This is a genomic window from Polaromonas sp. (assembly GCF_030689685.1).
Lineage (GTDB): Bacteria > Pseudomonadota > Gammaproteobacteria > Burkholderiales > Burkholderiaceae_C > Polaromonas.
On record NZ_JAUYEY010000040.1, the window covers coordinates 1 to 57,165 of the forward strand.

The window sequence follows — 57,165 nt, forward strand, 5'->3', positions numbered from 1 at the left end:
CTCGCAATTTATGCTCCACGCTTCCTTCCCACACTCGGTCGCCCTCATGCAGTTGCGCTTCACTTCGTTCGTTGTGATCAACATACGGCGGGACTTGCACCCGCGAGAGTGCGCCCATGCTGGGCGCACATGAAAAAAGCCGCGCAGGTGTTTTGCGCGGCTTGAAGCTGAACATGGCCGGGCCGGGTGAGGCCCGGCAGGCTCATCAGTTGCGGGTCTGATCAACCAGCTTATTCTTGGCGATCCAGGGCATCATGGCGCGCAGCTTTTCGCCCACGACTTCAATCTGGTGCTCGGAATTGAGGCGGCGGCGGCTCAGCAGTGTCGGCGCACCAGCACGGTTTTCCAGCAGAAAGCTCTTGGCGTATTCGCCGGTCTGGATGTCTTTCAGGCACTTGCGCATGGCCTCTTTTGTGGCCGAGGTCACGATGTTCGGGCCGGTCACGTACTCGCCGTATTCGGCGTTATTGGAGATCGAGTAGTTCATGTTGGCGATGCCTCCTTCATAAATCAGATCAACGATCAGCTTGAGTTCGTGGAGGCATTCGAAGTAAGCCATCTCAGGCGCGTAACCGGCTTCCACCAGGGTCTCGAAACCGGCCTTGATCAGCTCGACTGTGCCGCCGCACAGAACGGCCTGTTCGCCGAACAGGTCAGTTTCGGTTTCTTCACGGAAATTCGTTTCGATGATGCCGGCCTTGCCGCCACCGTTGGCCATGGCATAGCTCAGCGCCAGGTCACGCGCCTTGCCGCTCTTGTCCTGGTGCACAGCCACCAGGTGGGGCACACCGCCGCCCTGGGTGTAGGTATTGCGCACGGTGTGGCCGGGGGCCTTGGGCGCGACCATCCAGACGTCGAGGTCGGCGCGTGGAATCACGGCGCCGTAGTGCACGTTGAAGCCGTGGGCAAACACCAGCGAGGCACCCTGCTTGATGTTCGGGGCCACATCGTTGGCATAGACCGAACCGATTTGCTCGTCAGGCAACAGGATCATCACAACGTCGGCCGACTTGACGGCGTCAGCGACTTCGGCGACCTTGAGGCCGGCTTTCTCGACCTTCGGCCACGATGCCCCGCCTTTGCGCAGGCCGACCACGACCTTGATGCCGCTGTCGTTCAGGTTTTGCGCGTGGGCATGGCCCTGGCTGCCGTAGCCGATGATGGCGACGGTTTTCCCCTTGATCAGGCTCAGGTCGCAGTCTTTGTCATAGTAAACTTTCATTTCTCTCTCCGTAGATGTCGTTGATGGTTCTGGCGAAAATGCCCTTCGACAGGCTCAGGGCGAACGGTAAACACACATCGCCACTTCTCGTCCGTTCGCGCCCCGCCTGTCGAAAACGCGCGCACGGACAGATAAAAAATCAGACCCTGAGGATCCTTTCGCCGCGGCCTATGCCACTGGAGCCGGTTCGCACGGTTTCCAGAATCGCGCTGCGGTCGATCGCCTCCAGGAAGGCGTCGTTTTTGGACTGGTCGCCGGTCAGCTCGATGGTGTAACTCTTTTCCGTCACGTCGATGATCCGGCCACGGAATATATCAGCCATGCGTTTCATCTCCTCGCGCTCCTTGCCGACAGCGCGCACCTTGACCATCATGAGCTCACGTTCGATATAGGAGCCCTCGGTCAGGTCCACCACCTTGACGACTTCGATGAGCCGGTTCAGGTGCTTGGTGATCTGCTCGATCACGTCGTCCGAGCCGGTGGTCTGTATGGTCATGCGCGACAGGCTGGCGTCTTCAGTCGGCGCCACGGTCAGGCTTTCGATGTTATAGCCACGCGCAGAGAACAGGCCCACCACGCGGGAAAGGGCGCCCGGCTCGTTTTCGAGCAGAACAGCAATGATGTGTTTCATGTGAAGATTCCTCTTTTCGCTGCCCTCCCCCACGCACGGTAATGCGCGGGCTCGGCAGGCAATAGATTCGTCAGGTGACGGTTGAAAAAATGATGTGTAGCGCTTACAGGTCCTCGGACCCGAGCAGCATTTCGGTGATGCCCTTGCCGGCCTTGACCATCGGAAACACGTTCTCGGTGGGGTCGGTGCGGAAGTCCATGAACACGGTGCGGTCCTTGAGCTTGCGCGCCTCGCGCAGCGCCGGCTCGACGTCCTGCGGCTTTTCGATCAGCATGCCGACATGACCATAGGCCTCGGCAAGCTTGACGAAATTGGGCAGCGCGTCCATGTAGCTGCTGCTGTATCGGCCTTCGTAATCGATTTCCTGCCACTGGCGCACCATGCCCAAATAGCGGTTGTTCAGCGAGACGATCTTGATCGGCGTGTTGTACTGCAGGCAGGTCGACAGCTCCTGGATGCACATCTGCACCGAACCTTCGCCGGTGATGCAATACACCTCGCTGTCTGGCTTGGCCAGCTTGATGCCCATCGCGTAGGGAATGCCGACACCCATGGTGCCCAGGCCACCCGAGTTGATCCAGCGACGCGGTTCGTCAAACTTGTAATACTGCGCCGCCCACATCTGGTGCTGTCCCACATCAGACGTGATGTAGGTATCGGCGTCCTTGGTCATGTTCCAGAGCGTCTCGACCACATACTGCGGCTTGATCACATCGCCCTTGCCCAGGCTGTATTTCATGCAGTCGCGCTTGCGCCAGCCTTCAATGGTTTCCCACCAGCCGCCCAGCGCATCGCCGTCGGGCTTCAGACCAGACTCACGGATCATGGCGATCAGTTCAGTCAGCACGTCCTTGACGTCGCCGACGATGGGAATGTCGACCTTGACGCGTTTTGAAATGCTCGACGGGTCGATGTCGATGTGGATGATCTTGCGTTCGTTCTGCGCAAAGTGTTTCGGGTTGCCGATTACACGGTCGTCAAAACGTGCGCCGACGGCCAGCAGCACGTCGCAGTTCTGCATCGCGTTGTTGGCTTCCATGGTCCCGTGCATGCCCAGCATGCCAAGAAACTTTTTGTCGCTGGCCGGATAAGCGCCCAGGCCCATCAGCGTGTTGGTGCAGGGGTAGCCCAGCATGTCCACCAATGTGCGCAGCTCCTGCGAAGCATTGCTCAGCAAGACACCGCCGCCCGTGTAGATGTAAGGCCGCTTGGCCGTCATCAGCAATTGCAAGGCCTTGCGGATCTGCCCGCCATGGCCCTTGCGCACCGGGTTGTAGGAACGCATTTCAACGCTCTGCGGATACCCGGCATACGTCGTCTTGTTGAAAGACACATCCTTGGGGATGTCCACCACCACAGGGCCGGGACGACCGCTGCGCGCAATATGGAAAGCCTTTTTCAGGGTCTCAGCCATCTGCCGCACGTCCTTGACCAGGAAGTTGTGCTTCACGATGGGGCGTGTGATGCCAACCGTGTCGCACTCCTGGAAGGCATCCAGGCCAATCGCGTGTGTGGGCACCTGGCCGGTGATGATCACCATCGGAATGCTGTCCATGTAAGCCGTGGCGATGCCGGTGACCGCATTGGTCACACCGGGGCCGGAGGTGACCAGCGCCACGCCGACCTCACCTGTAGCACGCGCATAACCGTCGGCGGCATGCACCGCCGCCTGCTCATGGCGCACCAGGACATGCTGAATCGTTTCCTGCTTGTAGAAAGCGTCGTAGATGTGCAATACAGCGCCGCCCGGATAGCCCCAGACGTGTTTGACGCCCTCGGCCTGCAGCGCCTTGATCAGGATTTCTGCGCCACGAAGCTCTTGAGAATTTGAATGGGCAGAAGCTGCCGCTGCTGCCGAAGCGAGTTCGGCTTTTGTGATTTCCATGATGAACCTTTGTGAATTTCTCTAACGAAATACCTTGGGTGCCTCTTCACTGACTCTTGTGGAGTAGCGTCGAGACTTGAGGCCAAAACCATGGGCGGAAACATAAACCGCCGGGTCATGACCCGTTTGCTGTTTGAATTGCAAGCGGAATTATAGGGTACAGGCTGGCGCGCAGTCGCTGGCAGCAATAATGTCCGGCGGAGTGGTGCTTGATGCGATAATTTTGCTGCCGGTGAGCGTCACTGGCACAAGGCCTGTCGGGCCGGCCGCACCCCAAAGCGGCCGGCAACAAGTAAAAACAAGGACAGCGCCGGGACAAACCGGAAATCAACCGTTGGCAACCGAACAAGAACTTTCCGATTTCCTGAAAAGCGTTGAAAAACGCGCTTTCAAGCGCAGCGTTTACCACGTTCGGGATGACGAGGCGGCGCTCGACATTGTTCAGGACAGCATGATGAAGCTGGCGCATCATTATGGCGACAAGCCCGCCGCCGAGCTGCCCATGCTGTTCCAGCGCATCCTGTCCAACACCACGCTGGACTGGTTCCGGCGCCGCAAAACCCGCAACGCACTTTTCTCCAACATGAGCGACTTCGAATCGGCCGGCGACGACGGAGATTTTGATTTGCTTGAAACTTTAGAGTCCTCAACCAACTCAGAGGGGACTGAGAGCGCCCAGGACGCAACGGAGCGGGCTCAAATCTTGCGAGAAATCGAGCTTGAGATCAAGGAACTGCCCGGCCGTCAACGGGAAGCCTTTCTCATGCGTTACTGGGAGGAAATGGATGTGGCTGAAACGGCTGCTGCCATGGGTTGCTCCGAAGGTAGCGTGAAAACGCATTGTTCGCGAGCCGTCCATGCACTCAGTAAAGCTTTGGCCGCCAGGGGAATCAAATTATGAACCGCTCACCGCAAAACCACATCGACATCCTGCAAGACCGCTACGGCCTGAAAACCGCCTCCTACCTGTCGGCCGGCTCTGCCGACCTGCCTTACGACATCTCTGAACGCCTGCGCGCTGCGCGCGCCCAGGCCGTGGCGGCGCGCCGGATCGCCAAAGTGCAGTCTGCGCCTGTTAACGCCAGGGCCAGCACGGGTGCCACCCTGACCTGGGGCTCGGACGAAGGTTTCAGCCTGTGGAGCCAGATTGGCTCAGTCCTGCCCCTGATTGCCCTGGTGGTGGGCCTGCTGGCTATCAGTTCGCTGCAAACCGACAAGCTGGTGCAGGAACTTGCCGAAGTGGACTCGGCCTTGCTGACCGACGAGCTGCCGCCAGATGCTTTTTCCGACCCTGGCTTTGTGCAATTTCTCAAAACAACGCTTTGAACCCGCCGGTTGCCACTGCCGAACCCGTCAACACCTGTATCCATGACTGCGCCAATCTTCCTAGCTGACAACATGTTTTGCCTGCCCGGCAAGGCGCGTGCGAGGCCGGCTGGCCGGTGGGCTCTGCTGCTTTTAGTGGCGGCCTCTGCGGTGTCTACTGCCCAGACTGTCACGCCTGCGCCAGCGGCGACACCGGCGAAAACCGTGGTCGCCCAGGCTTTTGCCGGACCCGGCTGGAACGAGCTAAGCCCGGCGCAACGCGAAGTGCTGACGCCGCTGGCATCGGCCTGGCCCTCCCTGAGCCAAAGCCACAAGCGCAAGTGGCTTGAAATGGCCCGTAGCTACCGATCGCTGCCCCCCGAAGAACAGGCCAAGATGCAGGGCCGCATGAAGGAATGGGTGGCACTCAGCCCCCAACAGCGCACCCAGGCTCGGCTAAATTTTGCAAAAACTAAAGAATTGTCCAAAGAGCTGACGGCTGAAGAGAAAAAAGCCAAATGGGAGGCGTACCAGTCGCTCAGCACCGAGGAAAAACAAAAACTAGCCGACAAAGCGCCGGCCAAGCCGGTCGGTGCAGCGCCAGCGTCCAAACCCGTCTCCCGGCAAAAACTGGCCACCATCCCTTCGGCTGCGGATCAGGCCAAAGCCAAAGCTGCGCCTAAAATTGCAGTTTCGCAGTCGATTGACTCCCCGCCCGGCCTGGCGCCCGCCGCCACGCCCGCCAGCCCCATCGGTACGCCGGTTGAGCCCCAATAGGCTTTGAACGCCCGCGTGCCGCGCGGCATGCGCGGCTTATAGGATCAATTCGTGCTGTAGCCCATGTCCGCTCTCACTTTGTTGCTACAAAATTGATAGTTAATTCTGCCCCTCAAGCTGTTACTCCGTCGCTGCGCAGGCGCATGGCCTGCTGGATGTACGAAGGCCTGCTGATGTTCGGCGTGGTCTTCATCGCCGGTTACCTGTTCGGCGCGCTGAGCCAGACGCGCAATGCGCTGGACAACCGCCATGCGCTGCAGGCCTTTTTATTCGTTATTTTCGGGATCTACTTCGTCTGGTTTTGGGCCAAAGGCCAAACCCTGGCCATGAAAACCTGGAACATCCGCGTGGTGGACAAGCAGGGGGCGCCCATCACCCAACAACACGCCTTGCTGCGTTATGTATTGAGCTGGTTGTGGTTCTTGCCGCCGCTGGCTGTCAGTTGGGCCCTGGGTCTGCCTGGCCGTGAAGCCGCCGTGCTTGCTCTGGGCTGGGTGCCGATCTGGGCGATTCTGGCGCGCTTTCATCCCGACCGGCAGTTCTGGCACGACGCCATCGCCGGTACCCGGCTGGTCACCAGTCTGCCGGCTGGCAAACCGCCCAAAGCGGCCTGAGGCGGCCCGGCATGCAGACTTCACATCAAACTGCCACACAGCCGCGCGACAATCGACCGATGCCCAACTCCGCTTCTTTCCGCGTTCCCGATGCCGCCGTTCCTCCACCGGCCTCCCCCGTCAACCCCCAGAAAGACCGCAAAGGCCTGAACCGCGTCTGGCACGCGCTCGGCTACTCAGTGGCCGGTCTGCGTGCCGGCTGGCATGAAACCGCGTTCCGCCAGGAGGCCATCGCCTCGCTGCTGCTGCTGCCGGCCGCTTTCTGGCTGGGCCGTAGCTGGGTCGAAACCGTGCTTCTGGCCGGCTCGGTCATCCTGGTGATGATCATAGAGCTGCTCAACACCGGCATCGAAACCGCCATCGACCGCATCGGCCCCGAGTGGCACGATTTGTCCAAACGCGCCAAGGACATGGGCAGCGCCGCCGTGCTGTTGAGCCTGCTGCTGTGCGCCGGCACCTGGGCGCTGGCGCTGTTCCACCGGTTTGTTGCATGACGCCGGCTTTTTCAATCTGTGTGTATTGCGGCTCGCGCCCCGGCGCAGACACGGTCTTTGCCGACACCGCGCGCGCGGTAGGCACATGGATAGGCGGCCATGACGGGCAACTGGTCTACGGCGGCGGCCGCAATGGCCTGATGGGCATCGTAGCCGACGCCACGCTGGCGGCCGGCGGACGCGTGATCGGCGTGATCCCCAAAGCGCTGGTGGAAAAGGAATGGGCGCACACCGGCTGCACCGAACTGCACATCGTCGACACCATGCATGAGCGCAAACGCATCATGGCCGAACATGCCGACGCTTTTTTGTCGCTGCCCGGCGGAATTGGCACGCTGGAAGAGTTTTTCGAGGTCTGGACCTGGCGCCAGCTCGGCTACCACGCCAAGCCGGTGGGCTTGCTCAACCTGAACGGCTACTACACCGATCTCCTGGCCTTTCTGGCCTCATCGGTCAAAAGCGGCTTCATGAGCGACTGGCAGATGGAGTTGATCCATGTCGGTGCCGAACCGCAGGCCCTGCTGGAGCAACTGGTGCAGGTCGCGGGCATGGCGCCCGAGGGTTCGAGGCTAGACCAGATTTAAGGTGCTTGCTTCCGGCCTTCGTGGGGGAGACTATCTTTTTACCAGCCGAGGCCGCGGGTCCGGCTCTGCCGACCCGCAGGCGCAGCGGCCCCCCTCGGGGGCAGCGCATTACACGAAGTGAAAAGTGTGGGGGCTTTCTAGACTGCCTAGACTGCCGCTTCGTCCTCTTCCCCGGTGCGGATGCGCACCACGCGCTCGACACTGGTGATGAATATCTTGCCATCGCCAATTTTGCCGGTGCGGGCGGCCCGCACGATGGCGTCCACGCAGCGGTCCACGTCTTCGGTTTTCACCACCACCTCCACCTTGACCTTGGGCAAAAAATCAACCACATACTCGGCACCGCGATAGAGCTCGGTATGGCCCTTCTGGCGGCCGAAACCTTTGACTTCGGTAACGGTCAGGCCGGTCACGCCGCATTCGGCCAGCGCTTCGCGGACTTCTTCGAGCTTGAAGGGTTTGAGGACGGCGGTAATTTGTTTCACTGAATGGCTCCGTTGGTTTTTGATCAGGCGCGAAATTTATTGGTGACAGGATAGCGCCAATCCTTACCGAAACTTCGGTGGCTAACCCGAATGCCGATAGGCGCCTGGCGGCGTTTGTACTCGTTGGTCTTGATCAACCGCGTCACCCGCTCAACCACTACGCGGTCAAAACCGGCGGCGAGAATGCTTTCTATACTTTCGTCGTTTTCCATGTAGCGCCGCAAAATGGCGTCCAGCACCTCGTAGGGGGGCAAGCTGTCCTGGTCAGTCTGGCCGGCACGCAACTCGGCGCTCGGCGGACGCGTGATGATTCGCTCCGGGATCGGGTTGCTGCCTGTGCCACAGGGGTCGTTCGCGTTGCGCCACTCGGCCAGGCGAAACACCGTGGTTTTCAGCAAGTCCTTGATGACCGCAAAACCACCGGCCATGTCGCCGTACAGGGTGCAGTAGCCGGTTGCCATCTCGCTCTTGTTACCGGTGGTCAGCACGATGGCGCCAAACTTGTTGGACAGCGCCATCAAAAACACGCCGCGAATTCGCGCCTGGATGTTTTCCTCGGTCGTGTCTTCGGGCAGACCTTTGAATTCACCGGCCAGCGAGGCCTTGAAGGCTTCAAACTCCGGAATGATCGAAATCTCGTCGTAGCGCACCTTCAAACGCGCGGCCATCTCACGCGCATCAATCCACGAGATATCGGCCGTGTAGGGCGACGGCATCATCACCGTACGCACCTTGTCGGCGCCCAGGGCATCAACTGCAATCGCCAGCACCAGCGCCGAGTCGATGCCGCCCGACAGGCCCAGGATGGCGCCAGGGAAGCCGTTTTTGCCCAGGTAGTCGCGCACGCCCAGCACCAGCGCGTCCCACAGGTCGGCTTCGGCGCTGCGTTCTGGGGCCATATTTGCTACCAATTTGATAGCTGTCTGCGCCCGCTGCACATGGGCCACGAACAGATTTTCTTTGAAACTTTCAGCCCGCCCAGCCAGCGCGCCGTCGGCCTGCAGGGCAAAGGACCGGCCCTCAAAGACAATCTCGTCCTGCCCGCCCACCAGGTGGGCATAAACCAAGGGCAGGCCAGTGGCCAGCACACGTTCGCGCATCATCTGCTCGCGCTCGCTGCCCTTGCCCACATGGAAAGGCGAGGCATTGATGACCGCCAGCAGCTCGGCACCAGCCTCCTTGGCCAGCCGCGCCGGCTCCTCGAACCAGGCGTCTTCACAGATCAGCAGGCCGATACGGACCGCGTCGGCGCCTTCGCCTACCTCAAACACACACACACCCTGCCCCGGCGTGAAATAACGCCGCTCGTCAAACACCTGGTAGTTGGGCAGTTCACGCTTGGCATACGTCTCGATGACGCGGCCATCGCGCAGCACCCGTGCGGCGTTGTGGCGCTGCTGCACCTCCACGCTTTTGGTGCGCAATCCCCTGCCGTTGTCGCCGTGGGTCGGCGTGCCCACCACTACCACCAGGCCTTTTAACCCGGCGAGTTCATGGGCGATGTGATTCACGGCATCATCACAGGCTGCAATAAAAGATCGGCGCAGAAACAGGTCCTCGGCGGCATAACCGCAAATCGCCATCTCGGGCGTGAGCAGTAACCTGGCCCCGTCGGCATAAGCGGTGCGGGCCGCGTCGATGATTTTTTGCGCATTGCCAAGCATGTCGCCAACGCAGTAGTTCAATTGGGCAACGCAGATCTTGAGAGTCATGGAAAAAGAAGAAAACGGTAGGTGCTGTGGCTGAAAACGATTATGTCATCCGTGTGCTGGACGCGCCGGGGCAGGTCGATGGCGCCGCCTGGAACACCCTGCTGGCATTGCAGGACCCGGACGGCGGGCTGAACCCTTTTATGCGCCACGAGTACCTGTGCGCCATGCACGACAGCGGCAGCGCCACGCCCACGACCGGGTGGACGCCTCGCTTCATCACCTTGTGGCACGGCGATGAACTGGCTGGGGCCAGCGCGCTGTACCTCAAGGACCACTCCTACGGCGAATATGTTTTCGACCATGCCTGGGCCAACGCCTACCACCAGCATGGCCTGAGTTACTACCCGAAAGCGCTCGTGGCCCCGCCCTTCACACCGGTGCCCGGCCCGCGCCTGCTGGCGCGTGACTCGGCCGCGCGCTTGTTGCTGGTGAAGGCGCTGGTGGCGTGGTGCGGTGAAGAGGGCCTGTCTTCGCTGCATTTGCTCTTCACCAGCGATGCGGATGTGGTGGCTTGCGAGGAAGCCGGACTCATGTTGAGGCACAACGTGCAATTCCACTGGACAAATATCTCCACGGAAATCCCGGTGTCGTCCGGCAACCCCCGCTCCTTTCGTGACTTCGACGACTTCCTGATGTCGCTGAGCCAGGACAAGCGAAAAAAAATCCGCCAGGAGCGGCGCAAGGTGCTGGATGCCAGCGTGCGCTTTCGCTGGTCGCTGGGCAAAAACATCACCTCCGCCGACTGGGATTTTTTCTACAGTTGTTACGAGCGCACCTACTACGAACACGGCAACGCGCCCTACCTGAGCCGCGACTTCTTCCAGCGCATGCAGGAGGACATGCCGGAGAACTGGCTGCTGTTCGTCGGCGAGCGCAACAGCATCCCGATTGCTACAAGTTTGATAGCTGTCAGCGCAAGCAGGGCCGGGGCTGCAGGCCAATTTGGCACTGAATCCGGGGCCGGAATCGCCTACGGCCGCTACTGGGGCGCGACCGAGCGGGTGGACTGCCTGCATTTCGAAGCCTGCTACTACCAGCCGCTGCAATGGTGCATCAACCACGGCTACCAGCGCTTCGAAGGCGGCGCCCAGGGCGAACACAAGATGGCGCGCGCCCTGCTGCCGGTCAAGACCACCAGCGCCCACTGGCTGGCGCACCCCGCCTTTGCCGATGCGGTTGAGCGCTTTCTGGAGCGTGAAGGCGAAGGAATTGAAGGCTACATGGAAGAGCTGGAGCGGCGCAATCCTTTCAGACAGGCCTTGAAGCCGGCCTGAGCCAGGCTTCTGTGTTGCATTACAATTGCAATGCAAAACAGGAGCTGCTCGTGAAGACCTCAACTTTTCCCGCCTTGCGCGCCAAGCCAGAACTGCGCGAAGCCGCAGAACGCGCTCTTCGCCCCAATGAAACCCTGTCCAACCTGATGGAAGCATCGCTGGAGAGCTACATCGCCCACCGCGCCGCCGAAGATGACTTTATTGCCCGTGGCTTGCGCTCGGCGCAAAAAGCCAAAGAAGCAAACCGCTACATCAGCGCAGAAGCGGTATTTGTCAAACTCGATAAAAAACTGATCGACGCAAAGCAGCCTGCGACAGCGGGCAAAACCACCAAACGCGCTGCCAGCGGCGCATGAACCGGTACCAGGTTCGGTTTACGCCGGATGCACAAGACGATTTGCTGAGGCTCTACGATTTCCTGCTGCAGTTCGACATGGAGATTGCCGAGCGTGCCCTGCTGGTCATCAAGGACGGCTTCCGTTTGCTTGAGCAATTTCCGTTTTCATGCCGGAAAGCGGCGAACGGATTACATGGGCCACGCATTCGGGAACTTGTGATCTCATTCGGTGCGTCTGGCTACGTGGCGCTGTTTGAGATAGACGATGCAAGTACCGTCACTATTCTGGCGGTGCGCCATCAACGGGAAGAAGACTACCACTGAGCATGGCAAATCAGCGATGACTGCTATCACCTTTATAGCAAACTATTCCCGTCATTAACCGGAGGGTGCGGAACGAGTTCATGCGGCACGTCCACGAAGCAGCCCGCGATGGACAAGGCCGCATGCTGCTAATCGCTCGAAGCACTGAAAGTCCGAGCGTCGTGACATGAGCAGCGCGCAACGCTGGCCCACGATCACGGCGCTTGGCACGGTGCAAACCTTGGCTTGGGCGTCGTCGTACTACCTGCCGGCGATGCTTGCAGTGCCCATGGCGCGGGATCTGGGGGGTTTCGACACCGACGATCTTCATCGCGTTCTCGCTCGCGCTCATCGTCTCGGCGTTGATGGGGCCGATCTCAGGCCGCGCTATTGACCATTGGGGCGGGCGCCCCGTACTCATGGGAACCAACCTCGTGTTTGCCGCTGGGCTGACAAGCCTGGCCGCTGTCGACCTTGATGGAAGCGCAGTCCGGATGGCGTGGCGCGTGCCTGGGTTGGGCCGCCCTTCATCTTTTCGTGGGACTTCCTCTGAACTGGTCGATTTCGAAGGTTTCCAGAGAAAGCGTGGCGATAGCGCCTGCGAATGCTGCCATCAAGGCGTCCTCGACTGTGCCTCAGCCAACCGAACGTCCACGGCTCGCAGCAGGGCTCCTGGCGTTCGTCTTCGCTGCCACCTGGTTCACCAGCACCGCGATGGCGGCGCATCTGCCGCAGTTGCTTCAGGCGAGCGGGGCCACACTCGCCGTCGCCGTCGGCATTGGTGCGTTAATAGGCCCTGCACAAGTCGCCGGGCGACTGTTGGAGTTTGGGTTCCTGCGCCGCGTACACCCGCTCTTGTCGGCGCGGCTCGCGACGATGGCGAACCCCATCGGGGCGTTATTCCCTCTTACCCTCGGTGCGCCCGTGGCTGCTCTGTTTGCAGTGTTGCACGGCGCCGGCAACGGGATTCTCACCATCGCCAAAGGCACGCTTCCGCTGGTACTGTTCGGCCCTCTGGGCTACGGTGGACGGCAAGGCATGCTGATGGTGCCGGCGCGCATTTGCCAGGCCATCGCACCGGCGCTGTTCGGGTTTTGCCTTGAGCGCTGGGGAACGGGCGCATTGTGGCTGTCTACGGCCTTGGGCTTGATGGCTTTCGGGGCACTCATGGTGATGCCGCGACAGTCTGCGGGGTAGAGACAGGACGCCAGTGACGCCTTTAGGGAAGTCTCCCTCTGTGAAACGCGCTGGTGGTCCCAAGATGGTCGCCATCAAGAACAAAGCTGAACCATCCAATGCTTCCACCCATGGCACCACCCGCACCCCGGCAGTCGACGCAAAAACAAAGTCAAAAACACGAACTGCACGAGGGACCAGCGCCTAACGTCTGGCTGTTGGCACTTGAATTTCGCGCTTTTTGGGAGTTTGGTGCGCTGCTGCCAGCCTGGCCGGTGCTGGCCCGGGCGCCCCGGGGCGACAAACACAGCGTGGTGGTGTTCCCCGGCCTGTCAGCCAGCGACGGTTCCACCATCCCGCTGCGCCGATATTTGGACTTTTTGGGCTACCAGACCAGCGGCTGGGAGCAGGGTTTCAACTTTGGCCCGCGCGCCGGTGTGCTGGAAGCCGCACGTGCGCAGGTCACCCGGGCTTTCAATCAGGGCGGGCGCAAGGTCAGCCTGATCGGCTGGAGTCTGGGCGGTGTGTACGCACGCGAGCTGGCCAAAGAGCTGCCCCACATGGTGCGCAATGTGATCACACTTGGAACGCCGTTTGGCGGTTCGCACCGCTCCACCAACGCCTGGCGTATCTACGAGCTGGCCAGTGGTCGCAAGCTGGCGCGAGAAACTGAAAATTACGACCTGCCTGCCGCGCCCCCGGTGCCGACCACCAGCATTTATTCACGCAGCGACGGCATCGTGGCCTGGCAGGGCAGTGTGCAAAAACCCGCGCCGCACAACCCGCAAACCGAAAACATCGAGGTGATTGCCAGCCACGTCGGCCTGGGCCTGAACCCCAGCGCCTGGTGGGCCGTGGCCAACCGGCTGGCGCAGGCCGACGGCAGCTGGCAGGCCTTCGAGCGCAAGGGCACGTTTTTTCATGGGCTGATTTACCCCGACCCGGCACGCGCGGGCTGAAGACGGCACCCTGAATGCAAAAGCGCCTGCAGCTCACGCGGCAGGCGCTATCTTTTTAATAGCTGCTTACGCCCTCCGAATAAGGGCTGGAGCACAAAAACACTTATAACGAACAAGGTTAGTAGTAACTCAAGCCGCTTCAGGGTGTTCTTTTTTGTAGTTGGCAATACCGTCCATGATTTCCTTGCGGGCGGCTTCCGGGCCTTCCCAGCCTTCGATCTTGACCCACTTGCCTTCTTCCAGATCTTTGTAGTGCTCAAAGAAATGCGCAATGGTTCTCAAGCGCAGCGGGTTCATGTCTTCCGGTTTTTGCCAGTGGCTGTAGAGCGAACACTTTTTGTCGATGGGCACTGCCAGCACCTTGCCGTCTTCGCCAGCCTCGTCGGTCATCTTCAAGATGCCGATCACGCGGCAAGTCACCACCACGCCGGGGATCAGCGGCACGGGCGTGATCACCAGCACATCGACCGGGTCGCCGTCGCCGCTCAGGGTCTTGGGCACATAACCGTAATTGGTCGGGTAATGCATGGACGTGCTCATGAAGCGGTCCACAAAAATTGCGCCGGACTCCTTGTCCACTTCGTATTTCACCGGGTCGGCGTTCATCGGGATTTCGATGATCACATTGAACGAGTCGGGGGCGTTTTTGCCGGGAGTAACTTTATCGAGGGACATGGTCGCTTTGCGTTGAGATAAATAAAAGGAATAAAAGAAAGAACTTGCGCGTGATCAGTATTTACCCTCATTTTACCGATTCAAGCCTGGCGCCGCGTCAAGTTGTCACGTTTTGGCGTTAAATTTCCGGGGTTGGCCAATTGTCCCGGTTTGACTGGGGATGAGGAAGCAACGCAAGGCGGTGTGCCTTCGCGGTGCACCGAAATCCTTACGTCATCAATTTAGGAGAACAACATGGTTGGCAACTCAGCGCTGATACTCGCGCTAGTTTGCGGGTTCATTGCCGTCGGATACGGTTTTTGGGCACGCAGCTGGATTCTTTCCCAGGACGCAGGCAACGCGCGCATGCAGGAGATCGCAGCCGCGATTCAAACCGGCGCCGCGGCCTACCTGGCGCGTCAATACAAAACCATTGCCGTCGTCGGCGTCGTGCTGGCCCTTCTGATTGGCATTTTTCTGGATGTGCCCAGCGCCATCGGTTTTGTCGTCGGCGCGGTGTTGTCAGGTGCTTGCGGTTTCATCGGCATGAACGTCTCGGTGCGCGCCAATGTGCGCACCGCGCAGGCAGCCACCAAAGGCATTGGCCCCGCACTGGACATCGCCTTCCGCGGCGGCGCCATCACCGGCATGCTGGTGGTGGGCCTGGGCCTGCTGGGTGTCACGGCCTTCTACTGGTTCCTGGTCGGCAATGGCAACTACACGCCCGCCTCGAACCTTGCCGCCCTGCTCAATCCGCTGATCGGTTTTGCCTTCGGTGCCTCCTTGATCTCCATCTTCGCCCGACTGGGTGGCGGTATTTTCACCAAGGGCGCCGACGTTGGCGCCGATCTGGTGGGCAAGGTTGAAGCCGGCATTCCCGAAGACGACCCGCGCAACCCGGCGGTGATTGCCGACAACGTGGGCGACAACGTCGGTGACTGCGCCGGCATGGCCGCCGATCTGTTTGAAACCTACGCCGTCACGCTGATTGCCACCATGGTGCTGGGCGCCCTGCTGGTCACCAACGCTGGCACCAGCGCGGTGATTTACCCGCTGGCACTCGGTGCGGTGTCCATCATCGCGTCCATCATCGGCTGCTTCTTCGTGAAGGCCTCGCCCGGCATGACCAACGTCATGCCTGCGCTGTACAAAGGTCTGGCAGTCGCTGGCGGCCTGTCGCTGATAGCGTTTTACTTTGTCACGGTCTGGCTGATGCCCGACAACGCGATCAAGGCCTCGGGCACGCAGATGGCCCTCTTCGGCGCTTGCGCCGTCGGCCTGGTGCTGACCGGCGCGCTGGTCTGGATCACCGAGTACTACACCGGCACGCAGTACGCCCCGGTGCGCCACATTGCGCAGGCATCCACCACCGGCCACGGCACCAACATCATTGCCGGTCTGGGTGTGTCGATGCGCTCGACCGCCTGGCCGGTTATTTTTGTGTGTATCGCGATCTGGGTGTCGTTCCAGCTGGCTGGCCTGTACGGAATTGCGATTGCGGCAACTTCGATGTTGAGCATGGCCGGCATTGTGGTCGCCCTCGACGCTTACGGCCCGATCACCGATAACGCCGGCGGCATTGCCGAAATGGCCGACATGCCGGCCAGCGTGCGCGCCATCACCGACCCGCTGGACGCGGTGGGCAACACCACCAAGGCCGTGACCAAGGGCTATGCCATCGGCTCGGCTGGTCTGGCCGCACTCGTGCTGTTTGCCGACTACACCCACAAGCTCGAAGCCTATGGCAAAGCCATCAGCTTTGATTTGAGCGACCCGATGGTCATCATCGGCCTGTTCATTGGCGGCCTGATTCCTTACCTGTTCGGCGCGATGGCCATGGAAGCCGTGGGCCGCGCTGCCGGTGCGGTGGTGGTTGAAGTACGGCGCCAGTTCCGCGACATCAAGGGCATCATGGACGGCACCGGAAAGCCGGAATACGACACTTGCGTCGACATGCTGACCAAGGCCGCGATCAAGGAAATGATGATTCCGTCGCTGTTGCCTGTGGTCGTGCCGGTTGTTGTGGGCCTGGTGCTTGGCCCGGCTGCGCTGGGCGGCCTGCTGATGGGCACCATCGTGACCGGCCTGTTCGTGGCGATCTCCATGTGTACCGGCGGCGGTGCCTGGGACAACGCCAAGAAATACATTGAGGACGGCAACCATGGCGGCAAAGGCTCAGAGACGCACAAGGCCGCCGTGACCGGCGACACCGTGGGTGACCCTTACAAAGACACGGCCGGCCCGGCCATCAACCCGCTGATCAAGATCATCAACATCGTGGCGCTGCTGATCGTGCCGCTGATGATGAAGTTCCATGGCGGCCCCGCCACTGCAGCACCAGCTACGCCGACGGCGGCACCAGCGACCATGAGCGCGCCGGCCACGACGGTCACTGCGCCCGGCGGCATGCCCGCACCGGCGCCGACCCAGGCAGCGGACGCAGCGGCCACACCAACGCCCGCGCCAGCCAAATAAAAGAAGAAAAAGCCACGCTTATCTTCAGCCCGCTTCGGCGGGCTTTTTTGTGTTTGGGAGGCTCAATCGTTCGTGGCCAGCACAGCCCGTACCAGCGCGCTACAGGGTTGGGTCAACTCGGCCAGATCGGCCGTGCGGCCCGATTCGATAGCCTGCAGCACCAGTTCGTTGATGCCGCCGACCACGGCCATCGCCATGGTGCTGTTGCGCGCCGCCTCCTGCGGCGTGTGCAGGTGGCCGGCATGCACCACCTGCACCACGAAGTCGGCCAGCTCCTGATTCATGCGGCGGCGCACCTGCAGGCCCTGGTCGCCCAGGCCAAGGATCTCGATGAACAGCGTGCGCAGCAACGCCGGGTTGCTGGCCAGGCAGGCCAGGTAGGCACCCAGGGCATGTTCGACCTGGGTTTTCCAGTCGCGGCGCGGGTCTATGGATTCCTTCAGCACCTTGAGCGCCCCGTGGCTGGCCGCCACATACAGGGCGATCAGGCAGTCGCTCTTGGTCGCAAAACACTCGTAAAAGCTGCGTTTGGACACGCCGGCTTCGCGCACGATGTCGGCCACCGTGGTGTCGGCGTAGCCCTTAGCGGCCACGCTGTGCGCCATACCTTCGATCAGTCGCGAGCGGTAAGGGTTGGCCGGAGCAGCCGGCGGGCTGGCGATATCGGTATTTGTATCGGCGGTAACAGTGTCAGGACACATGGGTGAAACCTTTTTGGTACTTGACAGTACCACAGCCGGATCTTATAGTCACTCAAATTGGTACTCATCGGTACCAGGCCATTTTTCAGGAAAACCCATGAGCGAACTTGTTGTACGCCGCCTGCTGATCGACCTCGAAACACCGTTGCCGCGCCACTGGTGTGCCGGCGACGCCTTCCGCACGGCTTTTTTCAACGCCCTGTCCATGAGTTTCCCGGTCGGCGAGCAGTTTTTCATTGACGCGGTGCGCAACGGCCTGAAAAACCTGCCGGCTGACCAGCAGGATCGCTACAAGGCAGAGGTCCAGGGTTTCATCGGCCAGGAAGCCACCCACCGCCGCATCCACAGCCTCTTCAACGACCATCTGGACAAGCAGGGCCTGGTCAACGACTGGGCGCCCCGCGCCGAACGCAACATGCAGATGCTGGCCGGCACCAACCCGCTGCATGCGCTGGCGATCACCGCCGCCAACGAACACTTCACCGCCATTTTTGCCGAATGGCTGCTGCGCAACCCGGACCTGCTGGCGCCCTGCGAGCCTCGGCTGCAGACCATGTGGTTGTGGCACAGCGCCGAAGAGTCAGAGCACAAAAACACCGCCTTCGACGTGTACGCCGCGCTGGGCGGCAACCACACCTGGCGCATCAAATGGTTTCGCCGCATCACGGTGGTCTTTTTGAGCGACACGCTGCGCCAGACCGTCAACAACCTGAGCCATGACGGCACACTGTGGAAGTGGTCCACCTGGAAAAGCGCGGCCGGCTTCCTGTTCGGCAAATGTGGGCTGGTCCGCCAGACCTTCAAGCCCTGGCGCGCCTACCTGCGTGAGGACTTTCATCCCGACCAGCAGGCCACCGAGCTGTCGGCGCGCTGGCTGGCCGACAACGCGCGGGCCTACACCATGGTGGGCGCGGTGGCTCAGGGCGCGGCCTGACACGCTATCAATTGCATAGCTGCCTGCGCTTGCCTGGCATGGGCTGAGGGCCAATTCGCCTGATTTTTTGCGGCAAGCGTGTTTTCGCCGAAAATCATATGCATGCAACTCAATTACATCGCCAACGCCTCGGTCCGCTCCGCCTCCGGCAAAACCATTCCGGTCATTGACCCGTCGGACGGCCAGCCTTTCGACGAAATTCAGCGCAGCAATGCGCAGGACATCAACCACGCGGTTCAGGCCGCCCATGACTGCCTGGACAAGGTCTGGCACAAGGTCAGCGCGGCAGAACGCGGGCGGCTGCTGATGGCGCTGTCGCGCAAGATCGCCGAGCACGCCGACGAGCTCGCGGCCATCGAGCAGCGCGACTGCGGCAAACCGACCAAGCAGGCCAAAGCCGACGCCGCTGCGCTGGTGCGCTACTTCGAGTTTTACGCCGGCGCCTGCGACAAGCTGCACGGCGAGACCCTGCCTTATCTGGACGGCTACAGCGTGATGACCTGGCGCGAGCCGCACGGCGTGACCGGCCACATCATTCCGTGGAACTACCCGATGCAGATCTTCGGCCGCAGTGTGGGCGGCGCACTCGCGGCCGGCAATGTCTGCGTGGTCAAGCCGGCCGAAGACGCCTGCCTGTCACTGATCCGCGTCGCCCAACTGGCCGCCGAGGCCGGCTTTCCAGCCGGTGCGATCAACATCGTCACCGGCTACGGCCACGAGGTGGGCGACGCCCTGGCTCGCCACCCCGGCATTCACCACATCAGTTTCACCGGCAGCCCGACCGTCGGCACCTTGATCCAGCAGGTGGCAGCCGAGCGGCATTGCCCGGTCACGCTGGAGCTGGGCGGCAAAAGCCCGCAAATCGTGTTTGCCGATGCCGACCTGGAGCAGGCGATTCCGGCGCTGGTCAACGCCATCGTGCAAAACGCCGGCCAGACCTGCTCGGCCGGTTCGCGCCTGCTGGTCGACGACACCATTTACGAGCCCCTGCTGGCGCGGCTGGGCCAGGCCTTCGAGAAGTTGCGCGTCGGTCCCGCGACGATGGACCTGGACGTCGGTCCGCTGATCCGCCAGACCCAGCAGCAGCGCGTCTGGGACTTTCTGAGCGATGCGCAGGTCGCAGGCATCCCCAGGGTGGCGCAGGGCCAGATCGTCGATAAAGCGCCCGACACCGGCTTTTACCAGGCCCCCACCTTGCTGCGCGACGTGCCGGTGATGCACCGCCTGGCGCAGGAAGAAGTCTTCGGACCGGTATTGTGCGCGATGAGCTTTCGCGATGAAGACCACGCGGTCGAACTCGCCAACGCCACCCAGTTCGGCCTGGTGGCCGGCATCTGGACGCAGGACGGCGCTCGCCAGTTCCGCATGGCCAAACGCGTTAAAAGTGGCCAGGTGTTCATCAACAACTACGGCGCCGGTGGCGGTGTGGAGCTGCCCTTTGGCGGCGTCAAGTCGTCGGGCCATGGGCGGGAGAAGGGGTTTGAGGCGCTGTATGGCTTTACCACACTCAAAACGGTGGCGGTCAAGCACGGCTAACTTGTTGCATCTTCGTACGTAATAACGTACCATTTGTTCCGTGAACATCATCACCGCCTCCGAAGCGCGCGCCAATCTGTACCGCCTGATTGACGAAAGCGCTGCCTCACACCACCCGGTCATCATCAAGGGCAAGCGCAACACCGCCGTGCTGGTGTCCGCCGAAGACTGGGCGTCGATTCAGGAAACGCTGTATCTCACCTCGATTCCGGGAATGCGTGAGTCGATTCTTGAGGCGATGAACGCCCCGCGCAGCGAGTTTGTGAAAGAGTCGGAGCTCGACTGGTGATCTGGCGGCTGAAGTTCAGCAACGCCGCAGGCAAAGACGTCAAGAAGCTCGCAGCAGCCGGCCTCAAGCCCAAGACACAAGAACTGCTGGACGTGTTGCGCCACAACCCCTGGCAAAACCCACCGCCCTATGAAAAACTCGTTGGCGAACTGGCCGGTGCGTATTCCCGCCGAATCAACCGCCAACACCGGCTGGTCTACCGGGTTCATGAAGACAGCCGGGGCATCGACGTCTTGCGGATGTGGACGCATTACGAATGAAATCAGCCTCCAGCCCTTTCACAGCGGGCGCAAGCAGCTACAAAATCAATAGCAACCAAGGAAACACCATGCGACTCAAGAACAAATCCATCATCGTCACCGGCGCCGGCGGCGGCATTGGCGAAGGCATCGCCAAACGGCTGGCCGCTGAAGGCGCCCAGGTCATCGTCAACGACATCAACAGCGCGCTGGGCGAACAAGTCGTGGCCGACATCGTTGCGGCCGGCGGCACTGCCTCGTTTTTCAAGGCAGACGTCACCAAAACCGCCGAGATGAAAGCGCTGGTGGATGCCGCTGTGCAGCGTCACGGTCAGCTTGACGTGATGGTGAACAACGCCGGCTGGACGCACCTGAACCAGCCTGCGCTGGAAACTACCGAGGAAGCGTTCGACCGCTGCTACGCGATCAACGTCAAAAGTATTTACCTCTCAACCATTCACGCGGTGCCGGTGTTCCGCGCCAATGGTGGCGGCAGCTTCATCAACATCGCGTCCACTGCCGGCGTGCGGCCACGGCCGGGGCTGAGCTGGTACAACGGCTCCAAGGGTGCAGTGATCACGACATCGAAGTCGCTGGCCGCCGAACTCGGCCCCGACAACATCCGCGTGAACTGCATCAACCCGGTGTTCAACCCCGACACCGCGCTGTCCACCCAGTTTGCCGGCGGCAGCGTCACCGGGCCAGAGGGCGAAGCGCGCCGCGCCAAATTCCTGGCCAGCATTCCGCTGGGGCGCTTCTCGACCGCCCTGGACGTGGCCAACGCCGCGCTTTACCTGGCCAGCGATGAAGCGGCTTTTATCAGCGGCGTGTGCATCGAGGTGGACGGTGCGCGTTGTGTCTGAAAGGTCCCCACGGTCGCGCACCAACGCTGGGGAATAAGACATTACTTTTTCGCTGAGCGTGCCGATGGAGTAAATTCTCTCTCTGAGCTCACTATGACAACAGCCAAAGTAATTCCCCTTGCAGACATGCGTTACGCCGCGCGCGTTCCGCATGTGCCTGCGCAATTGCAGGCGCCCACCGGCCTGCTGGCAGACACGCTGGCGCGGCCGCTGCGCGACCTGCGCATTAGCGTGACCGACCGCTGCAACTTCCGCTGCAGCTACTGCATGCCCAGCGAGGTGTTCAACAAGGACTACACGTTTTTGCCGCAAACCTCGTTGCTGAGTTTCGAAGAAATCACGCGCCTGACGAAAATTTTCGTGGCGCATGGCGTCGAGAAAATCCGGCTGACCGGTGGTGAACCGCTGCTGCGCAAGCACCTGGAAGTGCTCATAGAGATGCTGGCGAAGCTCCAGACGCCTGGCGGCCAGCCGCTGGACATCACGCTGACCACCAATGCTTCGCTGCTGGCCAAAAAAGCCCAGGCGCTGAAAGACGCCGGACTGCAGCGCGTCACAGTCAGCCTCGATGGCCTCGACGACGCCGTGTTTCGCCGCATGAATGATGTGGACTTCCCGGTCGCCGATGTGTTGCGCGGCATCGAGGTCGCGCACAAAGTCGGCCTGGCACCGATCAAGGTCAACATGGTGGTCAAGCGCGGCACCAACGACGCCGAGATCCTGCCCATGGCCAGGCACTTCCGCAACTCGGGGGTGGTGCTGCGTTTCATCGAATACATGGACGTGGGCGCGACCAACGGCTGGCGCATGGACGAGGTCCTCCCCTCGGCTGAGGTGGTTGAACGCCTGCAGTCCGAATTTCCGCTGCAAGCGATCGACGCGAACTACCTCGGCGAGACCGCAGAGCGCTGGCGTTACCTGGACGGCGCCGGTGAAGTCGGCGTGATCAGCAGCGTCACAAACGCTTTCTGCGGTGACTGCAACCGCGCCCGACTTTCGACCGAAGGCAAGCTGTTTCTTTGCCTGTTTGCCAGCCAGGGCCATGACCTGCGCGCCCTGCTGCGCAGTGGCAACTATTCCGACGAGCAGATTTCTGCCGCTGTGGCCCACATCTGGCAGCGCCGCGATGATCGTTATTCGGAGTTGCGCGCTGCGCTGCCGCCGGATACCGGCATGCCCGACAGCAACGCAAAACGCGTCGAGATGAGTTACATAGGCGGATGAATATGGCCCCCACGCTTGTCGCTTCGCGTACTGCGCTGCCCCCCGAGGGGGCGCTGCGCCTGCGGGCCGGCGGAGCCGGACCCGCGGCCCCTGCTGGTAAAGAGTGTCCTTGCCCTGCATTGGAATCGCATAAAAAATTGGAAACACATGATTGACACGATAGACGGCGCAGAAATCACCGGGGTGATCCTCGCGGGCGGGCGCGGCTCACGCATGGGCGGCGTGGACAAGGGCATGCAAAATTTCAACGGTGTGCCGCTGGCGCTGCACACCCTGCTGCGCCTGTCGCCACAGGTCGGCGAGGTCATGATCAATGCCAACCGCAACCTGGCGGCCTACGAATCGTTTGGTGTACCGGTCTGGCCCGATGCGGGCGGCATGGGCGAGTTCTCAGGGCCGCTGGCCGGTTTCATCACCGGGCTGGAGCGCTGCGAAACGCCTTACATGATGACGGTCCCCTGCGACAGCCCGCTGTTCAATGAAAACATGGTGCTGCGGCTTGCAGAGGCGCTGGCGCGCGAAAACGCCGACTTCGCTGTGGTGGCCGCGCCCGAGGAAGACGGGCAGTTGCGCGCCCAACCGGTGTTCTGCCTGATGCGCGCCGGCATGCTGGAGAGCCTGGCGGTGTTCACCGCCGGTGGCGGGCGCAAGATCGACGCCTGGACGGCGCGGCACAAGACCGTGCTGGTGCCCTTCAACCAGCCGGGCGACGACCCGCGCGCTTTTTTTAACGCGAACACGCTGGCCGAACTGCACCAGCTCGAAGCCCTGCGGCCGTGAAATCCATAGCCCAGATCGCGGCCGAGCTGCAGGGCTACGACCCGCAGGCCTTGTCCGCTACCGATGTCTCGCGCTTTCTGCAACTGCTGGTCGCGCCCGTTTCCGACCGGCAGGCGCTGCCGCTGTTCGAAGCGCTGGGCCGGGTGCTGGCGGACGATGTGGTCTCGCCTTTCGATGTGCCGCCGCACGACAACTCGGCCATGGACGGTTATGCCCTGGCTGGCGCCTCCCTGGGTTCGGGCGGTGAACTGCAACTGAAGGTGGTTGGCACGGCGCTGGCCGGCAAGGCCTGGCAAGGCAAGGTGCAGGCCGGGCAATGCGTGAAGATCATGACAGGCGCCGTCATGCCGGCCGGTCTGGACACCGTGGTGCCGCAGGAGTTTGTCAGCGTCCTGGGCGACAGCATCACCGTCCCCGCCAAGCTGCTGAAGCCTGGCGACAACCGCCGGCTGCGCGGCGAGGACCTGATGCAGGGCCGTTCGGCGCTATCAAAAGGTGAGCTATTCACGCCCGCCCGACTTGGGCTGGCGGCCTCTTTGGGCATAAAAACCATCAGCACATTGCGGCCGCTGCGGGTGGCCTACTTTTCCACTGGCGACGAAATCCTGTCGCTGGGCGAGCCGCCGCGCGAAGGTGCGGTCTACGACAGCAACCGCTACACCGTCTTCGGCATGCTCAGGCGGCTGGGCTGCGAAGTCATCGACATGGGTGTGGTGCGCGACGATCCGGCGCTGCTGGAAGCCGCTTTCACGAGCGCTGCGGCGCAGGCCGACGCCATCATCACCTCGGGTGGCGTCAGTGTCGGCGAGGCCGACTTCACCAAGGGCATGATGAAAAAGCTCGGCGACGTGGCCTTCTGGCGCGTCGCCATGCGCCCGGGGCGGCCCATGGCGGTGGGCCGGATTCTTCAAACAAAAACAGGCGCCAGCCCTTTATCCACGAGCGCAAGCAGCTCCCAAAATAATAGCAACCCGAACGGGGCCATTCTTTTTGGTTTGCCCGGCAACCCAGTCGCCGTGATGGTGACTTTTCTGGCGTTTGTGCGTCCCGCGCTGCTGCAGATGATGGGCTGCACGGCTGCGCCGCCGCCGCTGCTGCGGGCGCGCAGCCTCGAAGCGATCTGCAAAAAACCCGGCCGCACCGAATACCAGCGCGGCACGGTGAGCACGGCGGCCGACGGCTCGCTGCAGGTCAAAATCACTGGCAACCAAGGCTCGGGCGTGCTCTCATCGATGGCCGAGGCCAACGGCCTGATCGTGCTTCATCACGGTCAGGGCCATGTGGCCGCAGGTGAAGACGTCGATGTAATGATGTTCGACGGAGTGATATGACCCCACGGTCGCTCGCTGCGGCTGCGGACTGGCAAAGCCAAATCCGCAGCCCCGGCTAATTTGAAGAACCCCCGCCCACTCACTGCATCGGGCGCTGCTGGTACCTCGTGCTACTTGGCTATGTATTCCGGATCGCCGTGGGGGGCTTGCGGTTCCTCTTTGGCCTCAGTCTTGTTGGCGCCCGGAATTTTCTTGCGGGCAAACAGCGCGTACATGGTGGGCACCACAAAGATGGTCAGCAGCGTGCCCAGCGACATGCCGCCCACAATCACCCAGCCGATCTGGATGCGGCTTTCGGCACCGGCGCCGCTGGCCAGCGCCAGCGGCATGGCGCCCAGCACCATGGCGCCCGTGGTCATCAGTATCGGGCGCAGGCGCTGCGACGATGCCTTGATCAGCGCCTCCAGCATGTCCATGCCCCGCCCGCGCAACTGGTTGGTAAATTCAACAATCAAAATACCGTGTTTGGTGATCAAGCCCACCAGTGTGATCAGCCCGATCTGCGAATAGACATTGAGCGATCCCCCTGACAGCTTGAGCGCGAGCAAGGCGCCAATCATTGACAGCGGCACCGACAGCATGATGACCAGGGGATCGACAAAACTCTCGAATTGCGCTGCCAGCACCAGAAAAATAAACACCAGCGCCAACACGAACACGATGATGAGCGCGCCTTGCGAGCTTTTGAACTCGCGCGAGATGCCATTGAGGTCGGTGGTGTAGCCGGGTTTAAGCACTTTGGCCGCCGTCTGGTCCATGAAGGCCAGCGCCTGTCCCAGCGAGTAGTCCGGCGAAAGATTGGCGGTGATCGTGGCGGAGCGGCGCTGACCAAAGTGATTGAGCTCGCGCGGGGAAACGGTTTCGCGCACCGTGACCAGACTGGACAGCGGGATCATCACATCGCTGCGGCCGCGCACATAAATGCCTTCGATGTTTTCCGGTGTGCTGCGGCCGCTGGCTTGGGTCTGCACGATCACATCGTACTGCTCGGCATCGCGTTTGTAACGTGTCACGTTGCGCCCGCCCAGCATGGTTTCAATCGCCTTGGCCACCACCTCCACACTGACCCCCAGATCAGCCGCCTTCTCCCGGTTCACGTCGATGCGCAGCTCGGGCTTGTTCAGTCGCAGATCTGAAACAGGGGACTGAATGCCCGGGTTCTTGGCGATCTCGGCCAACATCTGCTCGACCACCAGGTTCAGGTTTTCGTAGCTGTCTGAAGTCTGGATCACAAAATTAAGCGGCCGCTCGCGAAAGCCCTGTCCCAAAGACGGCGGTGTGATCGGGAAGGCAGTCACACCAGGCAGGCTGGCGAACTTGGGCTGCAGTTCACGCGCCATCTCCAGCGTGCTGCGAGACCGGTCCTCCCAATCCACCGTGCGATAGATCACGCTGGCTTGCGACACAGTGGGGTTGCCTACACTGGCGAAAATCCGATCAAACTCCGGGTAGGACTGGCCCATTTTTTCAAGCGCCTGCGCATAGCGGTTGGTGTAGTCCAGCGTGGCGCCATCAGGCGCATTGACGGTCGCCAAAATCGTGCCCCGATCTTCAAGCGGAGACAGCTCCTGCTTCATGGTCGGGAAAATCAGCAAAATCGCCAATGCACTGGCCAGCATGATGCCCACCACGATCCAGCGCGCTTGTAACAGGAACGCGCCGAGACGCCCTCCACGGCCGGTACCGCTGGCGGTGCCCGCCCGGTAACGCGCCGTGAGTATCCAGCGCAGCAGGCGGCCATACCGGTCGGACACCGCATTGAGAAACCGCCCGATGCCACGGTCAAAGGCGCTTGGCTTGGGGTTGTGCTTGAGCAGCTTGGCGCACATCATGGGCGTCAGTGTCAGGGCCACGAAGCCCGACACCACCACGGCGCCCGCCAACGCCAGCGCGAATTCGACAAACAGCCGACCCGTGCGCCCCGGCGTGAAGGCCAGCGGTGCATAAACCGCGACCAAGGTGGCGGTCATGGTGACCACGGCAAAGCCTATCTCACGCGCGCCCTTGATGGCGGCCGAGAACGGGTCCAGCCCCTCCTCGATGTGGCGGAAGATGTTTTCCAGCATCACGATGGCGTCGTCCACCACCAGGCCGATGGCCAGCACCAGCGCCAGCAAGGTCAGCGTGTTGATGGTGAAGCCCGCCAGCGCCATCAGCGCAAAGGTGCCAACCAGGCTGACCGGGATGGTGACGATCGGGATGATGGAGGCGCGGAAGGTTCGCAAAAATACAAAAATCACCAGCGCCACCAGCGCCACCGCCTCGGCAATGGTGGTGTAGACGTTCTTGACGGAACGGTCGATGAAAACCGAGTTGTCGTTGGCAATGTCGACGTTGACCTCAGTCGGCAGATCGGCCTTGAGCTGGGGGATCATGTCGCGCACCCCCCTGGACAAGTCCAGGGGATTGGCCGTCGCCTGCCGGATCACGCCAGCTCCGATCGCGGAACGGCCGTTCAGACGGACGCCGCTGCGCTCGTCGGCGGCGCCTTCCTCGACACGGGCCACATCGCGCACCTTGACCGGAAAACCATTCACGCTTCTGATCACCACCTCGCCGAACTGCTCGGGACGCACCAGGCCGGTTTCCGAGGTGACGCTGAACTCGCGCTGCTGGGATTCGATGCGCCCCGCCGGCACTTCCAGGTTGCTGCGGCGGATGGCGTCTTCAACATCTTGCGTGGTCAAGCGGTAAGCCGCCATTTTTTCAGTGTCAAGCCAGACGCGCATGGCGTACTTGCGCTCGCCGAAAATGCGCACATCGGCCACCCCGGTGACAGTCTGTAAGCGTGGTTTGACGATGCGGTTGACCAGGTCGTTGATTTGCAGCCGGGTCAGGCTGTCGCTGGTAAAGGCCAGCCAGATCACGGGGAAGGCGTCGGCCTCGACCTTGGCAATCACCGGTTCTTCAATCGCCTGCGGCAGCTTGTTGCGCACGCGCGAGGTGCGGTCGCGCACCTCGGCGGCGGCCGCATCAGCATCTTTTTCGAGCCGAAAACGCACCGAGATCTGGCTCTGGTCGGCCCGGCTGATGGAGGTCAGCACATCCACCGCGTCGATACCGGCGATTGAGTCCTCCAGCGGTTTGGTGACCTGTGACTCGACCACCTCGGCCGACGCGCCGGGGTAACGCACGCTCACGGTCACCACCGGTTCGTCGATTTTTGGGTATTCGCGCACCGTCAGGCGCTGGAAACTGACCGCGCCTATCAGCACAATCAGCAGGGACAGCACGGTGGCAAATACCGGCCGGCGGATCGAGACTTCAGCCAATTGCATCAGGGTCTCTCCAATTCCAATGGGCGCGCCACATCAAACTCAGGCGGGATTGCGCGGGACCGGCCGCGTGCCGGACTCCTGCGGTCCGGGCGATGGCGGCGGTGCGGCCTTGCGTCGGCCTTGCGCAGGCGCCACGCCCATGTCGGGCATGCCCACCAGGCAGGGCTGGGTGCCACCAGCCGCCTGGGGTGCCGCAGCCTCGGCGGGTGCTGGTGATTTTGCGGATAGAGCGGCAGTTGCCGGGGCGCCGCCATCGGTCGGCCGGACGGCGGCGGGCGCGTTCAGGACCACCACACTGACCTTCATGCCATCACGCTGGACTCGCTGCTGACCCGTGGTGATCACGGTATCGCCGGCCTGCAGGCCGCCCATGATTTCAACCTTGCCCGGACGACGCATACCGACTTGCACGGGAACACGCTGCGTGGTCCAGGTTTGCGCATCCGCGCCAGGCAGCAGCTTGATGACAAATTGGCGGTCACCTTGCGGCAGCAAAGCCTCTTCTGGAATAACCGTGGCGTTGTCGCGCTGGCCAAAGACCGTATTGACGCGCGCAAACATGCCGGGACGCAGCCGCAACTGCCGGTTGTCGATACAGGCTCGCACCGCGACCGACCGCCCGTTGGCGTCAATCAAGGGATCGATGGCTTGCACCACTGCGGTGTATTTCTGACCCGGCAAGGCATCAAGGTCAACATGCGCTATCTGGCCGCGCCGCACCTTGCTCTGAAAGCGCTCAGGCAGGCGGAAATCAACAAACAGCGCGTCAATGTCTTCAATGTTGACAATGTCGGCGCCATCCTTGAGGTAGTCGCCGGGATTGACCAGACGGATGCCCGCGATGCCGTCGAAGGGCGCGACAATTTTCAGGCGCGCCGCCGTTGCTTTGGCCAGCGACAGCTTGGCCTGTGCGACCTGGAGGTTGGCGGCGCTTTCGTCGAGCGAACGCTGGCTGACAAAATTCTGCGCCACCAGTTCCTCGTTGCGTTTCTGGTTGGCCTGAGCAATCGACAATTCGGCTTGGCTTTGCTGGACCTGCGCCAGCGGAAGCTGGTCGTCAAACTGCACCAGCACCTGACCTTTGCGCACGCGTTGGCCGTCGGTGAAGTTGAGCTGGGTGATGCGTCCGCTGACCTCGGGGCGCAAGACCACGCTGCGGCGCGAGCGCAAGCTGCCAACCGCCTGCGCATCATCGACCAGGCGGACGACTTCGACTTTCGCGGCCTCTACCGTCACCGGTTTGCCGGCGCCACCGGCCGCAGCCTGCCCTGCAGCCGTCGGTGGCACATTGGCGCCGGAAGCCTTGGGCTTTTGGTACCACCAGGCGCCACCCGATGCCAGCGCGATACCAGCCACCGCAACGGCTGCGTAAATTACTTTTGATGCCATGGGAACGAAACTTGTCATTGAAAAGATACAAGTTGCCAATGTATCAGGACACCCCCCGCATTGCATCTTTACTGCCACCGGTGAAAGTGAAGCGGCTTGCGCGGCAGCTTTACAAGGCCTTTACGAAATTGAAGGTCGGCGCCCTCCGCAGATACCAAGCACGCTTACGGCGCGTCCTGACAGAGACTCCGGTGGGGCGGCCTGGCAGCCCTGTCAGCGCCTGGACAGGGCGACATCAACGCCTTGGTTGGCCAGCACATCGGCCCGCTCGTTGCCGGGGTCGCCATCGTGGCCGCGCACCCATACCCATTCAATGGTGTGACCGCTGCCGCTGACCAACGCGTCGAGCTTTTGCCAGAGGTCGACGTTTTTGACGGGCTCCTTGGCCGCCGTGCGCCAGCCGCGGGCCTTCCAGCCCTTGATCCACTCGGTCATGCCCTTGAGCACGTACTGGCTGTCCACGTAGAGCGTGACGCGGCACGGGCGCTTGAGGGCGGCCAGCGCCTCGATCACAGCCGTCATCTCCATGCGGTTGTTGGTCGTCGACAGCTCGCCACCAAACAGCTCCTTGACGCTGCCACTGGTGGTCATCAGGGCGCCCCAACCGCCGGGGCCAGGGTTGCCCTTGCAGGCGCCATCGGTATAAATCACCACATGTTGGACTGTGGTTTGCGGGGTGTCAGTCATGCATCGGGGTCCAGGGTGGTGCGTTGCTCGGGGCGAAGTAAGAATGCGCCAGGTCGCCCGACCTGGTTGGCGATGGCCACCGGTGCGCTGGCGGTCGCTTTCTGGGACTTCCAGGCCGGCTCCAACAGGCGCATACCGCGCACCCGCTTGACCGCGACCAGAAAGTACAGCGCCCCAAAGATCGGCCAGGAGCGTTCGCCAACCTTGTCCATCCAGGCAAAACGCTCCAGCGAGGCGGGGCTGCTGACAGCTGGCCGGTAGCAGCCAAACTGACCCGATTCAACCTCGAAGCTGAGCAGGCGCAGCCAGTCGCGCAGCCGCCAGTAACCAATGAACTCACCGGCTTCCGGCAAAAACAGTTCACCGTAACCCAGGCGCCGGTAAAAATGCGCGCGGCGCTGGCGCAAGCCCCACAGGCTGGCCGGGTTCAGGCCGCTGATGACCACGCGGCCTTCGGGAACCAGCACACGCTCGACCTCACGCAAGGTGGTGTGCGGGTCGCTGCTGAGCTCCAGCGTATGCGGCAGCAACACCAGGTCCAGGCTGTTTTCCGGAAACGGCAAGGCCGCCGGTTCGGTCAGCAGTGCCACGCGTGGGGAACTTGCGATGGCCGCAGCGGGGCTCTTGCCTGACGGCGGGACAGCCGCGACCGAGCCGCCATCGGCACCCTGCAGGGCCAGCCATTTGTGCGGCATGCGGTTGCTGCGCAGCGCGTCAAGTTCAGGCAGGCCGAGCTGCAGCGCATGGTAGCCAAACATGTCCGCCACTGCCTGGTCAAATCGCTCGCGCTCCCACGCCAGCAAATACTCGCCGGGCGGGGTCCTGAACCAGTCGGTGAAACCTATAATTTGTGAGCCCATCACGAACGACGCATGTACTTAATTCCCATCCCCGCATTTAACGATAACTACCTCTGGCTGTTGCACGATGGCCGGCGCGCCCTCATCGTCGACCCCGGCGACGCTGGCCCCGTGCAGCGTGCGCTGCATGAAAACGGCTTGCAACTGGCCTCAATTCTAGTCACGCACCACCATCCCGACCACACCGGTGGTGTCGCCGAACTGCACAAGGCCACTGGCGCGCCAGTGTATGGCCCCGCCCGCGAAGCGATTCCCGAGCCCTTCAAGCGGCTCAAGGACGGCGACACGGTGCAGACCCTGGGCTTGGATTTTCAGGTGATCGATGTGCCTGGCCACACCGCCGGACATATCGCATTTTTCACGCAGGAGATGGATGGTCGGCCGCTGCTGTTCTGCGGCGACACGCTTTTTTCTGGCGGTTGCGGGCGGCTTTTCGAAGGCACGCCAGCGCAAATGCTGGCTTCGCTGGACCGCCTGGCCGCCCTGCCCGGCAACACCCGCGTCTGCTGCACCCATGAATACACCCTGAGCAACCTGCGCTTTGCGCTGGCAGCAGAACCTGACAATACCGAGCTGATTGGTTACCATGCACGCTGTACCGCCTTGAGAGCCGATGGCAAGCCGACCTTGCCCTCCTCGATTGCCCAGGAGTTGCTGATCAACCCATTCTTGCGTACCCGACAAGCCACTGTCATGGCTGCGGCCCAGCGCTTCGATCCGGCCACCCATGATGACAACAGCGTATTTGCCGCCATCCGGCAGTGGAAGAACCAATTCAAATGACCGACCCGCAGCGACCGTTTTTCATCTCCCCCTTCCTATCCGGCGGGCGCTTCCCCCGCCAGGCTTCAGGTCTCAAAACCTTTCTTCTCGGACTCGCTGTCGCCGTACTCGCGGGCTGCGCCAGCAGCAGCCCGCCCGGCATGCCTGGCGACCCGGTCCTGACCACGTCTACGACCCCTGCGCCCGCAAGCCCACCGGTGTACCCGAATGGCCCCCTGTCGCCTATCAGCCGGGCTCATGCCGTGTCATCAGGCATGGTTGCCCCGTTGCAGTCACCGTCAGACCTGTGGGAGCGCATACGCAGCGGCTTTGCCATGCCCGACCTGCAGAACGAGCTGGTCACCGACCGCGAGCAGTGGTACGCCAGCCGACCCGACTACATGCAGCGCATGACCGAGCGCTCAAGCAAATACCTGTTTCACATCGTCGAGGAGCTGGAACGTCGCAACATGCCGACCGAGCTGGCGCTGCTGCCCTACATCGAAAGCGCCTTCAACCCGCAAGCGGTTTCCAGCGCCAAGGCGGCCGGCATGTGGCAGTTCATGCCGGCCACCGGCAAGTATTTTGATTTGAAGCAAAACGCCTTCCGCGATGACCGGCGCGATGTACTCGCCTCGACCCGAGCCGCGCTGGACTACCTGCAAAAACTGCATGGCATGTTTGGCGACTGGCACCTGGCGCTGGCCGCCTACAACTGGGGTCAAGGCAGCGTCGGCCGCGCCATCGCCAGAAACAAAAAGGACGGCCTGGGCACCAGCTACACCGAGCTGCGCATGCCCGACGAAACCCGGCTCTATGTGCCCAAGCTGCAGGCCGTCAAGAACATCGTGGCCAACCCGCAGGCCTTCCGCGCCGAGCTGCCGCTGATTGAAAATCACCCCTACTTCCAGCAGGTGCTGATCACGCGTGACATCGACGTGGCGCTGGCCGCGAAACTGGCTGATGTCCAGCTGGCCGACTTCAAGGCGCTCAACCCGTCGGCTCATCGGCCGGTGATCATTGCATCAGGCACACCTCAAATCCTGTTGCCCTGGGACAACGCCAAGATTTTTCAGCGCAACTTCGAGGCTTACACCCAAGGCCAATATGCCAGCTGGACCGCATGGACCGCGCCGGCCACCCTCAGCGTGAGCGATGCGGCCAAACGTGTCGGCATGAGCGAGGCGGACCTGCGCGGCGTCAACAACATCCCGCCGCGCATGCTGATCAAGGCCGGCTCAACCCTGCTGGTGCCACGCACCGCCAAAATGGGCGACGACGTGGCCGGCCACATTGCCGATACCGCGCAGGTGGCCTTTGCCCCGGAGGTCGTCACCCGCCGCAGCACCGTCAAGGCGCGCAAGGGCGAAACCGTGGCGACCATCGCCAAACGTCACGGCCTGAGTGCGGCCAGCGTGGCCGAGTGGAATGACGTGAGTGCCAATGCCGCATTCAAGCTCGGTCAGCAGGTGGTGATGTTCCTGCCGGTCCGAGCGAACACTGCCCGCAAGGCAGCGCCTGTACGCAGCAACATCAAGGCCATCAAGCGCAGTCCGGGTAAAACCGTGATCCAGAGCAAGAAGCGCTAGTCCAGTCAAGGCTTCAAGCAATAACGGCCCTTTGCCCATATCCAGTCTGTGTAACCAGCTATCAAAACAGTAGCGGATCAGATTGCATATCCCATGGCCGTGAGACCCCCCGCCCCCGCAACCCAGACCGCGTCACCCTTTCGCTTTATTTTTCTGTTGGGGCTACTGGTCCTGGCCGTCGGCGTCGTGCTGCTGATGCTGTCCTTCCAACAACGGGATTTGCGGGTTGCCGGTGCGGTCTGCCTGCTGCTCGGCGTCGTTTTGACGGGCGGTTACCTGACCAGCAGGCTGTTTTCCGGCATGTATGCCGATCCTCTCGCCTATGAACCTCCTTGGGCCAAGCTAGGCCGGGGCGAAGGCCCGCCCCGACTGCCCGCCCCAGGCAAGCCAGCCGCCCCCCCACGCACGCCTGTTGCCATCGAAAAACTGATCGATTTTCCGGAGCCCGCTGCACCCCGCCGACCGCCCATGCCACCCATGTCGGCCGGCAAGGTAGCGGCAAGTCCCGCGCCGGTAACAACGCCGGTAACCAGATGGACGGCGGAGCTGTTCGACCGCATGTCGCCGCAGCAGTTCGACATGGTCTGTCACACATTGTTTGCCCAAAGTGGTTTGGAAACCCGCGTCCAGTCCCATGGCGCAGCCGGCGGCGTGACCATCTGGCTTCATTCACGCAATGCACAACAAGGCAAGGACAGCCCGGTAGCGGTAGCCGTGTGCAAGTTATGGCCAGGACAGCCGCTGGCCGTTCGCGAAATTCACCCTCTGCTGGTCCTGATGACGGCGCGTCAACTCAAGCGCGCGACCTATGCAACCGCGTCGAGTTTCACCGAGAACGCCCGCGAGTTTGCCAAACGCAACGGCATCAATGCGCTGGATCGGTTTGGATTGCTCGCGCTGATCGCTACGCGCACACCGGTCCAACAACAAGTCTTGCTGGCCGTCGCACTCGGCAAGCGCTGAGCAAGCGTCTGTCTTGTTTTACAAGCGCAGTGAGCCGGTTCCGAACAGGCCGATCAGGCCAATAACAATCAGGTAAATCGCCACAATATAGTTGAGCAGCCGCGGCATGATGAGAATCAAAATGCCGGCAATCAGGGAGACGATGGGACCGATGGAAACGGAGAGATTCATGGCAATGTCCTTGCAGTGAGGTTTGGGCAGCGGCAGATGCCGCTGAGCTGCACCCACTGTATCGGCAGCCCCGTCACCCGTCTGTAGGACGAAGCAAACAGACAGTCCTAGGAGTCTGGGCGGCAGAAGGCGTCGAAGCGAAAAGTGGCCCCGGCGAGGACAGTTTTTGCCGGGTTTGCAGCGCCATAGCCGTCGCTATGGGGCAAAAAGCCGGTGAAAAATGGACCGTCGCGGCCGCTTTGCAGCCGACGTTCCTTCTGCCGCCCAGGCTCCTAGAGTTTTTCCGTGTCGCCAAGGCGCGGCTGCCATTTCATGAGACGCTTCTCGACACGCCCGACAATCCCGTCAAGCGCCAGCGCAAAGGCCGTCAGCACCACGATGCCAGCAAACACCGTGTTCACGTCGAAGGTGCCCTCGGCCTGCAAGATCAGGTAGCCAACGCCGCGCGCCGACCCCAGGTACTCGCCAACCACCGCACCCACAAAGGCCAGGCCGACCGAGGTGTGCAGGCTGGAGAAAACCCAGCTGGTCGCACTGGGCAGGTAAACGGTGCGCAGCAGTTGTCGTTGGTTCGCGCCCAACATCCTCGCATTGGCCAGCACCACCGGGCTGACCTCCTTCACGCCCTGGTAAACATTGAAAAACACGATGAAAAACACCAGCGTGACCGCCAGCGCCACCTTGCTCCAGATGCCCAGGCCGAACCACATCGCAAAAATCGGCGCCAGGATCACGCGCGGCATCGAGTTGAGCGCCTTGATGTAAGGGTCCAGGATGGCACTGGCCATGGGCGCCAGCGCCAGCCACAGACCAAAAGCCAGGCCCAGCACCGTACCAATGCCGAAGGCCAGCACCGTCTCCAGCAGCGTGGTGCCCAAGTGCAGGTAAATGTCGGCATTGCCCGGCAAACCGTCGGGAAACAACAAGCTGGGGCCGAAGCCGAAAGGCAGAAACCAGGACCAGACGCGGCCGGCCACCTTGATCGGTTCACCCAGGAAAAACGCCAGTTGCTGGTCGCGCGAGGCCAGTTGCCATAGCCCGAAAAAAACCACCAGCAGGCCGACTTGCCAGTAGCGGAGATTCCTGTCGGAAGGTTTGAGGAAGTTCCACATGGCGGTCACGCGGCCTTCTTGAGTTGCTGGGCATAACCCTTCAGGACTTCATCGCGCAGCACGTCCCATATCTGGGTGTGCAGCTCGATGAAACGCGGTTGGGTGCGCACCTCGGCCACGTTGCGCGGACGAGGCAGGTCAATGTCGAACTCTCCCATCGGGCGGGTGGCCGGCCCGGCCGACAGCACCACCACCCGGTCGCTCATGGCAATCGCTTCATCGAGGTCATGCGTGATGAACAGAACCGCCTTCTTTTTGGCCGCCCAGAGGTCCAGCACCTCGTTTTCCATGAGCTGGCGGGTCTGGATGTCGAGCGCTGAAAACGGCTCGTCCATCAGGATGATGTCCGGGTCCAGCGCCAGCACCTGAGCCAGCGCCGTGCGTTTGCGCATACCGCCCGACAACTGGTGCGGATACCGGTCGCCAAAATCAGCAAGGCCAACGCGCTCCAGCCAGGCCTGCGCCTGGGCCCTGGCCTCAGCGTCAGGTACGCCGTGGTACTGCAGGCCGACCATGACGTTGTCGATGGCGCTGCGCCAGGGCATCAGTGCCTCGGTCTGGAACATATAGCCCGCGCGGGTGTTGATGCCGGCAAGCGTCTGGCCAAACACCTTGACTGAGCCGGAGGTCGGCGGCAGCAGGCCCGCGCCTATGTTGAGAAGTGTGGACTTGCCGCAACCCGTCGGGCCAACGACGGAGACAAACTCGCCGGCACGGATGCGCAGTGTGGTTTGACCGACAGCGGTGTAGGCCTGCCCGGCATCATCCCGTGACCGGAAGGTGCAGGTGACGTCAAGCAGTTCAAGCGCGTGGTCGCTGGCGTGGTCGTTGGCAGATTGCGACATGGGTTGGATTGTCGCCGCGAACCGGGCTGGTCAACCAGCGGCGAACGACAAGTGAAGTTGTTGTGGGATTTCATACCAGCCGGGGCCGCGGAACCGGCTTTGCCGGGCCGCAGGCGCAGCGGCCCCCTCGGGGGGCAGAGAGCTACGCGAAGCGAGCGAACGTGGGAGCCATATTCAGGCCTTGAATTTGTCTTTCGCGCGCCGAGCAAATTCATTGGTATAGGTCTTGCTGAGGTCGATTTTGTCGGCCTTGATGCTGGGGTCAAAACTGGCCAGGGCTTTGAGCGCCGTCTTCGCACCCTCATCGGGAATCAGGCCGTCCAGCGCAATCGCATCACGTACTTTGTTGAAGGACGCGAGGTAGAGGCCGCGGTCACCGAGCAGGTAGTTCTCGGGCACGGTCTTGATGATGTCGCCCGGACCCGCCGTCTGCAGCCACTTCAGCCCGTGCACGATGGCATTGGCAAGCGCCTGGCAGGTGTTGGGGTTCTTCTGGATGAAGTCCATAGGCGCATACAGGCAGGCTGCCGGCATGGGACCACCGAAGACATCGACCGTTCCCTTGAGGGTGCGCGTGTCAGAGATGATCTTCACCTCACCCTTTTGCTCCAGCATGGTCATGACCGGGTCGGTGTTGCTCATGGCGTCAATCTGGCCCGAGCGCAAAGCGGCCAATGCGCCAGCAGCAGTGCCCACACCAATAAAACTCACGTCACTGGCCTTCAAGCCGGCGCGCGACAGCACCAGGTTGGCCATCATGTTGGTGGATGAACCGGGCGCGGATACACCGATTTTTTTACCGCGGAGGTCCGCCACCGACTTGTAGTTGGGCATGTTTTTGGTGGACACGCCGAAAGCGATTTGCGGCGCCCTGCCCTGCAGCACAAAGGCCTGGAACATCTGGTTTTTCGATTGCAGATTGATGGTGTGCTCGTAGGCGCCCGAGACCACATCAGCCGAGCCCCCGACCACCGCCTGCAGCGCGCGCGCGCCGCCGGCAAAGTCGCTGATCTCGACCTCCAGGCCCTCGGCCTTGAAGTAACCGAGCTGCTCGGTGATGGTCAGCGGCAGGTAATAAAACGCGGCTTTTCCGCCGACAGCCAGGGCAATTTTGGTTTTCTCAAGCTTGCCCTGGGCATGCAGTGCAGGACATGCAAAAGCTGCCGCACCAAAAGCGGCGGCGCCGGCAAAAGTTCTGCGCGAGATGGGAAAAGAAGGGTTCATGCTGGCCTCTCTGTATTTTTATGAATTGGCAACAGCATAAGCAAGCCCGGAAAAACCGGCATCGGTATCATCCCGTGCGGGTTTGTACGGAAAGTTTTTGAGTTACCAGACGTTACCGGAAGCCAAGAAAAAGAATGCCGACGTTGACCAGCAAGGCGAAGAACCAGATAACACTGCGGCTTTTCGCCATGTCGGCGACGTACATCATCACGTAAGCAATCCGCAAGACCACAAACACAAAGGCAAACACGTCCAGGCGTACCTGCGAAGCCTGCAACTGGTGCGCAATGATCACGGCGGCGAAGAAAAAGGGCAGTGCTTCAAAGGTGTTGGCCTGCGCAGCGTTGGCGCGGGCGCGCCAGTCGGTTTGCCGCGCCAGCCAGGCGCGCGGGTTGTTGTTGTCGTAACCGCCCTTGTTCGGCGGGGTTGTCATCTGGCCCCATTTGGCCAGTGCGGCACAGGCAATGGGCAGCAGGGCAACCGCCAACACACACCAGTAGGCGACAGTGAAACGTACATAAGTCATGTTGAGGCCTTTCTGGCGTGGAGTCGGGATGGTTGGCGGGCTGAAAGCGCTGGGCGCAGGCTAGCGGCGGTCCACCAGCGCGTGGGCGATGGTGCCGAGATCCACGTATTCAAGCTCGCTGCCCACCGGCACGCCGCGCGCCAGCCGCGTGACCTGCACACTGCGGCTCTTGAGCGCCTGCGAAATCACATGGGCCGTGGCCTCGCCTTCGCCAGTGAAGTTGGTCGCGAGAATCACTTCCTGCACCTCGCGTGCATCCGCCGTGACCGGCTCGCCCTGCGCGTCCCGTGGCACCACCCGGTCAAACAGTTTTTGCAGGCCGATGTCGTGCGGGCCGATGCCGTCGAGCGGGCTGAGTTTGCCCATCAGCACAAAGTACAGGCCGCGGTAGGCCAGGGTACGCTCCAGCGCCGCCTGGTCGGCAGGGGTTTCGACCACGCAGAGCTTGCTGCGGTCGCGCTCGGGGTTGGCGCAGGTGCTGCAGATATCGAGTTCGGTCAGGGTGTTGCACAGGGTGCAGTGTTTGACGCTGTGCACCGCATGCTCAAGCGCGCGCGCGATCTGCAGGGCGCCCTGCGTGTCGTGCTGAAGCAGATGAAACGCCATGCGCGCCGCCGATTTGGCGCCCACACCGGGCAGGCGCCGCAGCGCCTGGGTCAAGCCCTCAAGGGCGTTGGAGTCAGCCATCTATTGTGAGCCCCCACGTTCGCTCACTGCGAGCCTGCGGCAGCTCTCTGCCCCTTGCACTGAAAAAGGGGCGCTGCGCCTGCGGACTGGCAAAGCCAGTCCCGCGGCCCCGGCTGGTAAATGCGGATACCAAAGTCAGAAGGGTAGTTTCATGCCGCCGGGCAGGCCGGGCATACCGGCCGTGAGTTTGCCCATTTTTTCCTGGCTCAAGTCTTCGGCCTTGCGCACCGCCGCGTTGAAGGCCGCAGCCACCAGGTCTTCCAGCATGTCCTTGTCCTCGCCCAGCAGGCTGGGGTCGATCTCGACACGTTTGACATCGTGTTTGCAGGTCATGGTGACCTTGACCATGCCGTTGCCCGACTCCGCCGTGACTTCAATGAAGGCGAGCTCATCCTGGGCTTTTTTCAGGTTGTCCTGCATGGCCTGCGCCTGTTTCATCAGGCCGGCGAGTTGTCCTTTGTTGAACATGGATTTTTCCTTTAAAACGGAGAGTTTGACCTGCTGTTGATCATATCGGCTTGCCAGCAGCGGGCGAGCGCGGCTTGACGCTGCCAGGCACAATTTTGGCGCCCCAGTCGCGAATCATGTCCTGCACGAAAGGGTCGTTCTGTATGGTTTCTTCGGCCTGGCGCTGGCGCTCCAATGCAGCGGCAGCATTGCGCCGCGCCGGCGAGTCGCTGACCGGGCCGAGTTCAACTACCAGTTGGAGCGCTTGCCCGGTGTCCTGAAACGCGGATAGCAGGGCCAATTGAAGCTTGTCACGCGCTGCAACCTGGTTCAAGGACTCGCTTTCCACGCGCAGGGTCCAGACACCATCGGCCTGCGAGCGCAGTTCGGACTGCAGCGCCAGTTCACGCGCCAGGGCCGCAACCATCTCGGCAGCCACCATGCGGTTGACAAGCGTCGTCCATTCATCGCCCAGCGGGCTGTCCAGCGGCGGCATCACAGCGACAGGCGCAGCCGGTGTGGCGGAAGCTGCCGTGGCCTGCACGGGCTCCGGTGCAGGCACTGGTCCGGCTGCGGGGGCCGGCGTAGCAAGCAATTCGTCTTCCCAGGGCGGCCTCTGTAGCGCTCCAGGTGCTACCAAATCAGGAGCTGCGGGCGCCCGCTGGATATGGGCCGGAGGGCGATTTGATTCAAAATTCGAGCGTGTCGCCGGCGCTGCAGCCGGAGTTGGAACCGGCACTGGCACTGCGGCCGGACGGATGGCCGGGGTGGCCACAAGGGCGGCCGGAGCCCGCTCAGGCTGCGGCTTTTTTGGGGGCTCGACGGCGCTCCCCAAGGTGGTGGCCACGGCACCGGCAGGCTTGAAGGCCAGCAGGCGCAGCAGCACCATGGTCAGCGCCGCATAGTCATCGGGCGCCAGGCCCAGTTCGGCCCGGCCATGCAAGCACAGGCTGTAAAGCAGTTGCGTCTCATCGGCCGGCATGGCCTGGGCCAGCCGCGCGGTCGCAGCGATGTCGGGGTCGACTTCATCGTCGCCCTCGCCGATGCCGGGCACCGCCTGCAGCACCGCCATGCGCTGTAGCACGGTGGCCATTTCTTCCAGCGTGGAGGCGGCGCTCAGGCCATTCAGGCGCAACACCTCGGAGGTTTCGACCACGCTTTTGCCGTCGCCGCGCGCCAGCGCATCGAGTAGCTGGAACACGTAGCTGCGGTCCACGCTGCCCAGCATCAGGCGCACGCTGGCCTCCTGCAACTGGCCGGAACCAAAGGCTATCGCCTGGTCGGTCAGCGACAGCGCATCACGCATGGAGCCACGCGCCGCGCGCGCCAGCAGGCGCAGGGCCTGCGGCTCCGACGCGACGTTTTCGGTCTGCAGCACTTGGCCCAGGTGGTCGAGAATGGTTTCCGGCGCCATCGGCCGCAGGTTGAACTGCAGGCAGCGCGACAGCACGGTGGCCGGCACCTTCTGCGGATCGGTCGTGGCCAGCACGAACTTGAGGTACTCGGGCGGCTCCTCCAGCGTCTTGAGCATGGCGTTGAAGGCCGTGTTCGTCAGCATGTGGACCTCGTCGATCATGAAGACCTTGAAGCGCCCCACCACCGGCTTGTAGACCGCCTGCTCCAGCAACTGCGCAATCTCGTCAACGCCCCGGTTCGAGGCCGCGTCGAGCTCGGTGTAGTCGACAAACCGGCCGCTGTCGATGTCGGTGCAGGCCTGGCAGACGCCGCAGGGCGTGGCGGTGATGCCGCCCTGCCCGTCCGGGCCCAGGCAGTTGAGTGATTTGGCCAGGATGCGGGAGATGGTGGTCTTGCCGACGCCGCGCGTGCCGGTGAACAGGTAGGCATGGTGCAGGCGCTGCGTCGTCAGCGCATTGCCCAGGGCCTGCACCACATGCGACTGCCCGACCATTTCAGAAAAATTCCGGGGGCGGTATTTGCGGGCAAGCACGAGGTAGGACATGGCGTCGATTCTAAAGCGCCGCCCGGAGGGTTTTTGCGGGTCTGGCCCTTTAAGTCCCCGCCCCTGCCCTTACAATAGAAAGCGACGGGCCTTCCCGCATGGTGAAGCGGCCAACCGGGTCAGATGGGGAACCAAGCAGCCCTAACTGCGGAGCCAGTGCCGGGGTCAAGGCTCGTCACCTTTTTTTGGCTGTGATCGGCTTGTCTCGGTCGCAGCCGCAAACCGCGCAAGCGCCTCCCGCAGGCAGGGCAGCTTGCGCTGCACACTGCCGAGATTGCCTTCGCTGGCGTTGTGGTGCAGCGAAACCAGCGCCATGTGCACCTCAGTGGCAGCAATCGCCGATGACGCCCCCAGCAGCGAATGCAGATGGCGCGCGACCGGAGAAGAATCGCCATCCTGCAAAGCGCGCTCCAGCTCGGCCATCACCATGGGCAGTCGTTCGACGAACGACTGCACCACCGCGTCCAGAAGCTCCTGATCACCCCCCAGTCGCTCCAGCGCAGCCTCGCGCTCGAACACAGGCAAACCTGCCGGGGCGCGCTGCCTGGGTACAGGCGTATCGCCAGCTGCCGCTATATCAGCTCTGGCCACCCAGCGGGTCAGGGCATCCCGCAAGGTCGCCCGTGCCACCGGTTTGGCGATGTAGTCGTTCATGCCCGCCTGTAGGCATTTTTGTGCGTCGCCCTCACTGGCATTGGCGGTCATCGCAATGATGGGCGTCAACACACCATTTTTTCGCAAACTCCGCGTAGCCTCGTAACCATCCATCACCGGCATCTGGCAATCCATCAGGATGGCTAAAAAATCACCAGCGCCGCCTTGCTCCACCGCATCGCGCCCATTGCCCACCACCATCACGTCGTCATAGCCCAGTTTGTTGAGCAGGCCCACAGCCACAATCTGATTGGTCGGGTTGTCTTCGGCCAGCAAAATCCGGCCGGAACGTTTGTGGGCCTCGGGCTCAGGCGGGGCCGACTGGCTGCCAGTGACCGCGCCTGACGCCAGGCGCACGTTGTCAAGCACCAGTGTGAAGGTGGACCCCTTGCCGGGAACACTGTCCAGCTCAACCCGACCGCCCATCAGCGCACTGAGCTGCCTGACAATGGCCAGCCCCAAGCCGGTCCCGCCGTATTTGCGGGTGGTCGACGTGTCGGCCTGCACAAAGTTGTTGAATATCCGCGCCTGCACTTCTGACGCAATGCCTATGCCGGAGTCGGTGACTGAAAACCTCAAACCAATCCGGTCGCCGGTCCGCTCACCGGCTTCAACCAGCAGGCCCAGCTCGCCGACCTCGGTGAACTTCAGCGCATTGCCAAGCAGGTTGACAAGAATTTGCCGCAGGCGCGACGGGTCGCCCCAGATCCATTGCGGCAGCGCAGGGTCCACCACGCGCTGGAACATCAGGCTTTTGGCGCTGGCCCGGTAGGCAAACAGGTCTGCGACATCGGCCAGCAAGCGCGGCAGGTTGAAGGGGACATCTTCCAGCACGGTCTGACCGGCATCGATTTTTGCAAGGTCCAGAAAGTCGTTCACCAGCACCAGCAAGGACTGCGCACTGCCGTCGATCAACTGCGCAAACTGGGCTTGTTGTGGGCTCAAGGCTTCGTCCAGCAGCAACTGGGTGATGCCCAGAATACCGTTGAGCGGCGTGCGAATCTCATGGCTCATGGTCGCCAGAAAGCTGCTCTTGGCCTGGTTGGCAGCTTCGGCAGCCTCCTTGGCCTTTTGCAGTTCAACCTCGGCCGCCCGTCGCGCAGTGACGTCCCGGAAGCTCCACACGCGGCCCCTCAACCGGGCTCCAAGCAGATGCGGTTTTGAGGATCGCTCAAGGACGCGACCGTCCTTGAATTCGAGAAGGTCGAAGCTTTCGGCCTCGTTCGTGCGGTAAAGCTGATCCACCTTATTGCGGAAATTGTCCGCATCTTCTAGCTGGGTCAGCGCGAAGCCCATCAACTCCGAGTTGCTTGCACTCTCCATTTCTTTCGGGATGCGCCACATATCCAGAAACTGCTGGTTGAAGAGCAGGACTTCGCGCTCGTCGTTGACCACCAAAATACCGTCCGCGGTGGCTTCCAGCGTGGCGCTGGTGATGGCGGCGGCCTTTTGCTGCTCAATCTCTGCGCGTTTACGTGCGGTGATGTCCTGGTTGGTACCGCTGGCGCGCAAGGCCCGGCCATTGGTATCGCGCCGCGTGACCCGCCCGACGCTCAGCACCCAGGCATTCATTCCGTCAGCTTTGCGGACACGGTGCTCCACCGAATAACTCTCCTGGGTGCCCTTGAGTACCGGCACAAAGGCATCCCGAATGGCGAGCTGATCCTCGCGTGGAACCAGCGCCACCAGTGCCTGCAAGGTGGTCACGGTGGTGCCGCCGCTGCCGCCCACCAGTTCGGCCCAGTTCTCCGACAGATAGACCTGACCGCTTTCAAGATCAAAGTCCCACAGCACAACGCCGGAGGCCACAAACGCGCGATGCTGTCTTTCCTCGCTCAGGCGCAGGGCTTCCTCGGCATCTTTCGCGGCGCTCACATCCACATAGGTAGTCACAAAGCCACCTCCCGGCATGGGCGCACCGCGAATGTCGAGGGTGGTGCCGTTGGGGCGGGTGCGCTGAAAATGGTGCGGCGCCGGATCGCGGGCGCGCTCCACAATCTCATCCACCAGAGCCTCCAGCGGGCCATCGCTGTACTCGCCACGCGCAGCGTTGTGGCGAATGATGCTTTCGAAAGTGACAACCGGCGTCTCAAACAAGCTGTCGGGAAGATCCAGCAATCGGCGAAACTGAGCGTTGTGCGCAACCAGGTGCAGATCGCCGTCGAACACACTCATACCGCAGGGCAGGTTCTCCAGCACCGCCTGCAACAGCCTGTTGGCCTGGCGCAGTTCTTCCTCAACGGCTTTCTTTGCAGTGATGTCCTGCAGTGCTCCCACCAGACGAACGGGCTGCCCACCCTCGTATTCTGCAAGCCCGATGGAGCGGGTCCAGACCCGGCGCCCTTTCGCCGTGACCATGGGCAGTTCCAGGTCCCAGGGCTTGCCGGTGCGCATGGCTTCTTCGGCCGTTTTCTCGATGATGGCCTGTGACTCGGGGTCAAAATGCGCATGGTGTGTGGCAAAGTCGGGCTCAAAGTCGGCAGGCAGCTCGTAAATGCGCTTGCACTGGTCCGTCCATTTGATGGCGCGTTGGCGCAAGTCGACCTCCCAGCCGCCGACACCAGCGATCCGTTCGGCCCGGTCCAGAAAGCGGTTGCTGGCGCGCAATTCCTCTTCAACCAGTTTGTAGCTGGAGATATCTTCCACCGCCCCGACAAATCCGCGCTGCGGCGGATCGCCCCAGGTTACGGTACGTGCCTGAGCTCGCACGTGAGCCACTTCACCGTTGTGCCGAAGCAGGCGATATTCCATTCGCATGGCACCGCCGCGTGCTGCTGACTGCGTCAGTTCGCTGAAAACAGCTTCCCGGTCTGCCGGATGAATCGCATCGCGCCAGGCGCCACCAAAACTCTGGCTCCGGGGAATGCCGTAAATTTCTCGCCATCGGGGGTTGGTATAAGTGCAGTTGCCTTGAGCGTCCGCGTGAAAGATGCCCAGAGGCGAGGTTTCAGCAATCAGTTTGAACCGGTCTTCATGACCCACCACCTCGAAATAATGAAAGCGCTCCCGCAGCAGCAGCGCCTGCGCCACCGCGTCGGCCAGGTCGCTCAGCGCATGCAGCTGCCCCGCGGTGAGTTGGCGCGGCTGACGGTCGATCACACACAAGGTTCCCAGGCGCTCGCCGCCCGGCATGACAATCGGCGCCCCGGCATAAAAGCGTATGCCGGGCTCGCCCGTGACCAGCGGGTTGGTCTTGAAGCGGGCGTCCAGCAAGGCATCGCCAACTTCCAGCAGCTCGCCGCCCTCAATCGCGTGGGCACAGAAGGCAAAATCGCGCGCCGTCTCGGCTACGCCTTCCAGACCGACGTTGGCTTTGAACCACTGACGCCTGTCGTCCAGCAGACTGACCAACGAGATCGGCGTGCCACAAATCGTGCTGGCCGCGCGAGTCAACGCGTCAAAAATGGGTTCAGGCCCGCTGTCCATCACCGCCAGCAAGCGCAGCCGCGCCAAGCGGCGGGTCTCGGCTTCAGGGTCTGAAGCAGGGCCCGATATGGAAGGGGTGCTCATTCGTGCTCAAGCGCATGCAACTCGACCACCGGCACAAGTTTCAACCCGTCCCCGCGCGAGACCAGGGCTGAGCCGCCAGCCACCACCCATTTTGAAAATCCGGTGGTCACTTCGCTGGCGCAGCAGATCTGCCAGGCTTCGCTCCGCGCGTGCTCACCGAGCGCCTTGGCGGCATCCACCGCCTCGCCGCTGGCAAAGGTCAGACCTTCACCGCCATGCAGCGGGTCTTTGATATGAGCCAACGTGACCGCGCCACCGCACAGGGCAATCGTGACCGGCGAAGCAACAATATCGCCATGCGCCGGTTCGGACACCATGGCGTGAAAGGCAGCCTGGACGATTTTCTGCAGACCCAGCGCTGCACGTACCGCCAGCAAACCGGTGTTGGCTGCGCCCGCGTCGCCCGTGTCCGGAAAAATCGCCAGCAGATCGTTGCCGGCGGGCACCAGGCGACTGGCACCAAACAGGTACAAGGTGTCACTGGCTGCCTGGTAAACGCGCCGGGTGGCGTTGAAGCGCCGGGCCTGCGGAAAGCGGTGGTTGATGCTGCTGAACAGATCCACCAGCAACACCGTCGCGTTGTCGTAGCGAACCTCCAGATTGGTGTCGTCCTGCGCGCTCCAGCGCTCATTGAGCTCCTGCATCAGGCGCTTTTCGTAGCGCAGGGACAAGGCATCTTTCTGCGCGCGCAGCGCAGTTTTCATTTTTTCAGCAAACTGACGGTCGTACTGCGCGCGCTGCACTTCCCGCTTGGCCAGCAAGGCAGCGACCGCCCGCCGCAACTCAGCCGCCCGGAAAGGCTTGGACAGGTAGTCATCGGCCCCCGCCGTCATACCGGTGCGTACATGCGCGCGTTCCGTCATGGCGGTGAGCATGATGACCGGTATGGTGGAAAGCGCGACCTCGCGTTTGAGCGCCGCCACTAGCTGGTAGCCGTTCAGCCCCGGCATGACGACATCGCAAACAATCAGTGCGGGCACATATTGGCGTGCCAGCTCCAGGCCGGTGGGGCCATCTTCTGCCTCAAGCACTTCGTAACCGGCACTGCGCAGCACAGAGCTGCTGAGCAGCCGCTGCGTCAGGTCGTCTTCAATCACCAGAATCAGCGGCGCCTGCTGCGGCAGTTCAGAGTTGTCGTCCATTGCGCCAGGATCAGGGCCCATGGTTGCCGCCCGCGCCAGGCACCACCACCACCGTCAGCCAATAACCGGCCAACTGGCTGATGGCCTTGACAAAACTGTCAAAATCCACCGGCTTGGTGATGTAGGAGTTGCAGCGCAGGCCGTACATCTTCTGGATGTCGGCGGCCTCGTAAGAGGTGGTGAGCACCACCACCGGCAGATGCTTGAGCTTGTCGTCCTTGACGATCTCGGACAGCACCTCGTAGCCGTCCATCACCGGCATGTGCATGTCCAGCAAAATCAGATCGGGTGTGGGCACGTCGGCATACGGCCCCTCTTTGCGCAGAAACTGCAGGCACTTCATGCCGTTGTCCACATGGTGCAGATGCACGGACAGGCGGGCTGCATCAAAGGCCTCACGGGTCAGGAAAACATCGTCCTCGTTGTCTTCAACCAGCAAAATCTCGGCAAATCGGCTGTCAGCAAGCGGTGTGACTTTCATGCGGGGCGGCTTTCTGGAAAAGTGTCCGGTAGGGTGAAGCAGAAGGTGCTTCCTTCACCCAGCGTTGATGTTAGCCATATTCTGCCGCCATGGCGCTGAACCACGCGGCGGCATATCGCAAGCCCAATGCCCGTGCCCGAATAGGCTTGTTGGGTATGCAGCCGGGTAAACACCTCAAAGATTTTCTCGTGGTGCCTGGCGTCAATGCCAATCCCGTTGTCGGTGACTGAAAATTCCCATGCGTGCTCTGTTCTGCGTGCCGACACATGCACCACTGGCGCCCTGTCGGCACAGTACTTGATACCGTTGCCAATCAGATTGAGAAATAGCTGTACCAGTTGTGTACGGTCACCAATAATTTCCGGCAACTCGCCGCAGCTTACCCGGGCTCCGCGGCCAACAATGGCGGCATCCAGTAGTTGAAGGACTTCATCAAGCATCTCAGCACAATGCACAGGCACAAAGGGCCGTACTTCAGAATTCACCCGGGCGTAGGACAGCAAGTCCTCGGTCAGTTGCTCCAGCCTTTTGACAGCAGCAGCAGTACGGTGGATCAGTGACAGCGCCTTGTCGTCGAGCTTGTCTGCATAATTTTTTTCGAGAATCTGCACAAAGCCGCCTATCGAGCGCAGCGGTGTTTTGAGGTCGTGCGAGGCAATGTAAGCAAACTGCTGCAGGTCCAGGTTGCTGCGCTCCAACGCCTCGTGAGCGCGCACACGGGCTGTGACATCGCGCAGGATCACCGAGAAAACCTTGCCCTCAGCGGTATCGAGCTGTGAAATCGCGGCCTCGATCGGAAACTCGTCGCCGCTGGCACGCTGGCCGTAAATCAGGGTGCCGCCGCCCATGCTTCGCGATGTTGTGCCCAGGGCAGAAAACCGTCCGACGTGCTCGGCATGGGCGGTACGAAAGCGCTCAGGTATCAGCATTTCCAGCCGCTTGCCGAGTACCTGTTCGAGCGGCCAGCCAAATATTCGCTCGGCGGCACGGTTGTACAGGACGATGCGCTGATCTGCGTCCACCGTGATGATGGCGTCCATGGCCGACTCCAGGATGCCGCGCATACGCGCCTCGCTGGCTGACAGCGCTTGTCCCGACTGAGCCAGAACTGCGGATGCCTTGCTGATGGCCCTGGCGACTTCATCGACTTCCCGGATGGGCAGCGCAGGCAAAACCACGGCCTGACCGTAGCCCAGTTTTTCAGCCGCAGACCGCAGCGCGTGAATAGCCCAGGCGATGCGCCCGCCCAGAACCCAGGCCAAACCCAGGCTGCCAGCGAGCAGCAACGCGGCAAAACCAGCGAGCAACCAGAGCGAACGCCACAAGTCGGCGGTCAGACTTTCAATCGGCGTAGCAATGGCCACACTCCAGCCCGACTTGGCCGAACGCGCATAAACGACCAGAGCAGGTATGCCTTCCAGCGTGACGAGTTCAAACGCGCCCTGATTACGTTCTTTCAGCCGCTCAACCAAGCCCGGCGCCACACTTTTTCCGACGAAGCGCTCGATCTCGTGAGTGCGCCCCACCACCTTGGCAGACGCATCGGCAATCACAGCAATCCGGTCTGGCGGCAGCCCTTGGGCCTGCAATATCTTTTGAAAATGTGCGGGAAGCAGCACGCCAACCAGGGAGTGGGTGAGGCCAGTACCAGCACCCACGCGGACAGGAAGCGCCACATTGATGACGAACCTGCCGAGAAGTGGCCCAAAAAACAGATTGGAGATGTCCGTCCGGCCTGATGAAAGAACACGCTCAAGCTGGGCCAGGTTGGCGGTTTTGGGCAAGGCTTGCCCAAAAACCCCGGCTGTGTTGAGTAGCTGCTGACCGCCCGCATCAATCAACACAAAATTGTTCACGTAGTGGTCGGCCAGTACCTCGGTGGCTTGCGCATGAAAGGCCCGCAGGTCTTGCTGCGCCAGCGACGGTGACGTGGACAAGGCTCGCAAAGACCTTTCAACGCCCTCGAACTCCCGGTCCACCGCCAACACCAACACCCGCGCGGTTGTGAGCAAGTCCTGTACCAGGCGCTCACGCCCACGCTGATAGTCGTAATAAAAAAGTACGGCAGCCAGCAACACAGCCGGAATCAGGCAAACCGCCACCAAGCCAGCCAGCCTAGAACGTATCGACGGAATCGACTTTGATTTCAAGAATTTCCAGCCTGTTTTTTTGTTCCGCAAGCGTAGTCGCAATCGCCAGCCCGGACAAGGGAACAAGCCCCCAGCCTGCGGTGGCACAGGGTGGGGCTGCTGACTTGAAGACCTCTTTCATCGCGGTGGAGGTCTGCAGCGCATGATCGGCAATTTGCGCCAATGCCAGTGAAGCCAGCGCATAGGTGCCGCTGATCACCCCCTTGTAGGCCACTTCAGCAGCCACTGCGTCCTGGCCCAGGCCTTCGGTAGCGGCCACGATACAGGCTTCAATGCCGAGACATCCCGCGTCGCTATACAGCGCTTCATCTTCGTAACTCACGCGGCAGCCGTACTGGTCCGGTCCGTCCGGGTCACTGTAGAACCGCACCATCATGCTTATTGATCTTTCCAAATACACGGGCAGTGATGGGACGGCTCTCACCCTCGCCCTTTGGGAGAGGGACGGGGTGAGGGATTGAGCGTTCCGACTGTCATGAGTTTTGAAACGCTCAATAGCTCCTGGCGTACAAGGACGCACTATCTGCTATCAAATAAATAGCTGGTTACGCCCGTCATACAAGGGCTACAGCCCGAAATTCCTCAAAACACCCAGCCCGGCCATGCGCCCGCTGGCCAAGCAGGCACTCAGCAGATAGCCGCCAGTGGGCGCTTCCCAGTCGAGCATTTCACCGGCGCAAAACACCGGCGGGTCGAGGCCGGGTGGCACCACTATTTTCAGCGTCGCGTCGAGTGATTCAAACAACACACCACCGGCACTGCTGATGGCCTCGTCGATGGGGCGCGCGGCCACCACACGCACCGGCAGCGCCTTGATGGCACGGGCTAGCTGCACCGCATCGTTCATCGCTTCCTTGCCCAGTAGCTCGTGCAGCATCGCGGCCTTGATCCCTTCGATGCCGAGTCGGCTCTTGAGGTGGCTGGACAGCGAGCGCGAGCCGCGCGGGTGCCGCACCTCGACCAGCACCTGCTCCGGCAACTTGTCCGGCAGTAGGTCCAGATGGAAGGTGGCGCTGCCGTTCAGCACAATTTCACCGCGCAGCAAGCTGGAGGCAGCGTAGATGAGGCTGCCTTCCACGCCGGTGGCAGTCGCAACAAACTCGCCTTTGCGGGCGAAGCTGCGACCGCGTGAATCGGTGAAAACAATGGCGACCGACTTGAAGGGCTGACCCGCAAAGCGGCTGGCGAAATGGTCGGTCCAGCCCGGCTGCTGGAACGAGCCCTGGCCGATCAACTCGCGGAAAAACTCGCGGCGGGTTTCGCCCTGCTGCGCGACTGCCAGCGCGTGCGGCTCCGGTCCCACGTCAAAGCCGCAGTTCGCCGGTTGCAGCGGCGCCACCGCCACGCCGCGTTGGGCCAGCAGTGACACCCAGGCACCGTCCGAGCCCAGGCGCGCCCAACTGCCGCCGCCCAGCGCCAGCACCACCGCGTCGACCTGGAAGCTTGTCTCGCCGGCCGGTGTTTCAAATTTCAGCGAACCATCTTCTGCCCAGCCCAGCCAGCGGTGCCGCATCGCGAACTTCACGCCGGCAGCGCGCAGCCGGTGCAGCCAGGCACGCAGCAGCGGGGCCGCTTTCATGTCTTTGGGGAACACCCGGCCCGAGCTGCCGACAAAGGTGTCCACCCCCAGCGCCTGCGCCCAGGCACGCAGCTCGGTCGGGCCGAAGGCGGCCAGCAGCGGCTGTAGTTGCGCACTGCGCTCGCCATAACGACCGAGAAAAGCCTCGGGCCCTTCCGAATGTGTGAGGTTCAACCCGCCCTTGCCGGCCAGCAGAAACTTGCGGCCCACTGAAGGCATGGCGTCGTAAACCTGAACCTGTAGTCCGGGCACGCCGGCGCCGGCCAGCACCTCGGCAGCCATCAGGCCGGCGGGGCCGCCGCCGATGACGGCCACACGCAGCGGGGAAGCGGAAGAAGAAGGTAGGTCGTTCAAGAAAAGTCCGTCTGCACAAGGGGGCAATGGGTGAAGCACAACAGCCTAGTACTGCAACCCGGAAGTAGCGAGACAAAATGAAAGTGATGGCTTCGTGCCCAGGGCAAGGCGCAAGCCGCAGCGAAGGCTGTGCGCCTTCGCAAGGGTTGCAACGCCGCCATGGGTGCGAAGACGCGCTTTCATGTTTCGATATTTTCGGGTTGCAGTACTAGGGGTCCAGACCATCCGTGATGCTCTGTTTTTGATAGCTACTCAGGCACAACCAGAAAGGGCTACAGTCTAAAAGGCTTGAAAACTGCGGAAAAGGCGGTTCTCGCGGGCTGCGCACCCATTATTGCAGGCCACCGGCCACACCTGCATCACACCGCTGCCAGTCGCCACTCCCGGCACTGGACTCGGAGCCTGTGAACAAATAGCGGCACGAATGCTGCATGTCTTTTGGCAGCACGCACGGCTAACTGACGATGCACTTCCTGCCGGGGTACGCGCCGGATCTGAACCCGATGAGTTGGCGTGGAGCCACGCCAAGCGCAGCGCCAGCAAACGAGGACCGATCAAGACGGGCGAGAAAATGCAGGCGCAGGTTGATGAGGAACTGACCAAGATCAAGGAAAACCCAGCACTGGTCAGGCAGTTCTTTAAACATCCAACTGTCGCCTATAGTTTTGACTTATGAGTAAGAATGGCGATCATGAGCCCCTGATGCCTTTTGTCAGGGAGTCGATTCGTCCCGGCGCGGTGATTCATAGTGACGGATCACCGGCCTACAGAAAGCTTGACGACATCGGATATGGACACCGCAGAACGGTTCATCTTGGATCGGACACGCCAGCCCAAGAATCGATGCCAGCCGTTCACCCAGGTTGTGTAAACCTGAAAGCATCGCAAATGTTCAAATTGAAATTCAAATCGTGGACACCGATGAATCGCTTGAAACCCCCGTCAGTATTGGCTTCGCAGCCTTGCTGGCTCATTTAAACCGGACACTACTGCATGAAAATAAATTCTGAAGATTTCCGTGTGCAGGCAGGCAAGAAGGTCAAACTCAAGAAGTGGCCGACCATGGTGAAGCCAGTCTACCAGTCCAAGGAGCAGTATCAAAAACTCCTGGCGGAGCATGTTGCGCAACTGAGCGCCTTGCAACAACTGCAATACGCATCCAACAGTTATGCCGTGCTGCTGATTTTTCAGGCGATGGATGCCGCCGGAAAAGACGGCGCCATCAAGCATGTGATGTCCGGCGTCAACCCGCAAGGCTGTCAGGTTTTCAGTTTCAAACATCCGAGTGCTGCGGAGCTGGAGCACGATTTTCTATGGCGCACTACCCAGTGTCTGCCGGAGCGCGGCCGAATCGGCATCTTCAACCGGTCCTATTACGAGGAGGTGCTGATCGTTCGCGTGCATCCGGAGATTCTGCGCAGCGAGGGCGTGCCGGGTGAGTTGCTCGACGAGAAAACTATCTGGCAGGAGCGCTATCGTTCCATTGTGGACTTGGAGAATCATCTCACCCGTAACGGCACGCGGATCATCAAATTCTTTCTTTATCTGTCTAAGGAGGAACAGCGCAAGCGCTTCCTCGATCGCATCGACGAACCGGAAAAGAACTGGAAATTCAGCCTTGCCGACCTTACGGAGAGGAAATTCTGGAACGAATACATGTTGGCCTACGAGGAATGCCTGAGCGCCACCAGCACGCGCAATGCGCCCTGGTATGTCGTTCCGGCCGACGACAAAGAGAACGCGAGGCTGATTATTTCTCAGATCATTCTCGACACGCTCGAGGCGCTCAAGATGCGCTACCCTGAAACTGACGCAAAACGTCGACAGGAATTGCAGGCTATTCGCAAACAGCTTGCGAAGCAAAATTGATGTAGCAATAAATCGGGGATATATGTATGACAGCATTTCGCAAAAGTCGGCATAGCGCGGCGCAGCAGGCACGGATGGTTCAGAAGCGGGTATCTCCTGACTTCCTGGATCCGGTGCACGAGTGGCGTCGTCTCTTCGCCGAGACTTGGGGCACGTTCCTGCTGGTTCTCGTCGCAGCGGGGGGCGGGGTGGTTGCTGCCAAAAGCGGCGGCGCTGTCACCCTGGGCATGATAGTGGTTGCGCCCGGGCTCATGGTGATGGCGATCATCTACTTTATGGGCACCGTGAGCGGCGCGCATCTGAACCCGGCAGTCACCTTGGCATTCGCGGTGCGGCGCAACTTCCCGTGGCGCCGGGTGCCGGGCTACGTCCTGGCACAGATGGTCGGCGGTATCGCGGCGGCGCTCTTCCTGCGGACCATGTTCGGCAACGTCGGCGCGCTGGGCGCGACGGTGCCGGGCAGCGGTATCAGCAGCGGGACAGCGTTGGCGATGGAGGTGGTGTTGACAGCCGGATTGGTGAACACGATCCTGGGCACGGCCTCGGGGGCGCGCAACATCGGCACCAACGGCGCCATCGCGGTGGGTGGGTACATTGCTCTGGCGGGTCTTTGGGCGGCACCGATCAGCGGCGCCTCGATGAATCCGGTGCGATCATTGGCGCCGGACCTGGTGCGGGGCGACCTTGGCACGGCGTGGATCTATTTGGTGGGGCCGGTCCTGGGCGCCCTGATCGGGGTCGCCTTCGAGTGGATACTCAAGGGCAAGCCCACCGCCGCCGGCGCAATGGCGGCGCAAGGCTCCCTCGGCGTCGATGATTCGACGCAGACACGTGAGTAAGATGGCATCTTCGCGAGTCGACGACGTGATTCCTTGATCGGAAATCGATTGCCGCAGCCCATGGCTTGGAGGTGACGCCGCCGATGCGTTGGCCTACACAGGTACAAAACTGGCAGGGGCGGCTAAGACTTCTTTTTGAACCGCAAGGCAAGCGCACTCTTCTATAGGGCTTTGGTCACGACCACATATTAGGCCCCCTATCCAATGCAAGCCGCAAGGTCGTGCCTTCGTGCGGCGCGCTTTGGACGCTCAGCTCCGCCCCGATCAACTGTGCCTGCTCGCGCAGACCCACCAGACCGTAGTGCCCGGGATGCGACGCACTTGAATCGAACCCCACGCCATCGTCCTCGATACGCAGTTCCAGACGCCCGTCAGCAGCATCGCGCAGACTCACCCTCACCAGGCTGGCCATGGCGTGACGCTCCACATTGCGCAGCGCCTCCTCAACGATGCGGAACAGTGTTTCGGCACGCTCGTCCGCGAAGCTGGCGGCGCGGGGTTCACTGCTGTAATCGACGGCCAGGCCGGTGCGCTCGGAAAAGAGCTTGATGGCATCGGCCAGTGCCGCACCCAGCCCAACATCGCGCACGGCGTTGAAACGCAATTGGGTGATGGCGGCGCGCGCCTCTTTCAGACCTTGGTGGGCCGCTTGCTCGGCGTGGGCCAATTCATCAGGCAAGGCCGCGGGATCGTGGACATGCAGTTTCTTGAGCAGGCGAACCTCGGTGAGCATGGCCATCATCGAATGCGCGAGCGTATCGTGCAGGTCGCGCGCAATCTTTAGGCGTTCGCGCACCACCGCGGCGTAGCGCGTCTCTTTCGCGAGCCGTTCGACCTCGCGGGTACGGGTGGCGACGCGTTGTTCGAGTTCGGCACTGAGGGTGCGCAACTCGCTGCGCTCAAGCTGTAAAGCGCCCAGCACATTTGCAAAAGCGGCCCCGACCCGCGCGACCTCGTCGATGCCGGAGGGCACCTCGATACGCTGCGCCTTGCCCCTGCCCACGTCCTGGACGGATCGTGTCAAAGCCGTCAATCGCCTGGTCAGATGGCGCGCGATCAGCACGCCGAGCAGCGCGGCGCTGCCCCCCAGTCCCAAAGAGACCCACAAGATATGCAACCACAAGGCATCGGCACGCTGATACGCGCGATCCGCCGGTTCAGCGAGTAGCACACGCCAGCCCAGTGTGCGCAGCGTGCTACCCGTCGATGGTTCCGCGCGGGCCACCAGAACGACCTGCCCGTCATCGAGACGTTCCAATGCTGGCGCTGAGGTAGCAGTGCTGGCGCCAGAGAATGCCTGTGTCGCGTCGACGAAGGCAATGTCCTTGACCTGCGTGCCGTGCCAGCGCTTGCCCTGAAGCGCGTCCGGGCCGATCAAAACCAGTCCATCTTTATCCAGCACCAATGCCTGGGTGGCGCTGGGGAGATGCAGCGTCTCTCGCAGACCCTGTACGTAGTTTCGTATCCAGCGCAAGCTCAACTCTGCGTCCACCACGCCCACGACACGGCCCTGCGGATTTCGCACGGGGGTCATCATGTCGACAAATCGGTGTGCCTCGCCGCCGGGCAGCGGAGCCAGCTTCTTGTGCAGCGGTACGGTGCCATGTGCATCGCCGATCCAAGCCCCCTTCAACCCACGCGCGAACCCGGGGCGTTCGGCGACGCTGCTACCTTCGAGCAGGCCGCCGCTGGCGGCCACGACCGTACCTTTTGCATCGGCTAAACCAATCCATTCGAACTCTGGGTAAGTAAATCGCAAGTCGTCGAGCACCGCACGCAGCGCGCGCGGCGTATCGGAACCCAGATCCGTTCGTAGCATGGTCGCCACCGCCCGTATCGACTGCAGCCGCAAGGCAAGGGCCTGGTCGAGTTCGGCGGCCAATTGGCCGGTGCTCAATGCTAACTGTCGGCCGTGTTGTTGCAACAGGCTCGTTCGGGCCATTCCCCCGAGCCACAACGCCGCAACCAGCGCGAAGACCAGGAACAGTGCGACGACCAGCCAGCCGAGTGCGCTAGCCAGGCTGCGTCGAGGATCCAGATAGCGCAGCAGGCGCGGCATTCAGCGAGTTGGGATTGAGATAAGCATTCCGGCATTGTCACAAGTGACGAAAGTAACTGCAAGCTCATGACCTGTGGCCCTCGCGACCCGGCAAGGCATCCAGTAGACTTATATCCATGAAAAAGATAATGGGTCATTTCTGCGCATCCCCCCCACAGCACGGATATTCAACGTGGACGAGTTGATTCAACGGGTGGCGCAACGGGCGGGTATCTCGCCAGCGCAGGCGGCACTGGCCATCGCGGAGATGCTGAGCTACCTCACGGCGCGGCTACCCTCCCCGGTGGTCGGGCGCATCCGCGAGCTATTGGAGGATGCGCAATACCCGCGCAGCCCCGACGGCGGCCAAGGGGGTGTCAAGTGACTGCGGCATCTCCTGACGAATCGCCGCGCATCCGGGTGCTGGTTGCCGACGATCAGGCCTTGGTTCGCCGCGGGATGACGTTGATGCTCGCGGTTGAACCGGACATAGAAGTGGTGGGTCAGGCGTGCGACGGCGCGGAAGCCGTTGAGATGGCACAGCAGTTGCTGCCTGACGTGGTGCTGATGGATTTGCACATGCCGCGCATGGGCGGCGTGGCCGCCACGCGCGCGATCACGTTGTCGCTGCCGCGCACGCATGTGCTGGTGCTGACCACGCTGGACGCTGAAGAAACGGTCTTTGAAGCCATCCGCGCCGGCGCCCATGCCTATCTGTTGAAGGACGCGACCGAGGAAGAATTGCTGGAGACGGTGCGCGCGGTGCATCGCGGTGAATCCAGGCTGACCCCGCAGATCGCGCGCAAGGTCATGGATCAATTTCGCCGGCTCGCGCCGCTGCCCGAAGGCCCGCCGGGCGATGCAGCCTTGAGCCCGGCGGTGACGCCGCAGCCGGTTCAAGCCGCTGCGCAAACCAAGGCGCAAAGTGTCATGACCGAGCCACTGACCGACAAGGAAGAAAAAATTCTGCAGTGCATCACCGAGGGCAAGAGCAACAGGCAGATCGCCAATGCGGTGTTCCTGGCCGAGGGCACGGTCAAGAACTACGTCAGTCGCATCATGGAAAAGCTGCACGCCAACACGCGCACCGAGTTGGCCGTGATGTCGGTGCGCCAACGGCGCGGCGATTAGAACCGTCTCATCATCCGCTATGCCGCGCGCGTGCCCATCCTGACTGCCTCGCATTGGCTCTCGCTGCACGGGCTGCTCACCGTCGTTGGGCTAGTCGTGTATGTGGTGGCCTCCCACGTGCTACAGCAACGGCG

Annotated in this window: 53 protein-coding genes, 1 other RNA gene and 3 pseudogenes (1 of these 57 only partly in view); 31 read left to right on the forward strand and 26 right to left on the reverse strand. The window is 61.8% G+C overall.

The window, feature by feature from the left end; all coding sequences use genetic code 11:
* Positions 1–205 precede the first annotated feature (205 nt).
* The 3 genes from ilvC to Q8O29_RS09985 form a co-directional block, all read right to left on the reverse strand.
* Positions 206–1,222, reverse strand: coding sequence for a ketol-acid reductoisomerase (gene ilvC / locus Q8O29_RS09975; RefSeq protein WP_305348323.1), 1,017 nt, complete (start codon positions 1,220–1,222; stop codon positions 206–208).
* A 139-nt stretch (positions 1,223–1,361) separates the two neighbouring features.
* Positions 1,362–1,853 (reverse strand): acetolactate synthase small subunit, encoded by a 492-nt coding sequence (ilvN, locus tag Q8O29_RS09980; protein WP_305562329.1) that lies wholly within the window; start codon positions 1,851–1,853, stop codon positions 1,362–1,364.
* A gap of 103 nt (positions 1,854–1,956) precedes the next feature.
* Entirely contained in the window at positions 1,957–3,738 is a 1,782-nt protein-coding gene (locus tag Q8O29_RS09985) for an acetolactate synthase 3 catalytic subunit (protein WP_305562331.1), read from the reverse strand.
* Positions 3,739–4,072: 334 nt separating this feature from the next.
* Here Q8O29_RS09985 and Q8O29_RS09990 point away from each other — a divergent pair, with 334 nt between their 5' ends.
* The 6 genes from Q8O29_RS09990 to Q8O29_RS10015 all read left to right on the forward strand — a co-directional run bounded on the left by Q8O29_RS09990 (position 4,073) and on the right by Q8O29_RS10015 (position 7,512).
* On the forward strand, positions 4,073–4,639 hold the full coding sequence (locus tag Q8O29_RS09990) for an RNA polymerase sigma factor (RefSeq protein ID WP_188708511.1): 567 nt from the start codon (positions 4,073–4,075) through the stop codon (positions 4,637–4,639).
* Positions 4,636–5,064: a DUF3619 family protein gene (locus Q8O29_RS09995; RefSeq protein ID WP_305562334.1), complete on the forward strand. Its 429-nt coding sequence runs from the start codon at positions 4,636–4,638 to the stop codon at positions 5,062–5,064. Before Q8O29_RS09990 ends, Q8O29_RS09995 begins: the two co-directional genes overlap by 4 nt.
* 42 nt (positions 5,065–5,106) lie before the next feature.
* Entirely contained in the window at positions 5,107–5,820 is a 714-nt protein-coding gene (locus tag Q8O29_RS10000) for a DUF3106 domain-containing protein (protein ID WP_305562336.1), read from the forward strand.
* Between the two features lie 131 nt (positions 5,821–5,951).
* Positions 5,952–6,434, forward strand: a complete 483-nt coding sequence (locus Q8O29_RS10005; protein WP_305562445.1) for an RDD family protein — start codon at positions 5,952–5,954, stop codon at positions 6,432–6,434.
* A 59-nt stretch (positions 6,435–6,493) separates the two neighbouring features.
* A complete protein-coding gene (locus tag Q8O29_RS10010) occupies positions 6,494–6,928 on the forward strand; it encodes a diacylglycerol kinase (protein ID WP_305562338.1) in 435 nt (144 codons plus the stop codon).
* Positions 6,925–7,512 carry a TIGR00730 family Rossman fold protein gene (locus Q8O29_RS10015; RefSeq protein ID WP_305562340.1) on the forward strand — a complete coding sequence of 196 codons (588 nt, stop codon included), beginning with the start codon at positions 6,925–6,927 and terminating at the stop codon, positions 7,510–7,512. The genes Q8O29_RS10010 and Q8O29_RS10015 overlap by 4 nt, the downstream gene beginning before the upstream one ends.
* Before the next feature lie 146 nt (positions 7,513–7,658).
* On the opposite strand, the gene Q8O29_RS10020 is transcribed toward Q8O29_RS10015, so the two are convergent.
* Together Q8O29_RS10020 and Q8O29_RS10025 are read right to left on the reverse strand one after the other, a co-directional pair.
* A complete protein-coding gene (locus Q8O29_RS10020; RefSeq protein WP_096665314.1) occupies positions 7,659–7,997 on the reverse strand; it encodes a P-II family nitrogen regulator in 339 nt (112 codons plus the stop codon).
* A 23-nt stretch (positions 7,998–8,020) separates the two neighbouring features.
* Positions 8,021–9,709: an NAD+ synthase gene (locus Q8O29_RS10025; protein ID WP_305562343.1), complete on the reverse strand. Its 1,689-nt coding sequence runs from the start codon at positions 9,707–9,709 to the stop codon at positions 8,021–8,023.
* Between the two features lie 26 nt (positions 9,710–9,735).
* Between Q8O29_RS10025 and Q8O29_RS10030 the strand changes: the two genes are divergently transcribed.
* The 5 genes and pseudogenes from Q8O29_RS10030 to Q8O29_RS10050 all read left to right on the forward strand — a co-directional run bounded on the left by Q8O29_RS10030 (position 9,736) and on the right by Q8O29_RS10050 (position 13,758).
* Positions 9,736–10,983, forward strand: a complete 1,248-nt coding sequence (locus Q8O29_RS10030; RefSeq protein ID WP_305562345.1) for a GNAT family N-acetyltransferase — start codon at positions 9,736–9,738, stop codon at positions 10,981–10,983.
* Positions 10,984–11,033: 50 nt separating this feature from the next.
* Positions 11,034–11,339, forward strand: a complete 306-nt coding sequence (locus Q8O29_RS10035; RefSeq protein WP_305562347.1) for a YlcI/YnfO family protein — start codon at positions 11,034–11,036, stop codon at positions 11,337–11,339.
* Positions 11,336–11,644 (forward strand): type II toxin-antitoxin system RelE/ParE family toxin, encoded by a 309-nt coding sequence (locus Q8O29_RS10040; RefSeq protein ID WP_305562349.1) that lies wholly within the window; start codon positions 11,336–11,338, stop codon positions 11,642–11,644. The genes Q8O29_RS10035 and Q8O29_RS10040 overlap by 4 nt, the downstream gene beginning before the upstream one ends.
* Positions 11,645–11,810: 166 nt before the next feature.
* Positions 11,811–12,820, forward strand: a pseudogene (locus Q8O29_RS10045) (MFS transporter).
* A gap of 110 nt (positions 12,821–12,930) precedes the next feature.
* A complete protein-coding gene (locus tag Q8O29_RS10050; protein ID WP_305562351.1) occupies positions 12,931–13,758 on the forward strand; it encodes a triacylglycerol lipase in 828 nt (275 codons plus the stop codon).
* A gap of 129 nt (positions 13,759–13,887) precedes the next feature.
* On the opposite strand, the gene ppa is transcribed toward Q8O29_RS10050, so the two are convergent.
* Complete coding sequence (ppa, locus tag Q8O29_RS10055) at positions 13,888–14,433, reverse strand: inorganic diphosphatase (RefSeq protein WP_305562353.1); 546 nt, start codon at positions 14,431–14,433, stop codon at positions 13,888–13,890.
* A 234-nt stretch (positions 14,434–14,667) separates the two neighbouring features.
* Between ppa and Q8O29_RS10060 the strand changes: the two genes are divergently transcribed.
* A complete protein-coding gene (locus Q8O29_RS10060; RefSeq protein ID WP_305562355.1) occupies positions 14,668–16,887 on the forward strand; it encodes a sodium-translocating pyrophosphatase in 2,220 nt (739 codons plus the stop codon).
* 62 nt (positions 16,888–16,949) lie between these two features.
* On the opposite strand, the gene Q8O29_RS10065 is transcribed toward Q8O29_RS10060, so the two are convergent.
* Entirely contained in the window at positions 16,950–17,588 is a 639-nt protein-coding gene (locus Q8O29_RS10065) for a TetR/AcrR family transcriptional regulator (protein WP_305562357.1), read from the reverse strand.
* 97 nt (positions 17,589–17,685) lie between these two features.
* Between Q8O29_RS10065 and Q8O29_RS10070 the strand changes: the two genes are divergently transcribed.
* From Q8O29_RS10070 to glp, 8 genes are all read left to right on the forward strand, one after another.
* Positions 17,686–18,522, forward strand: a complete 837-nt coding sequence (locus tag Q8O29_RS10070) for a metal-dependent hydrolase (protein WP_305562359.1) — start codon at positions 17,686–17,688, stop codon at positions 18,520–18,522.
* A gap of 102 nt (positions 18,523–18,624) precedes the next feature.
* Positions 18,625–20,058, forward strand: coding sequence for an aldehyde dehydrogenase family protein (locus tag Q8O29_RS10075; protein WP_305562361.1), 1,434 nt, complete (start codon positions 18,625–18,627; stop codon positions 20,056–20,058).
* 40 nt (positions 20,059–20,098) lie between these two features.
* Positions 20,099–20,347 (forward strand): type II toxin-antitoxin system Phd/YefM family antitoxin, encoded by a 249-nt coding sequence (locus Q8O29_RS10080; protein ID WP_305562363.1) that lies wholly within the window; start codon positions 20,099–20,101, stop codon positions 20,345–20,347.
* Positions 20,344–20,607, forward strand: a complete 264-nt coding sequence (locus Q8O29_RS10085) for a Txe/YoeB family addiction module toxin (RefSeq protein WP_305562365.1) — start codon at positions 20,344–20,346, stop codon at positions 20,605–20,607. Before Q8O29_RS10080 ends, Q8O29_RS10085 begins: the two co-directional genes overlap by 4 nt.
* Before the next feature lie 68 nt (positions 20,608–20,675).
* Positions 20,676–21,449, forward strand: a complete 774-nt coding sequence (locus Q8O29_RS10090; protein WP_305562367.1) for an SDR family oxidoreductase — start codon at positions 20,676–20,678, stop codon at positions 21,447–21,449.
* A gap of 93 nt (positions 21,450–21,542) precedes the next feature.
* Positions 21,543–22,673 carry a GTP 3',8-cyclase MoaA gene (gene moaA / locus Q8O29_RS10095; RefSeq protein WP_305562369.1) on the forward strand — a complete coding sequence of 377 codons (1,131 nt, stop codon included), beginning with the start codon at positions 21,543–21,545 and terminating at the stop codon, positions 22,671–22,673.
* 147 nt (positions 22,674–22,820) lie between these two features.
* Positions 22,821–23,453, forward strand: coding sequence for a molybdenum cofactor guanylyltransferase MobA (gene mobA / locus Q8O29_RS10100; protein WP_305562371.1), 633 nt, complete (start codon positions 22,821–22,823; stop codon positions 23,451–23,453).
* A complete protein-coding gene (gene glp / locus Q8O29_RS10105; protein WP_305562373.1) occupies positions 23,450–24,784 on the forward strand; it encodes a gephyrin-like molybdotransferase Glp in 1,335 nt (444 codons plus the stop codon). Before mobA ends, glp begins: the two co-directional genes overlap by 4 nt.
* A gap of 110 nt (positions 24,785–24,894) precedes the next feature.
* Here the strand turns inward: glp and Q8O29_RS10110 are convergent, their stop codons facing one another.
* The 4 genes from Q8O29_RS10110 to Q8O29_RS10125 form a co-directional block, all read right to left on the reverse strand.
* Positions 24,895–28,062 (reverse strand): efflux RND transporter permease subunit, encoded by a 3,168-nt coding sequence (locus Q8O29_RS10110; RefSeq protein ID WP_305562375.1) that lies wholly within the window; start codon positions 28,060–28,062, stop codon positions 24,895–24,897.
* A gap of 39 nt (positions 28,063–28,101) precedes the next feature.
* Positions 28,102–29,451, reverse strand: coding sequence for an efflux RND transporter periplasmic adaptor subunit (locus tag Q8O29_RS10115; RefSeq protein ID WP_305562377.1), 1,350 nt, complete (start codon positions 29,449–29,451; stop codon positions 28,102–28,104).
* 213 nt (positions 29,452–29,664) lie between these two features.
* Positions 29,665–30,138, reverse strand: coding sequence for a ribonuclease HI (gene rnhA, locus Q8O29_RS10120; protein ID WP_305562379.1), 474 nt, complete (start codon positions 30,136–30,138; stop codon positions 29,665–29,667).
* Positions 30,135–30,998 (reverse strand): class I SAM-dependent methyltransferase, encoded by an 864-nt coding sequence (locus Q8O29_RS10125; protein WP_305562381.1) that lies wholly within the window; start codon positions 30,996–30,998, stop codon positions 30,135–30,137. The genes rnhA and Q8O29_RS10125 overlap by 4 nt, the downstream gene beginning before the upstream one ends.
* Positions 30,999–31,010: 12 nt before the next feature.
* Between Q8O29_RS10125 and gloB the strand changes: the two genes are divergently transcribed.
* From gloB to Q8O29_RS10140, 3 genes are all read left to right on the forward strand, one after another.
* Entirely contained in the window at positions 31,011–31,781 is a 771-nt protein-coding gene (gene gloB, locus Q8O29_RS10130; protein WP_305562383.1) for a hydroxyacylglutathione hydrolase, read from the forward strand.
* A gap of 140 nt (positions 31,782–31,921) precedes the next feature.
* Positions 31,922–33,349, forward strand: a complete 1,428-nt coding sequence (locus Q8O29_RS10135) for a transglycosylase SLT domain-containing protein (protein WP_305562447.1) — start codon at positions 31,922–31,924, stop codon at positions 33,347–33,349.
* Positions 33,350–33,442: 93 nt separating this feature from the next.
* Entirely contained in the window at positions 33,443–34,312 is an 870-nt protein-coding gene (locus Q8O29_RS10140; RefSeq protein ID WP_305562385.1) for a restriction endonuclease, read from the forward strand.
* Positions 34,313–34,330: 18 nt separating this feature from the next.
* On the opposite strand, the gene Q8O29_RS10145 is transcribed toward Q8O29_RS10140, so the two are convergent.
* The 8 genes from Q8O29_RS10145 to dnaX all read right to left on the reverse strand — a co-directional run bounded on the left by Q8O29_RS10145 (position 34,331) and on the right by dnaX (position 41,284).
* Positions 34,331–34,483: a DUF3096 domain-containing protein gene (locus tag Q8O29_RS10145; RefSeq protein WP_305562387.1), complete on the reverse strand. Its 153-nt coding sequence runs from the start codon at positions 34,481–34,483 to the stop codon at positions 34,331–34,333.
* A gap of 272 nt (positions 34,484–34,755) precedes the next feature.
* Positions 34,756–35,595 (reverse strand): ABC transporter permease, encoded by an 840-nt coding sequence (locus Q8O29_RS10150; RefSeq protein ID WP_305562449.1) that lies wholly within the window; start codon positions 35,593–35,595, stop codon positions 34,756–34,758.
* Between the two features lie 5 nt (positions 35,596–35,600).
* Complete coding sequence (locus Q8O29_RS10155) at positions 35,601–36,440, reverse strand: ABC transporter ATP-binding protein (RefSeq protein WP_305562389.1); 840 nt, start codon at positions 36,438–36,440, stop codon at positions 35,601–35,603.
* A 174-nt stretch (positions 36,441–36,614) separates the two neighbouring features.
* Positions 36,615–37,664 (reverse strand): ABC transporter substrate-binding protein, encoded by a 1,050-nt coding sequence (locus Q8O29_RS10160; RefSeq protein WP_305562391.1) that lies wholly within the window; start codon positions 37,662–37,664, stop codon positions 36,615–36,617.
* Between the two features lie 112 nt (positions 37,665–37,776).
* On the reverse strand, positions 37,777–38,190 hold the full coding sequence (locus tag Q8O29_RS10165) for an MAPEG family protein (RefSeq protein ID WP_305562393.1): 414 nt from the start codon (positions 38,188–38,190) through the stop codon (positions 37,777–37,779).
* A gap of 60 nt (positions 38,191–38,250) precedes the next feature.
* Positions 38,251–38,877 (reverse strand): recombination mediator RecR, encoded by a 627-nt coding sequence (recR, locus tag Q8O29_RS10170; RefSeq protein WP_305562395.1) that lies wholly within the window; start codon positions 38,875–38,877, stop codon positions 38,251–38,253.
* Between the two features lie 135 nt (positions 38,878–39,012).
* Positions 39,013–39,345 carry a YbaB/EbfC family nucleoid-associated protein gene (locus tag Q8O29_RS10175; RefSeq protein WP_188708493.1) on the reverse strand — a complete coding sequence of 111 codons (333 nt, stop codon included), beginning with the start codon at positions 39,343–39,345 and terminating at the stop codon, positions 39,013–39,015.
* A 40-nt stretch (positions 39,346–39,385) separates the two neighbouring features.
* Positions 39,386–41,284 (reverse strand): DNA polymerase III subunit gamma/tau, encoded by a 1,899-nt coding sequence (dnaX, locus tag Q8O29_RS10180; RefSeq protein WP_305562398.1) that lies wholly within the window; start codon positions 41,282–41,284, stop codon positions 39,386–39,388.
* Between the two features lie 83 nt (positions 41,285–41,367).
* On the opposite strand from dnaX, the gene ffs reads away from it, so the two are divergent.
* Positions 41,368–41,464: signal recognition particle sRNA small type (gene ffs / locus Q8O29_RS10185), an RNA gene on the forward strand.
* On the opposite strand, the gene Q8O29_RS10190 is transcribed toward ffs, so the two are convergent.
* The 6 genes from Q8O29_RS10190 to Q8O29_RS10215 form a co-directional block, all read right to left on the reverse strand.
* Positions 41,450–45,448, reverse strand: coding sequence for a PAS-domain containing protein (locus tag Q8O29_RS10190; RefSeq protein WP_305562400.1), 3,999 nt, complete (start codon positions 45,446–45,448; stop codon positions 41,450–41,452). The two genes, ffs and Q8O29_RS10190, sit on opposite strands and share 15 nt — an antisense overlap.
* Positions 45,445–46,590, reverse strand: a complete 1,146-nt coding sequence (locus tag Q8O29_RS10195) for a response regulator (protein ID WP_305562401.1) — start codon at positions 46,588–46,590, stop codon at positions 45,445–45,447. Before Q8O29_RS10195 ends, Q8O29_RS10190 begins: the two co-directional genes overlap by 4 nt.
* A gap of 10 nt (positions 46,591–46,600) precedes the next feature.
* A complete protein-coding gene (locus Q8O29_RS10200; RefSeq protein WP_305562403.1) occupies positions 46,601–47,071 on the reverse strand; it encodes a response regulator in 471 nt (156 codons plus the stop codon).
* Positions 47,068–49,221, reverse strand: coding sequence for an ATP-binding protein (locus Q8O29_RS10205; protein ID WP_305562405.1), 2,154 nt, complete (start codon positions 49,219–49,221; stop codon positions 47,068–47,070). Before Q8O29_RS10205 ends, Q8O29_RS10200 begins: the two co-directional genes overlap by 4 nt.
* Positions 49,187–49,597: a hypothetical protein gene (locus tag Q8O29_RS10210; RefSeq protein WP_305562407.1), complete on the reverse strand. Its 411-nt coding sequence runs from the start codon at positions 49,595–49,597 to the stop codon at positions 49,187–49,189. Before Q8O29_RS10210 ends, Q8O29_RS10205 begins: the two co-directional genes overlap by 35 nt.
* Positions 49,598–49,786: 189 nt before the next feature.
* Complete coding sequence (locus Q8O29_RS10215; RefSeq protein ID WP_305562409.1) at positions 49,787–51,154, reverse strand: TIGR03862 family flavoprotein; 1,368 nt, start codon at positions 51,152–51,154, stop codon at positions 49,787–49,789.
* Between the two features lie 458 nt (positions 51,155–51,612).
* Here Q8O29_RS10215 and Q8O29_RS10220 point away from each other — a divergent pair.
* The 4 genes and pseudogenes from Q8O29_RS10220 to Q8O29_RS10235 all read left to right on the forward strand — a co-directional run.
* A pseudogene (locus Q8O29_RS10220) lies at positions 51,613–51,830 on the forward strand (transposase); the annotation flags it as partial.
* A gap of 14 nt (positions 51,831–51,844) precedes the next feature.
* A pseudogene (locus Q8O29_RS10225) lies at positions 51,845–52,132 on the forward strand (transposase); the annotation flags it as partial.
* 15 nt (positions 52,133–52,147) lie between these two features.
* Positions 52,148–53,023, forward strand: coding sequence for an ADP-polyphosphate phosphotransferase (locus tag Q8O29_RS10230; protein WP_305562411.1), 876 nt, complete (start codon positions 52,148–52,150; stop codon positions 53,021–53,023).
* Positions 53,024–53,049: 26 nt separating this feature from the next.
* Positions 53,050–53,862, forward strand: a complete 813-nt coding sequence (locus Q8O29_RS10235; RefSeq protein WP_305562413.1) for an MIP/aquaporin family protein — start codon at positions 53,050–53,052, stop codon at positions 53,860–53,862.
* A 175-nt stretch (positions 53,863–54,037) separates the two neighbouring features.
* Here the strand turns inward: Q8O29_RS10235 and Q8O29_RS10240 are convergent, their stop codons facing one another.
* Positions 54,038–55,921 carry a histidine kinase gene (locus tag Q8O29_RS10240; protein WP_305562415.1) on the reverse strand — a complete coding sequence of 628 codons (1,884 nt, stop codon included), beginning with the start codon at positions 55,919–55,921 and terminating at the stop codon, positions 54,038–54,040.
* Positions 55,922–56,093: 172 nt separating this feature from the next.
* Between Q8O29_RS10240 and Q8O29_RS10245 the strand changes: the two genes are divergently transcribed.
* The 3 genes in view from Q8O29_RS10245 to Q8O29_RS10255 are tightly spaced (at most 30 nt apart) and all read left to right on the forward strand, a layout consistent with a single transcriptional unit that may run on beyond the window.
* The gene (locus tag Q8O29_RS10245; RefSeq protein WP_305562417.1) at positions 56,094–56,285 is read left to right on the forward strand and encodes a hypothetical protein; all 192 of its coding nucleotides are present in this window, start codon (positions 56,094–56,096) and stop codon (positions 56,283–56,285) included.
* Positions 56,282–57,031 carry a response regulator transcription factor gene (locus Q8O29_RS10250; protein ID WP_305562419.1) on the forward strand — a complete coding sequence of 250 codons (750 nt, stop codon included), beginning with the start codon at positions 56,282–56,284 and terminating at the stop codon, positions 57,029–57,031. Before Q8O29_RS10245 ends, Q8O29_RS10250 begins: the two co-directional genes overlap by 4 nt.
* 30 nt (positions 57,032–57,061) lie before the next feature.
* On the forward strand, positions 57,062–57,165 hold the beginning of the coding sequence (locus tag Q8O29_RS10255; protein WP_371134200.1) for a phosphatidylserine/phosphatidylglycerophosphate/cardiolipin synthase family protein. 1,318 nt of this gene lie beyond the right edge of the window; 104 of the gene's 1,422 nt are visible here — the first part of the coding sequence; its start codon is at positions 57,062–57,064; the stop codon falls past the right edge of the window.

Coding starts and splice junctions, on each gene's coding strand:
- ilvC (WP_305348323.1), bottom strand. CDS start 1,222: ATGAAAGTTTACTATGACAAAGACTGCGACCTGAGCCTGATCAAGGGG.
- ilvN (WP_305562329.1), bottom strand. CDS start 1,853: ATGAAACACATCATTGCTGTTCTGCTCGAAAACGAGCCGGGCGCCCTT.
- Q8O29_RS09985 (WP_305562331.1), bottom strand. CDS start 3,738: ATGGAAATCACAAAAGCCGAACTCGCTTCGGCAGCAGCGGCAGCTTCT.
- Q8O29_RS09995 (WP_305562334.1), top strand. CDS start 4,636: ATGAACCGCTCACCGCAAAACCACATCGACATCCTGCAAGACCGCTAC.
- Q8O29_RS10000 (WP_305562336.1), top strand. CDS start 5,107: ATGACTGCGCCAATCTTCCTAGCTGACAACATGTTTTGCCTGCCCGGC.
- Q8O29_RS10010 (WP_305562338.1), top strand. CDS start 6,494: ATGCCCAACTCCGCTTCTTTCCGCGTTCCCGATGCCGCCGTTCCTCCA.
- Q8O29_RS10015 (WP_305562340.1), top strand. CDS start 6,925: ATGACGCCGGCTTTTTCAATCTGTGTGTATTGCGGCTCGCGCCCCGGC.
- Q8O29_RS10025 (WP_305562343.1), bottom strand. CDS start 9,709: ATGACTCTCAAGATCTGCGTTGCCCAATTGAACTACTGCGTTGGCGAC.
- Q8O29_RS10040 (WP_305562349.1), top strand. CDS start 11,336: ATGAACCGGTACCAGGTTCGGTTTACGCCGGATGCACAAGACGATTTG.
- Q8O29_RS10050 (WP_305562351.1), top strand. CDS start 12,931: ATGGCACCACCCGCACCCCGGCAGTCGACGCAAAAACAAAGTCAAAAA.
- ppa (WP_305562353.1), bottom strand. CDS start 14,433: ATGTCCCTCGATAAAGTTACTCCCGGCAAAAACGCCCCCGACTCGTTC.
- Q8O29_RS10060 (WP_305562355.1), top strand. CDS start 14,668: ATGGTTGGCAACTCAGCGCTGATACTCGCGCTAGTTTGCGGGTTCATT.
- Q8O29_RS10065 (WP_305562357.1), bottom strand. CDS start 17,588: ATGTGTCCTGACACTGTTACCGCCGATACAAATACCGATATCGCCAGC.
- Q8O29_RS10070 (WP_305562359.1), top strand. CDS start 17,686: ATGAGCGAACTTGTTGTACGCCGCCTGCTGATCGACCTCGAAACACCG.
- Q8O29_RS10075 (WP_305562361.1), top strand. CDS start 18,625: ATGCAACTCAATTACATCGCCAACGCCTCGGTCCGCTCCGCCTCCGGC.
- Q8O29_RS10090 (WP_305562367.1), top strand. CDS start 20,676: ATGCGACTCAAGAACAAATCCATCATCGTCACCGGCGCCGGCGGCGGC.
- moaA (WP_305562369.1), top strand. CDS start 21,543: ATGACAACAGCCAAAGTAATTCCCCTTGCAGACATGCGTTACGCCGCG.
- mobA (WP_305562371.1), top strand. CDS start 22,821: ATGATTGACACGATAGACGGCGCAGAAATCACCGGGGTGATCCTCGCG.
- Q8O29_RS10110 (WP_305562375.1), bottom strand. CDS start 28,062: ATGCAATTGGCTGAAGTCTCGATCCGCCGGCCGGTATTTGCCACCGTG.
- Q8O29_RS10115 (WP_305562377.1), bottom strand. CDS start 29,451: ATGGCATCAAAAGTAATTTACGCAGCCGTTGCGGTGGCTGGTATCGCG.
- rnhA (WP_305562379.1), bottom strand. CDS start 30,138: ATGACTGACACCCCGCAAACCACAGTCCAACATGTGGTGATTTATACC.
- Q8O29_RS10125 (WP_305562381.1), bottom strand. CDS start 30,998: ATGGGCTCACAAATTATAGGTTTCACCGACTGGTTCAGGACCCCGCCC.
- gloB (WP_305562383.1), top strand. CDS start 31,011: ATGTACTTAATTCCCATCCCCGCATTTAACGATAACTACCTCTGGCTG.
- Q8O29_RS10135 (WP_305562447.1), top strand. CDS start 31,922: ATGCCTGGCGACCCGGTCCTGACCACGTCTACGACCCCTGCGCCCGCA.
- Q8O29_RS10140 (WP_305562385.1), top strand. CDS start 33,443: ATGGCCGTGAGACCCCCCGCCCCCGCAACCCAGACCGCGTCACCCTTT.
- Q8O29_RS10145 (WP_305562387.1), bottom strand. CDS start 34,483: ATGAATCTCTCCGTTTCCATCGGTCCCATCGTCTCCCTGATTGCCGGC.
- Q8O29_RS10150 (WP_305562449.1), bottom strand. CDS start 35,595: ATGTGGAACTTCCTCAAACCTTCCGACAGGAATCTCCGCTACTGGCAA.
- Q8O29_RS10155 (WP_305562389.1), bottom strand. CDS start 36,440: ATGTCGCAATCTGCCAACGACCACGCCAGCGACCACGCGCTTGAACTG.
- Q8O29_RS10160 (WP_305562391.1), bottom strand. CDS start 37,664: ATGAACCCTTCTTTTCCCATCTCGCGCAGAACTTTTGCCGGCGCCGCC.
- Q8O29_RS10165 (WP_305562393.1), bottom strand. CDS start 38,190: ATGACTTATGTACGTTTCACTGTCGCCTACTGGTGTGTGTTGGCGGTT.
- recR (WP_305562395.1), bottom strand. CDS start 38,877: ATGGCTGACTCCAACGCCCTTGAGGGCTTGACCCAGGCGCTGCGGCGC.
- Q8O29_RS10175 (WP_188708493.1), bottom strand. CDS start 39,345: ATGTTCAACAAAGGACAACTCGCCGGCCTGATGAAACAGGCGCAGGCC.
- dnaX (WP_305562398.1), bottom strand. CDS start 41,284: ATGTCCTACCTCGTGCTTGCCCGCAAATACCGCCCCCGGAATTTTTCT.
- Q8O29_RS10190 (WP_305562400.1), bottom strand. CDS start 45,448: ATGAGCACCCCTTCCATATCGGGCCCTGCTTCAGACCCTGAAGCCGAG.
- Q8O29_RS10195 (WP_305562401.1), bottom strand. CDS start 46,590: ATGGACGACAACTCTGAACTGCCGCAGCAGGCGCCGCTGATTCTGGTG.
- Q8O29_RS10200 (WP_305562403.1), bottom strand. CDS start 47,071: ATGAAAGTCACACCGCTTGCTGACAGCCGATTTGCCGAGATTTTGCTG.
- Q8O29_RS10210 (WP_305562407.1), bottom strand. CDS start 49,597: ATGATGGTGCGGTTCTACAGTGACCCGGACGGACCGGACCAGTACGGC.
- Q8O29_RS10230 (WP_305562411.1), top strand. CDS start 52,148: ATGAAAATAAATTCTGAAGATTTCCGTGTGCAGGCAGGCAAGAAGGTC.
- Q8O29_RS10235 (WP_305562413.1), top strand. CDS start 53,050: ATGACAGCATTTCGCAAAAGTCGGCATAGCGCGGCGCAGCAGGCACGG.
- Q8O29_RS10240 (WP_305562415.1), bottom strand. CDS start 55,921: ATGCCGCGCCTGCTGCGCTATCTGGATCCTCGACGCAGCCTGGCTAGC.